Below are 57,671 nucleotides of genomic sequence, written 5' to 3' on the forward strand. Positions count from 1 at the left end.
CAAGAAATCGGAACGGTACGCGAGGAATTACGGAGACACTTTGAATCATGAGGGTTGTTGTCACGGACGAGGCCAAGGCCGACTTGATGGAGATCGGCGAGTTTATCCGTCCGCATAATCCCGAACGGGCGGCAACTTTCGTTGATGAACTTCTTGGACGTTGTGCCGATCTTGCTGACATGCCCCGCGCTTTCCCATTGATTCCGCGTTATGAGCACCATGGGATTCGGCGTTGTGTACATCGGGATTACCTAATTTTTTATCGTGTTCTTGAAGACCTCATTGAGATCATCCACATTTTGCACGGTGCGCGGAATTATGAGGTGCTTTTGTTTCCAGATGATCCAATGGCGGATTGAGGAGAATACTGCGACAAATTTTTTCTGCACCATACCAGATAGGCCGAACGTAAGCATTCCAGTTTTATGTCTTATTTAAATTAAAAGTTTATAAGAACCAATAATAAGACATAATTTAAGGCGCTTTAACCTCGCATTCTACCGTTGGTATTAAAATCGTCTTAAATTGTATACCTTTACTGACGGGGCACTGAGACATTTTTCGTGTAGCAATAAGATTAATTTTAAATTATTAAGGCATTCTGAGATTAACAGTCTTTGCCTGTATTTTTAGCAGGGTTTATGAAGCGAACTGAAAAGTTGCCGAGGGATTTAAATCTACTCTAAACCCATCAGGTTTATAGCCATGGGCAAGGAATGGCTTTAAAGCAAAGTCTTTATTGCCTCACACTCATCGGTGGTCAGTTCAAAATCTAAAATTGCCAAATCTTCTCTCATATGGGTTTGCGATGTGGTACCTGTTAAGGGAATAATGTTGATTTGATTCAAATAGCGGAAAAATAGTTGGGCAACACTACGCTGATATTTCGCCGCCAAAGCTTGAAACGTGTCGTGGGCCAAAACCTTGGAATTGGCTGTCAGCGTCCAGAAGCTTTGATATATTATCTGTTGTTGCTGACAAAAATCGCGGATAGTACGATCGTATTTGGTGTCGGCATAAAAACGGTTTTGGATAACCGCCGGTTTGACCTTGGCATTTCGATACAAAAACTCCAACTGTTGAGGATCATAGCAATTACTGATGCCTAGTTGCTTGGCAGCGCCGTTGTCAAAAATCTGTTCCATTGCCCTCCACACTTCCATTGTCTGCGCCTGGCTTGCCAACGTTGAGTGCAGTACCAGGCAATCCAGATAAGTGGTTTGCAAATTTTTCAGCGAAGTCTGGAATGATTGCGCTACTTGCTCACTAAGACCGGCTTTGGCATCATAAGGAACTTGAGCCGGATCTTGGCCGGTCAACGGCGTGAATTTGCTTTGCAGATAAAGCTCGGAACGGTCTATCCCGAATTTCTGGCCGGCGGCCACGCCTTCACCGACCCCGGCTTCGTTGTAATGTTTGGGTTGACAGGCCGTATCAATACCACGAAAACCCAGACTGATCGCCTGTTCTACCAGTGCCGCCGTGCTATCTCTCTTCCAGGCCGTACCGTAAATAATCCAAGGTATCCGTACACCATAAGCGGAAGTAAAAAAATTATTAGCGTTCATGTGCATTCCAGAATAAAAGTTGAGCTTCGTTTATCCCCGCACATTAGCAGGCTTCAGGCTACCGGTCAGCAGTAATTAAGAACGGGGCATGGAGTCAATGATCAAAATCCATCGACTGGTAATGAATTTCCTTGCCTTGCCTTGCTTAACTTACCAACAACTTATAGCCCGGACATCAAATTTTTATAACTTTGCGTTGATACTGTTGCTCAAACTTTTCGGATTGTTCTTGCTCCTGCTCTGGCTTCTGTTGCGCCACCAGCTGTTTTCTGTGGCCTTCAATAATGTTGTTCAGCCGAGTGGTTACTTGACGTTCCAAACCTTCACGACCTAATACGCTGTTGGTTACCAGGTCGTTAAAGTCAGTGTAGTGCTTCATTTTGGCAATCGCTTCTTGTTGCTCATCGGTCAAACTGCCGGATCGCGCTTTTGACGGCGTTACCGGCTCCAGATTCTCCGGATAGCTTTGTTCATCAGGGGCGAAGATCGGAAAGATCGCTATTCCATCAACGGCTTTAGCTGCTGCCAAGGCTTTTTCTTTGCCGGGGTTTTTACCTTCGGTCAACGCCAGATGGACATCATTGTCGCCCGCAATAACCAATGGCTTGTCGGGGAATTTTTCGCGTAGCTGCCTGGCCACGTTCGGCAGATTGCCACTGTCAAATGCGGCGACAGTGGCATAGCCTAATACTTGCGATAGGGTGTCCGCCGTCGCGTAACCTTCGCCGATAACAATAGCCTGCGCTTTTTCAAGTGCGTCCAAGCCTTGCCCACCGACAACATGGAATGTGTCTTGTTTGGCACCTCCGGCAGCAAAGCGTTTCCTGCCATTTTTCTGAATGACTTGCACGGACCGGATGTCGCCGTGCACATCTTGAGCGGTCAGTAGTAAATCACCCGCCGTAAAAACCAACTTATCCGGATTTGTTGCACGTAATGCGGTGGACTCCTGCAACGTCTTGCCAATGATCACAGCTGAATCGGCAGGTAAGGCACTGCCATGCATCGGTACAATCCGCAAATCACCGGGACGGACCTGTTTCGTTTGTAAGTATTGATGGTCTGCCGGCGCTGGAGGCGCGATAGCCAATAGCTCTCGAAGCGCTTCTGCCACCGCATTTTGTTGGCTTTTCTGGGCGGCTTCACGCTGTTGCAGCTTGGCGGCACTATCGGCCTGCCATGTTGCCTTTTCCTCTGCGCTTAACGAGTAACCCTTGGCTTTCCATTTCAAAACCTCGCCCGTCCGGTTGTTCTGAATATAGCCCGCCGGATGGCTATCCAGGTGCCCGACATAAAACCCCGCGCGTTCACCTGCTTTATCACCCACGGTTTTTATTCGATGCTTGTTACCGTCCATGACCGGGTGTTGGCTGGTAACGACACAACCCGCTGTCTGCAACGCTTCGGCAAATTCCTCACGCGGTGTCATGGCGGGCGCTTGTTGATTTATCACGTTCTCCGGTAACCAGCGTTGTAATTTATCCCTATCCGCCGTCGGCAAGGCGTACCAAGACTTTGCCTGCTTATCCCACAGTGCGCCCTCAGCCTTGGCAGCCATCCGTTCGCGGTAAGGAACCGCAAGATATTGCCTGGCCGCCCTTACTTCATCAGTTGCCGTGTTGATAGTCGTCTGAGCCTGAGCGTTTAACGTGGCATCCACTGAAGGTTGCCAGGTAGAGAACAATGCTTGCTCGACACCGGCCGGAATATACCAAGACTGCTGACCTCTATCCCATTTAGCCCCGAGGCTTTTGGCGGCATTCTTTTCGCGAAAAGGCACATTAATGTAGACTTTGTCGTCTTGACTATTTCCTTGCTGGCTGGTGCTAGTGGTAGCCTGGACAGCATTTGTCTTTGACTTTTGCTGTTGCTGCTCGATCTCGATTACTTTTTTCCGGAAATCGCTATCGTGGACGGTGGCAGCTAAATCAGCAGTTTTGCGTTGTTCCCTGACTGCCGAAATAGCCTCAGCCGTGCTCTTTGGATCACTTTTAACACGCTGTTCCTCAAGTCGCGCTAACACTGCGGCTTTTTGATAATCCTCGGCAGTCGCACTGGCTAGCTGGGACAAATCAATTGGAATAGCCGCAAACGCACGTTGCATTGCTGGTGTAATCGCAGATCCTACGCCGTTTTCCTGCTGCCAAGCTCGCCAGCCTTGTTCAAGCGTGTTGGCAATTTCAGCAAAATGCCCTTGATCCGAATGAGTCGCTTCTATGGCCCCGACTGTCTGTAAATGAGCAAGCGCCTCGTCGTACTTGCCTTGTTGTACTAAATCAATGACAACGGCGGCTGCGCCCTCCCCTATTCCTTGAGCAATTGAATGGTTCCACTCTACCAGCCCAGACTTTGCGCGTTCAATGCCTTCAACAACTGATTTGGCCAACTGCTCTGGATTAATTGTTGTTGCTGCTGCTGTCATGACGGTTACCTCGCTGGCCGGCAAATTGTCGATTTGGTTTGGTTGTTGGCGAGGCGCCTCTACCGCCTCCGGGTCTTGCTGCGTAGTGTGTTCCTGAACTTGGTTTTGCGCTATCGCCAAGACATAATTCTGAATTTTTTCTGCATCCGCCGCTGCCCGGAAAATTTCCAGGGGATCGTCTTTCAGTGCCTTGATCCATGAACCGACATAAGCGGCATGTTGGCTTGGATCGTGGCCAATGCCAAGAGTGTCCCCCAAAATCATGCTGGCAATTTCAGCGCGCAGTTCTTCCTTGGCGTAGCCTTCGCTGCCAAAGGGGTGAGACAGATCGCGGTTGAGCCGATCAGAGTGACCCGTGCTGTGTCCAAGCTCATGCAAGGCGGTTGCATAAAAGTTTTCAGCGCTGGGAAACTGCCCCTTATCCGGTAAATGAATACTATCGGTCAATGGCCGGTAAAACGCACGGCCTTTACCGTTGTAATGAATGGGCACGCCACTCGCAGCTAATATCGCTTCGGCCCGTTCAATAGGATTCCAGGTTTGCTCTTTGCGCTGGATAGGCGGCAAGCCATCGATTTGTTCGGCATTAAACACTGTCGCAAAAAATACCTGCGGTCTTTCCAGTTTGACGACGTCTTTAACCGGCTTGCCATCCCTGTCGACTAACGGTTTACCTGCAGCGTCTTTCTTGATGTGTTCGTCGACAAATTTCCAGTATTGAATGCCGGTACCCTTCTCGCCTTTGCGGACTTGAGCCCCCGCTTCGGTAGCCTGCTTATAGGTCATCCAACGTTGATCGTCTCGCGCCTGTGCTAATAAATACAGTGAGTTAATCCCTTTGTAGCGATTATCCGTTACCGGGTTGTAAGGCAGGAAGGCACCGGACTCGCCGGAATCCCAAGGTCTTTGCCAGGGCGCAGTACCTTCCTCAAGTTGCTTGATTAACTTTTCGGCAACGATTTCATGAAACGGTTTGTTGTTTTTAGCCATTGAAATAACCTCCTGCGGGTTAGCGACGATGGGGTAAGTTACGGAGTCAGGCTGATCGTTCAGCCCAATCGATACTGCTTTCCAAGGCATCGGTTGCACTGAGCGCGTCCTCGTCAAAGGCGCCTGCTTGCTCGGCCTCCTCTGGATCAAACGCTACGGCAAAGCCTGGGCTCGTTTCTGCGTCAGTCAATTTTTCATTAAGAGCATTTGCGGCGCTAATCTCTTTATCATTCATGGTCATGCGCTTTCTCCTTATTGGTTAATATGGCAATTTAAAACGGCTTGCTTACCAGGTAAAAATAGGGCGAATAACGCCCAGTATTTGTGATCGCTGAATCGGGCCAAAATAACGTCCATCAAACGATTTTTGACTAACATCAGTCATCAGTAACACATCACTTTCCCCTAACTCATACTCGGCTCTAAGCACTGGCAAAGGCCGCCCATAGCTATCAGCGTTAAGTGGCACGCTGAACGGTAACCATTGACCATTGACACGAACACCCTCTTTGGTCAGGCTAACTTTGTCATTTTTAACGGCTAAAACTTTTTTCATCAGATATTGATAAGCACCCGGACAAAAACCAGCCTTGAAGTAACCACGGCGCTTGGCTTCATCGAACGCGTCACTGGGCGGCGGACAAAAAATCACATAAGCGCCCTTCTCAACAGGTCTTTCTGTCAGCCAATATAGGCCAACCGGTATACTGTTTGAGGTATTAACCCATGCCCCGATGGCATAAGCACCATACTCAAGCAACAGAACAGATATCCCAGCGTATAAAGTCAGCAAAGTCAGTCGCTTCATAGCTTAATGCCCTCCCCTGACTGAGCATACGCGCGCCTTAACCTGTCACTGTGTTTCGGTGCCTGAATGGCGGCACGAACCTTAAAAACAGGATCTTGGAAGTATAAGGGCTGAACACCATAAATTGCCGGGAACCCGGCAACATAAACAACCATGTCACCGGGTTTATTGATAAGTCCTTCGCTGTCTTTCCCTGGCCCCGGCATACGCAAACATTCGTCGGTGGTTAACAACGGGCGTTGAACTTCTTGTATGGTTCGAGATACCTGCCCCAACAAGGCACTGGTTCTTCGACCACTGGTGGTAATTTGTTCTTTTGCAACGGTAGTTTGCCCGGTAAGCTTGGATAAGTGCTCGGCGGTTTCTATACGGTTAGGCGGGTAAGCATTCTGGACATGACAATTCGAGGTAATGCTTTCATCTTGACCATAGCCGGTTTCACGACTTTTGAGCTGGTTAATATCCTGACAGATCAGGTAACATTTGATGCCATAACCGGCCACAAACGCCAACGATTCTTGCAGAATTTCAAGGCGACCTAAACTGGGAAATTCATCAAGCATTAGCAACAGGCGATGCCGGTAATGTGCTTTCGGACGGCCCCCTTCAAAATCCATTCGGTCAGCCAACAGACGTGCAATCATGTTGACCAATACGCGCACCAGCGGCCGTAGCCTGGCTTTGTCATTAGGTTGTGTAACGATATACAAACTAACAGGGCTATCATAATTCATTAAATCTTTTACCGTAAACTCTGACTGGCTAACATTACGGCCAACAATGGGATCGCGATATAAGGAAAGATAAGACTTGGCTGTTGATAATACGGAACCCGCCTCTTCATCCGGCCTATCCAGCATGTCACGTGCCGCTGAACCCACCACCGGATGATTGCGACCATCGACATGACTGTAGGTGACCATTTCCTGCCACAGTTCGGCGATATTCCTGTTAGGAGCCGCCAGCATGGCATCCACAGCCGGCAAGGTTGCTGGTGTGCCTTCTGTTTTTGCTTTGTACAAGGCATGTAGTATTACGCCGACCAGTAGTGCTTGCGCCGTTTTTTGCCAGTGACTTTCTAAACCTTTGCCATCGGGGTCAACCAGCAATGTCGCCAGATTTTGAACATCCCCGACTTCGTACTCGGTGCGGATACGGATTTCATCCAGCGGATTCCAGCAAATGCAGCCCGTTAAGGCGGCTGGTTCAAATCGCAATACTTTGTTTTTGCCATGCTGTTGCCGCCAGCCAGCAGTTAATGCCCACAACTCACCTTTTAAATCGGTAATCACGCTACTGTGCGGCCAGGAAAGTAGCGTCGGCACCACCAAACCAACGCCTTTACCGGAACGAGTCGGCGCATAACACAAAATATGCTCCGGACCGTTGTGGCGTAAATAATGTTGTTTACCGTATTTATCCAACCAGGCACCGACATAAACACCATTATTCGGAGCCGTATTTTTACCGGTTATGACCTGCCAAAGCGTACGAGAGCTCGGCAAAAGACCGGCCTTTTGAATATCTTGCTTACTAGCCCAGCGGGCGGAACCGTGTAAATAAGGGTTAACTTTGGAGGAATTGGCCTGTACCATTTTAGTGACGACAAGACCCAGTAATCCAACCGCTGTAACCGTAACGCCAACACTCGCCGCGCGCATAAAAGCGTGTTGATAAAGTGCGAACCATTTTTCAGCCCAGTACACGATGGCCCAAGGTGCATAGATATGCTTGAAATTAGCGCCAAGCACCAATTGGTAGCCAAATTCGCAGGCAAAATATTGTGTCGCTGACTGAAGACCTGCAACCATCATGACAACAGCTAAAGACGGAATAACCCGGGATGTTTTAAGTTTCGAGGCCTGTACCTGTGGCCCCACCGTATTATTAAACTTATCTTTCATCGACTCCTTCCTTTCGTGGTCTTAATCGCCCCCTGCTGAGTCAGAGTGACGGGATCATCGAGGGATAGTTTTTTCAGCTTACGGACAGTTGCTTCATCTATGGGTAACACAAGTATTTCATCGCCCCGTTTTAATAGCGCTAAAGCCTGGCCCTCGACGTTACGAAGTCCCGCAAAGACCGCACTGCCGACATCCATGTGAGTATAGCGCCTGTGTTTCAATATATTGACTAATAATACCCTTTTTTTATTACGTTCTTCAATATATTTATTAGCGGCCACTAATCCGTCTGTCGCTACGCTTGCCCCAGAAAGTGACCATCGCAGTGAGTTATTTGACTGGGTTCCTTGCTGCTCCAAGTGATCAGATACATGGCGCGGCAATAACATTTCAGCTCCTCTGGCGAAGCGAACCACAGCGACATCGGACAGATCTCGCAAGCGGTTGCGACTTTCGGGCGGCGGGTGGCACCCAATGTGACTAATGTCCGGCTTCCCGGGGAAGCTGGCAGGGTTGCTTTCGTTATGGATGCCTCCTGCTGTTGTGCTTGTAGTGGTTGCGCCTGATCCAGCGACGCTAACGCCACTTCCAGTTCTTGCTCTTCGCTCATCGGCTGATTCATTGTTGCTCTCCGTTAGGTTGTTTACTGATGATAAAGCCTGCCGATGACGTTCCAAGACCGCATCGGCAAAGGTAATTTGCAATTTGGCGGTCACCGCCGCCTGGATAATCTTCGCTTTGAAATCCACGCTGCCAGTGACCGTGATTTTATTACCATAGCGTTCCATAACCAGGCGTAAGGCGGCGTCCAAGCCTTCTTTCGTGACCTCCTTCGACACCTTAAGCTTATCGCCATCATCACGTATGGCCGATCCGCCTAATCGATAGATAATGGTGCCCTTCTTGGTTATGCTGTCCTGGTTGGCATTGACTCCCGACTGCATTCGCTGACCGTCACCAGCGCTAATCGTATTACCGTTAAGCCCTTGTGACCGCTCCCGCGCACGAAGTGCTGCCAAAGCATCCTGGTCGCCTGCAGTCGCCTGACGACGCAACCAATCCGCCCATTGTTGCGGCTGGTATTTTTTAAAAATGTTGACTCGCTCTTGCCGGTACTGTGCTTTTATAAGCTCGACCTCCTTGTGCATTGCCTTGCTGGTCATTGCATACAGCAGTTTTTTTTCATCCCTTGTCTGCCCCATTAGTTTGGTCGCCGCGCGCTTCAACTTTGCCGAACGTCTAGCGTCTTCAATCCGTCTGTTTTTATGCTCACGGGCAAGCGTCCATTCCCGGGTACGCTTAGCCCCCATGCCTTGCTGCTCTGTTTGGTATCTGGCAAATAACAAGGTAGTGTCAATATGTGAACGAACCGGACGGGCTTTATAGTTCTTTTTTTGACTTCCAGCATGGTCAGACTGGTCAGCTGACGGCACAAAAGCACCGAACTTGTTTTCAAGCGTCGCTTTTGACAGTTCGCGGGCGACTGAACTGGCCTTCACCATTAATCCGTCTTGATCAGTTATCACCAAGCCATTGCCACGTTCTTTTAATGCCAATCCGTTTTCCTGCAGAACTCGATGCATATCTGTCCACGATGTCGCCGTTTGCAATTGCTCCAGGCATTCCCGCTTGATCCAGCCCAATAAACTCTCAACTCCGGCGTGATGCTCCAGATCATTAGCACGGTTTTCACTACCTACTTTTAAAGATTGATGATTGACCTGAGTCAAGCCATACTCCTGCTCAAGCTTTTCACATAACTTCCCCAGCACTTTGTAACTGTAATAAGGATCATGGAGCGTGTAACGAGTCGGGTGTATCTTGTTAATCGCGATATGTATATGAAGATTGTCAGTATCGTGGTGAACAACACTGACACGCTGATGTTCACCATAACCCAGCCCAGCACAAATTTTCGTCTCTATTGCTGTCAAAATGATCTCGTCAGGCTGTTCGCCGGCAGGAAAGCTCACCACTAAATGAAAGGTTTTATCCGATTCAGCTCGGGTGTTTTTTTCCTGCGTATTGATGATTTCAAGAACAGCCGCATCAGGTCGATCAGACTCACAATTGGTGACCGACACAAAACCAACACGCTCGCTCTTTTCCTGTTCATCGGTCATGTAGTTAACCAATTCGGCAAAATCACTTTTCTTAACCGACTTCATGGCTACCTGTTTGGCAATCATGTAACCTCGCTAAAAATTTTATCCGCTAAAATAATTACTTTTCTGCACGCGGCCTAACGACCGTCTTCATCACCGCAATCATTTTGTCTTGCGTATCCTCGATACGCGCTAGCGCGGCTCGAAGAGTAGACTCACCAAACTGGGCAGTACGAACATCATTCGTTAACCAAAGCTTAAGAAGACCGCCAAGTCGGCCAAGATCACCATTGATTTTCGCCAATTCCATAACCCGGTCATTATCAACAAGGCTTTTCGGCAGATAACCCAGTCCAAGCATCCGTAAATAGGCAGACATGCTGCGTCCGGTTTGTCTGGAAAATTCTGCTATTGCCGCTTTTTCGTCTGGAGTAACCCGGACAACAATAGGTGTGCTTCCCTTTCGGGTTGGTTTCTTTTCCTGCAGTTTATCTTGTTTCATTTTCCCCTCTAATACACATTTACTGGCGGCAGCCGGTTGGCCTCGCAGAGCAAGATGTCCCGTTGAGTGCATAGCGCGAATAAGGGAGAAGTGAAATGCTGGTGCCTGCTACGCAGGTGCTAGCACTTCACACATCTTGCCCGGACTTTTACCGGTTTTACGCCAGAAAGAATAGGCTGATAATCTTTATTCTCAATATAATAAAACTTGATTTATTATATATTGAATGAAAAAATTAGCAAAACCAAAAAAAACAAGACTGTTGCATGCTTTAAGACCGGAAAAAAATAGATAAACAACTTTCAAGAAAGATTTAAACAAGTTCTAAACAATTACCCAACAAGATATGACAAAGAAACTATCTGAACGTATCGCTGAGCGGGCAAAAATAAAACAACAGAGCCGGAACGCCAGAAATCGTGCCCAGTTTCTCAGTGTCCGCGATGAACTACAAGAAGCACTGGATGACAACTGGACCATAAAAGACCTATGGGAAACCCTGCATGCCGAAGGTGCGATCACTTTCAGCTATCAGGCATTTCGTACTCACCTGCTGGCCTGGCAAACACCGTCACCACAAACAGCATCAGTAAGCCCAAAACGGACAATAAAGCCAACAAACCCAAGTGACTGTAAAAAAGACGAAACGACAGACAGCCAAAAAACCCAAGCTACGGAGAAGATAAGCAAGGGCTTTATCTTCGATTCATCACCCAAAAAAGAGGACTATATCTAATGGCTAAAATACACATGGTTTTACAAGGAAAAGGCGGCGTCGGAAAATCCTTTGTCGCTGCCATGCTTGCTCAATTTAAAATAAGCAAAGGACAAACACCGACCTGTGTTGACACAGACCCCGTCAACGCAACATTGAATGGTTACCAAAATCTAAACGTTACCAAGCTCGACATAATGGACGGTGATGAAATCAACTCACGCCGTTTTGATAAACTGATAGAAATGATTGCCACAACCGACACTGACATTATTATTGATAACGGCGCCAGTTCGTTCGTGCCGTTATCTCACTATCTCATAACCAATAATGTCCCGGCATTACTCAAAGAAATGGGCCATGAACTTATTATTCATACCGTTATTACCGGTGGCCAGGCCTTAATCGATACGGTTGCCGGATTTGGACAACTGGTACAACAATACCCTAACGAAACTGTTTTCGTAGTCTGGCTTAATCCGTTCTGGGGACCTATTGAAGACGGCGGCAAAAGTTTTGAACAAATGAAGGCTTACACAACCCATAAAACACGGGTGGCGGCTATCGTAAAAATACCTACCTTAAAAGAAGAAACCTTTGGCCGTGACCTTAGCGAGATGCTGCAAGACAAGCACACTTTTGCCGAAGCCATCGCCACTGAAACCAATACCATCATGATGCGGCAACGGTTAAAAATTATCCAAAAACAACTGTTCGAGCAAATGGAAACTGCAGCGGTGTTATAGACTATGAGCGAAGAAAATGATGCGCTTCTTAAAGAAATAGCGGTCAAACACGGTATAGCCGTCGGTCGCGACGATCCGATATTGATCTTGCAAACCATCAATAACAAACTTATGCAAGATAGCCAGAAAGCCCAGCAAGACCTATTGGATCAATTTAAAGCCGAGTTGGAAGGCCTATCGTTAAGGTGGAGCACTGACGCCAAAGAAAAAGCAGAGCGCATACTCAATGTGTCGCTCTGCGCCAGTAAAGAATCAATGGAACAATTGATGCAGGCGACTGCAAAAGAACTGGTAGCAACGATCAAAAAGGAAGTAACGGCCTCCTTAAGCGTTATTAATCGACCTGTCCGCGATGCCTACCGTATAAGTGCCATGAATATACTGGCCGCTTGCCTGACAATTTTTGCCGCAGCCATTTTATTATGGACTGCCACACATTTCTAACTCATAGGGGGATTAAGTTAACAAGGATTGGATATTCAAAAAACGAAACCTGTCCGCCGCAATTAGATCTAGAAGCTGGACTTGACCTGACAACCTCTAAATGATTCTAAGCGGCATAAGGCATTGACTATCTCAGTTCGACACTTTTTTGGGACAGGTAAAGAACCTTTAACAAGCATCTCCGAAAAGGTGTTGGCTATAAAATCATCAACAGATAACGAGCATCCGGTAAGGGTCTTACCTGCTCATTGAACAAAGAGCCAACTCCATTCAATTTTTTATCAAACTTGACGGTCTCAGTTCGGCCAAAACCGGCCGATGAGGATGCCAGCGAAATTTTCCATCCCTAAGTTCAGCGAATGGCAGCTTTTCGGCAAGCAACCTTGCGTCCTCTTTGGCTCGACCCGGCCAAAACCAGCCTGACGGTCTGGGTTGTATTCCTTTGCGTCGACTGGTCGGGGTCGGCAGTATGACAGTAAGCTGCCGTCAATAACCCATCACGCTGAACTCATGTCAAGATTATGTTAATATCATTAGAATTTTAACTTAGATGCATTCGAGTCTGGGTAACCAGACCTCGGGGATATTACAGTAGCAGTGTTTCTTCAAACCGGAAGCCGCTTCAGCAGGATTCGTATTCCCGTGATATTAGATAAATCAGAAATTCTAGGAAAAATACTTATGCGCAGATCCGATGCCATGAAGCGGCTTGACAAGAAGTCTAGAAACAAGCTTCGAGCGATTCTCAGTAATGGTGAGACTAATGCGATCATCAGTCTTGCACAGCTACGTGCAAAGCTGGGTAAGGACCAATTAGACGCATTAGAAGTAATTCTCGATAGCTCCACGCTACTTAAAGCAACGCGGACGTCAACACCATTTCCGAAAAAACCTCCATTTATAGACACTCTCCAATCCCATCGCGTGGTCGGTCTTGAAGAACTTCTAAGCATCATCGAGAGCCGTGTAATTGAATTCAGGGAGAGACTCATCCGTGTCGCGAAGTCGCTCCATGAAATTGACGTAGCATACGCTGCAAGCGATATCGAATCCTGCCTACAGCTAATTTGCGCCTCTATTGCACTTGATGGCTGGAGCCACGCGATCCTTCGGCGAATTATCCTCATTAGGGCGAACCGCTCTGAAGGGAAAGAGGACGAGAAAATCGAGGAACTGGTCCGGCAGGCAGGTATCAAAGCGGTCGTGGTCTCCTCGCTCATCCACTTGTACTCTCTAGATCAAAACTACTTGACGATCAAGAGGTCGATACTGAATCTTGCGAATCGTGGGACGATTAACCGGTATAGCAGGACAATATCCCGACTGGCTGCTCAGCCCTTCGCGAGAGACAAAGAAGATCTCACTGCATTCCTTTCGGAAGTCGAAAAATGTTCACTCATCGATGCCATCATCTTGGCAAAGTTCAATTCTCACCTGTTCCGAATCAAGGACTACCCGGCTATTGGCGAGATTGCCTACCAACTGGGGCAAGCCAACCTATTTGAGCGCCTCGTTACCACCTACGATGCTAATGACTTGCACAGCGAATATACATTCTTCACGCAAAGCAGCGCGTGGCTGGAGTATGAACCTATTCGGCAATATCACATTCTCCTAGACAATTATTATGACACATCAACTGAAGATGTCGGCAACCTACCCGAAGGATTATCTAGTACGCTGTATGATTGGGTTGGCGAGGCGACACCAAGCAATCTTGTAGGGAAGACCCCATTCACCAAACACCGATATGCGTCCCTAGCCAAGCTTGAGTTGTCGGGCACGGCTACTCGATCGGCAATATTCAACTATTGGTTGTACCATTCCGACGGGCAGGTCGGTTTCGATAGGGACGATCTGTTCACTCTAATGGGTCTGACTCAGGATCTTTCCCGGACTGTTCCGATCAAGGCAGTGCGGACGGCCGCAAAATTGGCGAAGGATAGTTTGGTGAAATTGATCTTGCTTCTTCTGCTCGCCAAACGAAGCAAGAACGAACTTGACAGTTTTCAACTTAGAAAGCTTTTGGAAGACGTTACGATTAAGGAACACGAGGGGGTACTCGTTAAACTCGTCGAAGCCTATGAGTTCACGCACCCTTACGTCTCCGAGTATATCTACGAAATTGCTACGGAGGACTTCCTCGCAAAATTGAATAAGCTTGCGCCTCATCGGGCGGACATTCCGGAAGTGCGGGCCTCCCTCCATGAATGGATGGCTCGCTTCAAACAGGATGACCACTTCCTTGAGCGCGCCCGAGCAGTTCGAATCGATCATCAACTTAATCGAGTTCGAAATGAGATCGATGACCATCGTATTTATGTGGACCCATCGAGATTCTCATCGTGGATTGAGGACGAGATGATAATTGAATTGAACAGTGCACTAACATCCACAGGTACAGCAAAAAAAGGGGTTTCTATCAATTGCGACGAAACGATTCTTTCAATGGTAATGCAAAGTTGTTACAACGCTTTTTGCTCGAACCCAGTATTTGGGATCGCCTCCTATATTGGTCGGAGAATTCGACATGGCACCTTTCACGGCCATCTATACTCCAATGTTATCCACCAGATTGAAAAGGGTGACAAATTTCGACACCTATCCCGTTCACCACAGTTTTCGGTGAAATGGTGCGTTTGGAAGGATTCATACAATCGCTCGATTGAAGCGATTATACAAGACCGTTTGCATGTCAATTCTAAGGTGAAGCCACTTGGACTTCTTCAACCCGAGGTGTATGGATCTCAAAAGCTTGAGATACTGAGTGCGGCAGTAAACACTATAAGCACAACATTCGACGAGACTAAGTCTGTGGAGGGCATAGAGCTTGACATAATCGACTATTGTTGGAGACTTGCAGAATATGACCTGATTGCCGTAACTAGATACCTGAAAGCCCAGCAAGTGCCACTGAAAAACCTCCCGTTCTTAAACAGTGATTTGCTACCTTCTGTGGCACCTTCTGATGCTAGGATAGTGGAAGGTTTTCGACGGGAGCTGGAACATGCCATCGATCACAAGCTCGCTGCGATGTTTGGGTGGTTCAAGCGTCCGTCAATTGTAGCACCAACAGCATCCCTATCTTTGTTATTTGACGCTATAGTCGCTGAGATAAAGGACACTATCCCTGATTTCAACCCGCAGGAAGACGAGAACAGCAACGGCGAGGTCGAATTGGTTGGTGGTGCTTACCACATTGTCTACGACTCGCTGGCTGTCGTTGTTGCGAATGCGGCCAACCATGGCGACCGCAGTCGCACCGTTCGGAGAAACTTCGAAATCACATCAGGAAAGAGGAAGCAATTAATCGTGAATATATCCTCTTCTATTCGAGCAACAGATGACCCGGCTAAAGTATCCGCGATCATCGAGGAGCGAAAGATGGCAAAATTTGAGGATGCCGATTTTTATCAAGGAAAGAGCGGGATTTCGAAACTCATCCTGCTTGCTCATAACCGCCAAGACTTCTCCCTTGATCAGTACGAAGTCTTAAATAATGAAGTGCACGTGAGACTTACCTATGACCTTGAACATTAAGCATACCCAGTGCCTGATTGTCGAAGATGATCCATTCAAGATGGATAGCATTCGTGCTCATCTGAAATCTTTTTTTTCTGAGAAAATCGAAATTGAGGAATGCCACGCATTGGCAACGGCTTCGTTTGCGCTGACAATTTCAACCTTTGATTTGGCCATTATCGACATGTCAATCCACAGTCATGAGCCAGAGGCTGGGGCGGGTTCCCCATTTCCTCTATCTTCAGGAGGGCTAGATGTGTTGTTTGAAATTGAGTCTTCCGGCAGTAACACATCATGCATCATCCTTACGCAATACCCAGACATTCCGATAGAAGAGGTGCCAATTCCAGTGGAATTGGCACAGCAAGAAATACTCGAAAAGTTTGGCATTAAGATAGCCGGCTGCGTGAGATATGTGGAAGATGACAATCGATGGAAGGCCGAGGTCACGTCTATTCTGGAGAAACTATGAAGATATTGATACTTGAAGATGAGGACAACAAGAATAATGAGATCCAATCTGAAATCAATCAAATCATCCCCGACGCTGAGATTCAGCGTGAAAGGAATTGGTACGACTACATTCTTGCAATCTCAAACACGAAATTCGATTTAATCCTTCTTGATCTCGTTGTGCCCAGATCGGGAAAGGACGCCACAGTCGAGGATCATAGTGATCAGTTGGTTTCTGCAACTAGAGATTACGGAAGCAAATCGTTCCGCACCCCAGCAGTCGTGCTTACGCGCTACACCAAGGACTTAGGGGACTCTGTGTACGATTTAAACGCGGTCGACATTAATGTGATCTCCTTCAATGGCCATGGTGAGTGGAAGGAAGCATTGAAGCTGAAGCTATTGGCAGCGCAGCCCAAGCAGAAGTATGAGTTCGTCATTGTTTGCGCACTGGACAAGGAGATTAATGCTTTCGAGGGTTTGACCGATACTTGGGGACCAGTCAAGACCATTTCAGGACTCAGTTGCCGAGAGGTCCAAATATGCGCTTACAAGGGCGTAATTGTTCGGGCGCACCGCATGGGTCTCGTCGCGGCCGCGGTTGTTGCGACCATGGCGCTGGATCGCTTTGAGCCCCGTTTGATCTGCATGAGCGGGATTTGTGGTGGGATACCTGGCGAGTCTGAAATATATGACCTGCTGGTAACCCAGACTTGCCACCAGCACGATGCAGGAAAGTGGAGTAACGATGGCTTTAGGTCTGAACACTATGACGTTCAGGTTAGTATGGACGTCCACAATAAGCTGTTTGAGCTTTGTTCAGATGCTAGGTTGAAAGAGTTTATGTTAGAAGGTCTAAATGCTGGCAAGTCAGAGCTACCGGATGAGATGGAGCAGCTGACTTGTAACGTCAAGGCTGATGCACCGACTAGCAGTGGAAGCGCCGTCATGGCAGAAGATGGCCAGGCGTCTTCCCTAAGGTATGGACAAAGAAAACTAGCTGGCTTTGATATGGAGATTTACTCTGTTTATGAAGCTGCGAGGCTCGCGGCCAACAAGCCTGCTTTTTTTGCGGCTAAGACCGTCGTTGATGATGGAGGTAAGAACAAAGGTGACAAATTTCATCGAATTGGATGCTTGCTCTCTGCCAAATTTATCGTTAAGGCCATCCGGGCTGGAATTGCGGATGTTGGAATACAACTTCCGCAATAGAAAAAGCAAGGGGTCAGAAAAAGCAAGGGGTCAAGTCTTGCAATCACACATTTGGCCTAATATTACGCTCAACCGGGACGCAGTTATACCCCAGCTTTATTTTTCAGATTTCCGTGGCATCCGGTTAACTCTACCCTAAAAAATCGAACCATTTCACCGTCCGGTTTGGGTCGATTGAACTCAGTGACGAACGGCCGCTTTCAAGAATGGGATTTGATTGACCGCTTTCCGGTGATGAATCCGATGAGACGACGGTCGCGTCGCGACCCGAAGCGGGCATTAGCTTTAAAATTCCAATGATCGCTTTGGGTCGTATTGCGGCCATTTGATGTTGCTCAAAGGTTAACTTTTGCGACATAGATTATGTGTCGTTTCTGCATTTCAGTCACTACGCCCCCTTCCTTGAAAACACACGAATAATCTACCTTCGAAGATCATAACAAACTGCCGCAGAGCAACATAACAAAGCTTACAAATTGGCCTTGTCAACTGGAGCAAAACCACCAATCCGCGTGGCTCTCGTTGGTTCATATAGGCAACATTCACGATTATCGAAAGCCATTCTAACTACCAGCTTTTGTGAAACGGGCATATTAAATGCGGCCCGAATAGCGAGTGCGTTCTGCATGACAACATTCTGATATTGTTCAAGTTCTAAAAAAATCTTGTCACAGTTTAGCCGATCTTCCTGTGAATCACCGGACGCCATTGTTCCTCCAGCGAGTGGAAGATATACGGTTCCATCGGTAACTGTAACCGTGAAGTTAGCGTTGTAGTTGCGAAGGGAGCGACGTTTGACGGCCGAAATAGTTTCCGGGCGCAGACCATCATGTTTTGCACAGAGGATCAACTCCGGCCAATTGTCGTGCAAAATCTGAATAAGTTGCGTATTCACCCACAGATGCTCCGTATTATGGGGCAATGCCTGGATGATGAACACATCTGATTCTGCTATTACGCAGAACAATAGTTGATCGGTTCCTGCGGCGCGGAAGTGCAGATGCTGTATCCCCCAGGCGTTGAGCAAGGGGTCGTTTTTATCCGGGCGCTTCCTTTTGAGGATGTCACGGCTGAGATATGGCCTCAGATCACATCCAGCCTTGATGAGCGTAACAAGCTCCTTATAGTCCAGTCTATATTCAGATGACACCGAAAGATCCCGCGACTCATGAACCATCCTGGGCTTTATTGCTGGAATGCGTCGGTTATGCGCATTAAGAAAACGCATAGTGTTCTCTTCTGGCGTGCGGCTGCCCTCGTATTTGAGACCACAGGCAGGAAGACCAGTAGTTTGCAGGTATCCAACCCAATCATTCTTGAAATCCGCATCGATCTGGTCGGGGGAAGCGTTTGCATTGAACTCTTCGGCGGCAAGACCATCAACCATTGGGACGAAATTGTCTGAAAGACGAAAATATGGCCCCGCTTCTTGACTGCGAGCAGCCATCATTCCCATTATAGCCGCAGCTGCATAATGGTTCGCGTTGGAGTGAATCACGAGGGTGCGTTTGAAACCCTTCATTTCAGCTAGAAACTCTTCGCCCATTTTTGCTCTCTCCTCAAAGATACGTAGCTATGTGGTTACTACCCCAAACTGGCGTGACTGCGCCGCCAAACAAGGAATTATAAAGCACGTAGGATGCGGTAAACAGTGTGCACCGCATCGTTCGCGACTGGTGCGGTTCGGAAACTCTCCACACCCTACGGCTGCTTTGGGCAGGACATTTGTCATTGGTATTTTTGTATCGTCCGGCGGTTTATGGCCGATTGGGTGAGGTCGCCAACGACTGCTTTGTAGCACTCCAGTTCTCAGAATCTGGATTTGACTGACTGACCGCTTTGAGAAATGCGACAGGCAGGTTTGGGTCGCTGTCATTGGCAGTGATCAGCAAACGACTGATACCTGCCTTATCATTTACAATTTTATTGTCATATTAATTTTTACAATTAACGTTCAGCTAATGTTTGAACAATCGCACAACGGGCTTGGTTAGCAATAGGCACATCTTTAAGCCAACCGCCTTGTGATTCTACTTTAGACTGTAAAAAGGCTTCAATGTCTGCGTGACCTACCTTAATCATGGCTTCAATATAAAAACCCTCCAAGCTAATTTCGTAATCTTCACCACCTATGTGCAATTCAATGTCTACAACTTCATAATTTTTCATTTTTAGCTAACCTCTTTGTTTAAAAGTTGATCATTTTATATCAAGTGTTGTGGGCATAAACGACAGTCCCCAACAACTGATGTAAATGAAGTATATTAAGCAACATGTGTTCTTCCAAGCCATTGACTTATAACTATTGTCGCCGAACAGCGGACTATGATCCTCAGCTAACGGTCAACTATTGGGAATTAATCAGCAATATAAATACGATCACCCATCATCTTCCGCAAGAAAAATGTCATTTTGTTGAACTGCTTGTCAGGTAAATGAAAGGTCACCTCGAAGTCCAACTTCTGATCAACATGAATCGTCATGCGGGTTCTTCTCAAAGTTAAGGTGATAATTTCTGCGCCTCCGTCGTAATCATACCCGTCATACCATTCGATTGTCGCAGAACAGGAAAACTCGAAATTGCGACTGATTAGAATATACGGAGTACTGCGCTGGTCCTCGTCTTGATCCTCTGGCGCCGTGTCAAAAGTGACTTGAAGGATCTCACCTCCCAAAGCGTCAAAGCAATCAATTCTCGTAGCATCAAACGCGAGAGTCATCTGGTTCTCACTTTTATAGACTTTGATAAATTAGTTTATAGAGCTAATTGTGCACTTAATACGATCTCCAACGCTACGAAGTAAAACATTGATCTTTCCTTCTGCTCTCAATTTAAATAACGATTAACACCGCCTTGGCGTTCAAAATAAATCTTATACCCCCGTTCACCGTAGTAATAATCGTCAGGTTTTGGCTGATTGTGACTATTCGACAAACGGCAGTCAATATTAGATTCAATCCAAACTAATATTTGAAGCTGTCAGTTCAAGTTCAGAGGTTTACATATTAGCTTTTCATGAGTTCTATTTTAATTGGTTAAAATTAACTTGCTGAGCCCTTACTGAGCTTGACCGTTGTCGCTTCTACCATAGCGGCTTTGCCCTGCAGGTTATAGCTGATACCTTTCACCTGGCCGACTTCAGGAACCTTATTGAAGTCCAGACTCTCATGTTTAACAATGTTCTTACCAACTTGCTGATAGATAGTGCGCTTATCTGTATGCAAAATAACCCCGGCATACTCAGTTGTTTTGACGGCCTGACTCGACTTATACAGGTTATAAATTCCCGGCTTAATCCCATGAGCCTTATCCACCTTGGCAATTTGCCATTTCTCTTCGGCTTGCTCGCTCTCAACAATCCGCTGTCCGTTCATGACTATCATACGTTGCTTCATAGGCTACCCTCCAGAATCTCAGTCAGTTGAACGGATGATAACGCGGCCTTGAATTCCTCACCACCTTGTTCATACTTCAACCATGCCCAACCGCTGGCGGGTGGTCGACGCTCAAGCATTAGCCGAGCAAGGCGACCCTCATATTGAACGTGTACGATAGCTTTGGTCATTATGTTTGGACCAACAACGACTGCCTTCTCTGGCTGTTCAAGCTTTTTGTGATTTACCTTGTTATAGCCTTCGTTGTTCGAAAAGGTATGCGCGCCCTCCCCCGATCCAGTTGTTACAGTGACGCTTAACTCATCATCGTTTCGAATAGGCGTATGCATTTGTTCAACTTCAGACAAACCCACAATTGCAATAAAAACCTCTTCGTCATCCTCTACGCTGCTGTGCTTATCATCCAAAAATTCACGAAATAATTTTACCGCTCCCCGCGTGATCTCCTGTGTTTCATCGGCTAACCAGTCTGTAACTTCATGCGGGTTCTTCTTGTAGGCAGTGACCAATTCATTAACAACCGTTACATCCTTGGTGCGGCCCAAGTTAAAAGCTGTTGCAATTGGATCGGGAAGATCAAGTAACGTGACATGCTGCGTCACAAAGGCAGGCGACTTACTGATAGCCCTGGCAATAGCCCCTTTCTTCATCCCTTTAGCCAGTTTTCGACCAATATAATCGGCAATCTCGCGAGCGGTAAGACCATCGCGGTGCAGGTTTTCAATCACTTGATCATCATCGATGTAATTATTATCAATGAAACCAGGTATGGTTAATTTTTGGGCCATGAGCGAACCACGAAATCGTCTTGCACCGTGATTAATAATGTAGCGCCCGGATACTCCAGGATTTTCTCGAACCGATATCGGTGTTTTTACACCACGCAGATGAATAGATGCGGCTAACTCGGCGAGACTGTCATGTGCAAAGCCAGGATTGTCATTTGTTCTAGGTTGATAGGGATCTTCATCGATCAAACTCATATCCAATTCAAGCGGTGCGCCTTTGTTAACGACTACCGTTTGTGCTTCTAAATCAGGCCCTGCTGAAATAGGCTGCTGTCTTTTCATATCGTTTTAAGCTTCATTGTTTGTTTTTTATTTTCCAGACAGGTACTTTCATTTCTTATTTTCCGTTCTGCCTTCGTATTTTGCGGCCCATTATTTCACAATGTACGCTTGGTATTTCGGCAACACGACTGATACTCGCTATCCTCCTTTTACATTGATGTCATACGCCGACCATACCCGCTTCACGGCTTGAGAAATAGCACCTTTTGTAAAGCCAGTTGAGACTGGCTAATTCTATTTGTTGCCTACCTTCTACCAACACGCTCTTGGCTATTTCCACTGTATGAGAATTCAAGAGTAGTCCGCCAACTGTTTGCTCGAACGGAACCAACGTTAATTGTTTCACCATTAAAATGCCTTCTTATGAGCTCCGCAGCTTAATTGCCCATAGCACTGACGGCTACCAAATAGTGGTTAAAGTTTAGATAGACAAGTTGTAAGTGTCAATTATTAGCCGCTAAAATCAGTTACCATGGGGGTTTTAGAGATAACACGTGACCCACTCGATCTAATTGGTAAAAATTGAATGCTGTTTTACCGGTTTATTATTGATTCTCGGCTTTGGCGATGATCTGCCGGGGTTTATAGATGGTGTTTAATACTACATGTGTTGTCAATTTTGTCTTTTCTGGAATCTTGGTTTTCGCCACTTTTGGTACTGGTGTTGCGAGCATTATTATTGTGGCATTCATTTTTTCAACATCACCGGACAGTAAAGTATTCAACTGCTTCGCCCATTTATAGGCTTTGCTAATCAAATCAGCTCTGTACACTGCATTATAATAAGGCGTTCTTGAGTGATAGTTAGCGGCTCGTGTCCAAATGTCTCCGGTATCTTTCTGGAGGTGTCCATGTAATCGCCAGGCAGCCAGATCATAAGCATAGCAACCCGCCGCTGCTACATCATTCTCTGTGATGCCATATTGTGCAGTCAACCCTTTGAGGTATCGCGTGTTAAACTGCATAGCGCCAACATCATGAGTTCCGTTCGTATTACGTACCCATTGTCCAGGCTTACCAGCCTCTTTCTCTGCAACTGCCAGTACGATGTTAACCGGCACATCATAATGAATAGCGGCGGCTATTGAGCAAACAATTCTTTCTTGCATATAAGGCGATAAATAAGCAAACTTATCACTAACACCAGAAGTTGCCGAGGCGATTGCTTGAGATGAGCTCAATATGGCCAGGAGACCCATTAATATTTTTGCACTACTCATGGTGTCGCTCCTTTAGTTTTATCTATGCCTGGTTAGAACGGTTAGCAAATGCGTCAACTTCGGCGGCAAGATCAGTTTCTTCACCTGTCAGGCTATCACTTCCGAATGACGGAATATCATTTTCAATAGCGGTGGCGACTTGCCCACCTAAGGTTTGGTCAATTCGATTTTGAGCAGTATCTTTGACTGAGGTGTACTTATCTTTAGTCACTTGACCTAAGCCTTTGACTAGATTTACGCCTGTATCAACGGCAACTTTTGTCGCTGTGACAACTGCGCCTCGGCTTGCTGATCCTGATTGGCTATTTGATATTCCAGAGCTATTTCTACCCGAGGATAAATCCAACCCCATTGCTTTAGCAAGAGGACTGGGCTGTGAACTTGTTTGTGATGAGTGACTGCTATTGTAATCAGCTGGACCATTAAACATGCTTGCTCCACTGCCAGAGCTTGTAGATATATTATCCGCTGTTGCTTTTTGGTAAGCTGCCATAAGTGCTTGTGTACCTCCAGCCGCATTGGCAGCTGTAGCCATCAGAGAGGCACTCCCTGCGGCCATTACAGCACCCGCTACGCCAGCCGCAGCCATTGCAGAACCGGCACCGAATCCATGACCTAATGAATGTGTTCCTCCGCCCATCGCAAGATGCCCAATCATGGGAGGCACTTTATTAGTTAGCGCTAACAGGACAATGGCAACAACAAGCATTACACCCATTTCTTTCAAGTTCATAGAGGCACTCATACTGGTATAGAAGGCAGTAACGAATGTTTTACCAATACCTACCAGCAAGATCATCGTTAAAAGCTGTACTCCAATACTTAGCACAGTTTTGAAATACGTTATTGCCATATCTGATGTCCAACGTGATCCGCCAAAACCAAGAAAGAACACACCAGCGTAGGCCAGAATCCACCCGCTCACCAATAGCATTAGCATATTTACGCCAATCAATGCGACGATGACAAGGATGATAGTACTAATGAGAATTCCGACAGCACTATCAAATGGTGACCATATCGTTGTTTTATCGAGCATAGTAAAAAAGATACTAAATCCTATATCTACAATCCCGGATGGGGATAATACCGAATTATTACCTGATGCAGTTGCACCCATAGTTTTCATGGAATCAATAATACTCGTAGCCATTGTTGGCCCATTTATCAGTAACCAATTAAAAAATCCGGTAAAAACAATAAATCGTATAAATTCTCCGTAAAACTCACCTATATCTGCTTTACGCAGGAGAAGCATGCCGAATGTCCAAACCATTGAGATCGTGGCAAGTGTCCAGAATAAAAACGTAGCTCGCGCTGTGATTGTCGCTGCCCATGAACTTGCAGCTGCTTTATAAGTTGTTAGAACACTATCAAGTAAACCACTACTGTTAATAGCCGCATTTACTTCAACCGAATGGGCAGCGAACAATAAGATCAGCAGGATTGAGATACTTTTTGTAAAAGTTATTTTCATAACATGTTCCTCACCATGATTTTTTTGGACTAGCCACGAAGCTCCCTCGACGTATACACAAACCCGCAAATTCTTCCCTTACTTTTTTATCCGTGATCTTTACGATATTCTTGTCCATACAATTCTCATCATTAACCTCCGGAATCGCTATCGATGTTGCTGTGTTTGGTTCCTCCGTTGAGCAAGCGCTAATTAAAGTGATCAACATTGTGACCAATGCCAGAAATAAAATTCGTTTAGCCATTATCATTTTATACCTCCGCTTACCATGAAACGGTTGGACTGGCGACAAAGCTACCCGTGCGAATTTGTGCAGCGATAGCGGCTTGTTGCGCTTCTTGATCTGCAAGCACTTGCTGCCTTGTCACTAAGGCATTTTGCTCTGCGATCAATAGCCCCCTTATTTGTAGTAACTGACTTGATTGGGCACTGGCCAGTTGATTAGCATAACCGATAGCCTGCATTTGGCCGGTCGCGCTTTGGGCGTTGGCTTGTAATTGCATCAAGGTGTTGGCGTCGTTTTGCAGGTCAGTTTGTTGCTGATCCAGTCCTTGTATTGAGGCATTATTTGCATTTTGTTGTGCGGTTGATCCTAGAATCCGGCTGTTTGCAAGCGCCGCCCATTGACTGGGAGTGCAGTTCGCAGAACTAAAGCACGGCGAGTTAGCGTAGGAAGTTATATTTTGATACTGGCCAAGATAATTAGTCAAATTACCAAACAGGTTTTTGTAATTACTCAAGGTATTGGTAGTACGAAGTAGATTCCCCATCGTTGAACTGGCTTGATTCCATAGATAGGATGAAGGTACGGCGGTGTTTTGCAGCATATTTTGATATTGTTGCAATTGCATGGCGTACTGGTTCAATTGCGTTGAATACTGCTGGATTTGTTGGAGTGTTTGAGCAACATCTTCCACCGCTGAAACGATATTTTGGGAAAGATTGCTGCTGTCGATCACCGGAATGCCTGCATAGGTTGGCGAGATAACCCCACTAACCCCAAGCGCGAAAAATAATGCGAATTTAGCGGCTAATTTTTGTAATGATTTCATAGTTTTTCTCCTTGGCATTAATAATCAAAAGACTGATAGGGTTTGGTAAAGGTTAAATCTTTGGTCACGATGATATTAAAACGAAAGCCGGGCCTGATGTCCAAGGTTGGCGCAATGTTCATGTTTTTTTGGATCATTTGTGCGGTGACATGGCCTAATTGCTGCCCCAGAGCTTGACTTAACGCGCTACTGGCATTAGGTGAGTAGCTGCCCGGTCCGGTTGCCGTTGTTTGGTTTGACTGCTGGCTGTACATGATGCCAGCCGTTACGGCTGACATCATTAGCGCTGACCCAAAGACGCGCAGATAATGCTTATCAACCTGATCATGAAATCCCGCATAGCCGGCGCTGTCGACACCGGGCATGGCACCTATATCCAACGCCTTGCCATCGGGAAAAATGATACGCTGCCAGGCGACGAGTACACGAGCCTGACCGTAGGCAACTTGACTCGAATAAGCACCAACTAGCCTTGCCCCTTGCGGAATAAGCAGATATTTACCGGTAGCCGTGTCATAGACATTCTGTGCCACTTGAGCCACAATTTGCCCGGGTAATTCTGAGTTGATCCCCGATATTAGTGTTCCCGGTACCACAAAACCCGCTCTCAGCTCATACGGCGATAGTGGGACTTCCATTGTAGAGTCAAGCTGCCAGCGCTCGCCATGACTGTTATGCCCGAACTGTTCGATAGCATTGCCTTCAGACGATGCCCCGGTTTTTATTAGTCGCCGAGCGCTATCATCATCACTGTCGCCCTGCTCTGCTAACCCTGGAATGACACCGGAATTTTGCAACTGCGCGAGTTTGGCTTTATAGACCATCGTTGGATCCGCATCTATGCTGGCTGAAGCTTGGTGAACAGCTGATCTTTGTAAAAACGCGGCATCCTTTGGATTTATAGCTCCTCCTGGCGGCGATGCTGCGCTTCGGGGCGCTTGTATTTGCACACCGGTATGCGCTTTAATTGCCTCCTGTAGTTGTTGCATTTTCATTTGCCGTATACGCAGCGCTTCCTCGTCGGTAGGCGGTTGTTTTAAAGCTATTTGATTCGGTGGCATCGGGGGGGTATTTAAATTTTCTACCCGAGCAAGGGTTACTGTGGGCTGTGCCAACGATAACTCGGGCACCGTTAATGGCTTAGTGGGTTCTGTTGCGGCAATGATGCCACTCTTGTGATTGCCAGCGATTTTATCGGCGAACTGATTAGTATCTCCGATATTCTCATTGGCATTTTTATCAGGCCTGTTCTGTTTATTCGCTCGATCCGCAGCAACGAGCATCATAACAACAAGAAAAATTAATACCACTCCCCCGATCAGGTACATGGGCAGATTATTAACGCTGCGGACACCGGATGATAGCGTATTAGGCGACTCCTCTGGAGCCATCGATTGATCATGTATTGCAGTCATTATTAATCCTCCTTGCGTGCCCATGAACCGGCTGGCATAACGGTATCGTTGTTCGCCACATAGGCGCGGGTTAAGGTATTACCACCGATACGTATCTTGATCCGATACAGCGCTTGTTCTGTCGTTGTCGGTACATCAATTAGGTACTGTAAAGTTAGGTCCTTATCAGATAGTGGTTTTTGACGATATTCTTGAACGGCATAGCCGTGTTTTCGTAATGTCGTTATAAGACCGGTACCGAACAGGTCAGTCTTCACCATAGCTTGTCCGATATTGATTTGAGCCCTGGCAGGTGGATACAGGGTTTCAATTTGTTTCACCGTATCAATCACTAGCGTAGTATTTAATGCCGGTGGCGTATACTTTACAAAATTACCATATTCCGGGCTTACGCAACCCTCCAACCCGACAATGGCTAACAATATAAGCGTTATATAGTTCATAGCTTATTTACCTCTTTCGATAGTAACGACGTCTTGAGACGATCCCACGCCGGCAATTAAAATCGCCCGGTCAAAAATCGTATCAACAACATAGCGGTCACCCTGAACGCGATAATTGACCATAACGGTTTCATCGTCAGTAAAAACATCACCTTTTTTGCGAATCACCAGCAGGGTTGGAGCTTCGGTTTGTGCCATTGCAGCCGGCATTTGGATGATGGTTTTTTGACCATCGTTGTAAACTCTAACGGGTTTCCACGCTATATCACCCTCACTGGTAACAATATAGTCAAAATTTAAATCGCCCAGATATTCACCGGTTTTCGGAAGAATTTTTTCTTGACGTTGCTTTATTTCGCGGTGCTTAAGAACGTCCCATTTTGCCATGGCCTCCTCTGGATAGGAAAAGGCTACTTTGGGCATATACTGGGTGCGGTGTGAGCGTAATTGAAAGTGATAGGTGCGACGATTTGTAGTCACCACTAACGAGGTTTCAAGCCCTACATCCATCGGCTTGATGATGAGGTGCTGAACCTCCGTTGGGCCGCTACCGGTAATCGCAGGTTCTATAGTCCAGCGCGCAGTATCGCCCAAATTAATTGAGTTGACCTGTTCGCCTTCTTGTAAGGCGACGTCGCAAACTTGAAGCACTGCACAAACGATACTGGGTTGTTGCGCACCATAGAGATAAGTGATGGTGCCATTGATGCCGGATACCGGGGTCATCCCGCTTGCGCTTGATGCTTTCCAACGTTCTGCAATAGCCAGTGCGGATTGCTCTTGTTTCGTCAACTTTGGGTTATTGGTTGATAAATACAGTTCCGCTAAATCCTTATCGCCGGCGACTGCCGAGGCTGTCTGAGCGACAACAAGAAAAACAGGCAGACTCATCAAGATGATTAATTTTTTCATGATTTTGCCCCTTTTAAAACTGTTGTTGTTTCGACCAAGAGAAATCGCGCACGTAAAGACCGATGGGATTTTTGTGCAACTTATCTTCTGTTGTAGTGGCTGTGGGTTCAACGATGTAGACGGTAACCAGCGCCCGCATGTGGGTCGGCTGACCTTTCACAAGCCCTTGACGGTCTCGGATGGTCTCAAGCCAATCGACTTGCCATGTTTCCGGGGTTTGCGGCAACACCGTACCTATATCAATGGCAACCATTTCAGTTTCCGCGCGTTTAAACGGACTGGAGTCTGCGGTGCCATTCAGCCAATCGTTCATTTTTTGCGTTGCCGGATCATTCGGATTTAACAAAGCATAAACCGAGAACACGGCCTTACGTTGCAGCGCCATATCGGGCGTCACTGTTCTCGCATCGGCTATGAAGGCAGCCAGTACTGCCCGAATGATGCGCGGATCCACTTTACTGGCTTTATCTACGGGAGCTACAGCCATCGTTTGCCCAAGTTTATCAACTTCAATGACGTAAGGAATAAACTTGGACTGACTGCCGATATAAATCATGCCACCAATACCGCCGAGAGCTATCAACAGCGATAGAATCCCGAAGATTTGCCATACTTGTCTTGAGGCGACAATACCGCGCGTATGATCGTTCCAAGTGCGACGGGCTGATAGATAAGGGTTATCGCTCTCACCAATGCGGCGACCGCCTTCGAGTAATTTAGTGGATTTTCTGGGATCTTCGGTAAGTGATTTTTTTTTAAAAAGCATGTTGTTGCTCCTGGTAATCATCGAACTGTAAGCCTTTTAGTGATAACCAATGATCAGGCCATTGATCGCCATATTGACTCATTAAGTACTTGATGTGAGTAATTGACTTTTTATCGGATGCACCGACAAATGCCAGAGCCAGAGGTCCTAGCGCCAAATCATAGAGACGGCGACCGGATGCCGATACGTAGTAATACTCACGTTTAGGCACGGCGGTCGCCAAAATATCGATTTGCCGTATATTCAGGCCCATACGCCGGTAAAGCGCAGCAGTATCCTCATCGCGAGCATAGATGTTGGGCAAAAATATCTTGGTCGCCGTCGCTTCGAGGATGACATCCAAGATCCCCGAGTTACTGGCATCCGATAGGCTTTGCGTTGCCATGAGTACCAGACAATTAGCTTTACGCAATACTTTCAACCATTCCCTGATTTTTGCGCGAAATGCGGGGTGAGCGAGCATCAACCAGGCTTCGTCAAGAATAATAGCGGCAGGTTGGCCGTATAACGATCGCTCAATACGCCGGAATAGATACAGCAGTACCGGCAAGGCAAATTTCTCACCCAGATTCATCAGTTCTTCGATTTCGAAAACGGTAAAATCCGACAGTAACAGACCGTCTTTCTCTGCATCCAATAAATGTCCCATAGCACCATCTACGGTGTACGGACGGATGACCTCACGAATCGAGGTGTCTTGAATCTCCAGATAAAATGCGGACAGAGTATGGGCTTTTGCGTGGTATAAGCCCATGATGGCGTTACCGATTTCATTACGTTGCTCTGCTGAGGTATTCAAACCGTTTAATGCCAATAAGGTATCTAGCCACTCCATTGCCCAAGCACGGTCACCCTTGGTTTCAAGAAATTGTAAAGGACAAAAAGCCAATTGGTCATCGTCAGCTGCAATGGTGAAATGCTTACCACTGTTGCCTTGGGTCTTGGCATTAATGGCCGCAGCCAGTGGAAACATCGACATGCCCTTATCAAAGGCGAAGATCGACATACCTTCATAGCGGCGAAGCTGAGCCGCGATAATGCCAAGATGCGTTGATTTACCCGCACCAGTCGGCCCAAAGATAAAGCTATGACCGACATCGCCCTGATGTAAATTAAGCCTGAACGGCGTTGAGCCTTGGGTGACGCAATGCATTAACGCCTGGGAATGCATTGGATACAATGGGCACGGCGCCTGTGCATCGCCCGTCCAAATCGTGCTGGTCGGCAGCAAATCGGCCAAATTCAGGGTATTAATCAGCGGGCGCCGGACATTTTCGACACCGTGCGCAGGTAAACTGCCAAAGTAGGCATCCATGGTATTAATAGTTTCGATACGGGCAGCAAAACCAAGGCGGTTTATCGCTTTTTCGACTTGTCGAGCCGACGCTTCCAGTTTTTTTCGATCTTCGTCCATTAACACCACGACACTGGTGTAATAACCTTGAGCGACCATCCCGCTATTGACTTCAGCAATCGCAGCTTGGGCATCGGCAACCATGGACACCGCATCTTCATCAACAGGCCCGGTATTAGTATTGAACATCTGATCAAAAATACCGCGTATTTTTTGGCGCCATTTTTTACGAAAGGCATCTAACTGTTTGATGGCCTCCGGTGCATCAAGAAAAATAAACCGACTTGACCAACGGTAGGTGATGGGCAATTCAGCCAGAGCCGATAAAATGCCGGGGGTTGATTCCAGCGGAAAGCCTTCAATCGCCACGACCTGGATAAACTGCTTGCCAATTTTTGGCACCACCCCACCCCATAGTTCCTGCCCGCCCAGATAACCGTCCAAATAAATCGGATTGGTCGGTAACTGTACGGGATGGCTTAAACCGGTGAGACAAAATTGTATCCAACTTAACAGGTCATCATGGGTGACTATCGTACCGTCTTCATTCGTTATTTTTTGGCCTTGCATCCGTTTGAGACTAATAGCCGAGGACAACCGTGATTCAATGTTGCTACATTCGCGCTTAAATAACTCCAGCAGATTTTTGGTTTTGATTTTACTGTCCCGGACTTTTTGATCGTCATCGAACATCAGTTCAACAAATTGCTGCTGTGCGAGTAACGGTGGAAAATAGGTGACAGTCAAAACAAAGTAACCTTCGTACATCGTGCTCATGCGCTCGAATAATTGGCGTCTTTCTTCATCAATTGCTGAAGTAATGGCATCGGGGAATTTGGACAGGCCTTTTTCCGGATAGGCCGGGGCCGGTCGCCGCACTGCATCGACATGAATCATCCAACCATTTCCAAGCCCGGATAATGCTTGGTTAATTCGAAAAGAGACGGCTTCTCTCTGTTTATCGGTACTGCTGGCGTTATCATCACCCTGGTAAACCCAGCCCGCCATAAACGAACCGTTTTTACCGACAATGATGCCATCATCGACGACAGCGGCATAATTGAGTAAATCGGCAACGCTGGCATCTTTTGATCGGTGTTTGCTCAATTTATAGGCATTGCCAGCGGCCATAATCAGACGGATGAATAACCCCAGTAGCACGATCCCAAGAGCCGCTATGGCCAGTGTAATAGTTGTAATCATTGATATTGATTCCCTTGGCTTTTGGTGTTGATACGAAAGGGCGTGCTACGTGCAGGGTAATACTTCCGGTACAGACGATGGCGTAGATACACAAAGCGCATTTTTGGATCAGCTTTACCCATGAGGCGGAAGACATAAAGCGCCCCTGACCAGAGTAAGAGCCCGATCAGCGTTGCCCTCAGTTCTTGTGCGCTGAAGGTCAGCGCGAACGCAAGCAGACCGGAAAACATCACTAGCTCACGATCTCCTCCCATAAATAGATTATCTCGGTTGCCCGCTCTTCTGATAGGCATTGTTCGAAGCGCCATTTACGCGACACCTTCTTGATTGATGGAATCTGGAAATACCGTGGGTGGCATTGCATCATAAAATGCGACTTCAGCGCCTGCCCCGAAGAACGAGGACATTACGTTATTGGCACCAACTAACAGCGCCATAACCAGAACTAAAAATATCAGCGTGCGAAAGAAACCATTAAGATCCCCTCCGAAAATCAATACACCACCGGCTATAACGATACCGATGATAGACAAACCGAAAGCGACAGGACCGGTGACTGAATTTTGCAAACTGGTCAACCATGCTTCATACGGCAAGCCGCCAGTGGTACCGGTTGCATACACGGATTCAGGTGCAAGACAGGCAAATGCCAACACTAGGAATAGTGCAAAGTTTTGGGTTTTATTTAATTGCATGGGATGACTCCTAAGGTACTAAAGGGTTTTGATTAAGTATTGACCATCCTGGTAGCCTGAAACCTCAATAATCTCTTGTACTCGACGGCCTTCATTAGTTCTGGCGATATGTACAACAATATGAACCGCCTCGCCAATCAACGGTTCTATGGGTTTGGGTGAGTCGGGATGCATACTGATCAATAGGGATAGACGATCGAGTCCGGACTTGGCATTATTGGCATGTAGCGTTGCCGCACCACCTTCGTGACCGGTGTTCCAAGCCATAAGCAAGTCAAGTGCTTCAGGTCCGCGAACCTCCCCTACCAAGATACGGTCTGGACGCATACGTAAGGTAGTTTTTAGCAACATTGTCATGCTAACTTCCAGACTCGTGTGGTACTGGACACAGTTTATCGCCGCACACTGGATTTCTCCGGTGTCTTCAATAATGAATATTCGTTCGCTGGGATCAAATTCAACCATTTCATTAATGATTGCGTTTACCAGTGTGGTCTTACCGGAACCTGTGCCACCAATAACCAGTATATTTCTGTGTGATTTTATTGCCGATAGCATTATCTCATGCTGGGTGGCCGTCATAATGTCGGCTTCTACATAGTGATTTAAGGTAAAGATGGCAATTGCTTTCTTACGCAGCGAGAAAGTTGGGGCAATAACGACGGGGGGCAGTTGTCCTGCAAAGCGTGATCCATCTAACGGCAATTCTCCTTCCAATAAGGGTTTGAGCCGGGTAACTTCTTTGCCATGATAGCCCGCTATGGTCTTTATAATGGCTTCGCCACGATTTGCAGAGAGCGTTCCAAGACAGCGCATTTTTTCGCCAAGCCTTTCTTGCCACAAATTACCATCAGCATTCAGCATAATTTCGACGGTTTTTGGATCGTTCAAGGCATCAATGATCAGCGGACCTAAGTCACGGACCAGTTTGGCTTTCGCTCTTTCCTTAATTGAATAGTTAGCTTCATCGAGAGACATGATTAATTAATCCGGTCCATTCAAGTAACTTTTAGTTTATCTCATAACTGTAATATATTAAATATTTTTTTAAAAAACAAGCAAAAATATCTCTTAACAAATAACCTGATTTATCAGAGAACGTTACAACTTCGCTTTATTAAGCTGCTTTCGAGCTTCTTCGGCCCATTTATTGACGATATAGGCTTGATGTTCCAGTAATACGGCGGAAACTCGCTTATACCCTTCCGGTAAGCCCGTACCTTTATTGCCGATTAATAATGCCAAAGATTTAGTATCAAGATCTGTTGTTTCCAGCAACACAGGCAATGGCGTATCCAGTGCGTCGGCCAATTGCTCCATGATACGTAGTGATGGATTGTAGCGTCCATTGGTAATGCCCGATATGAATCCCGACGAAACACCAGAGGCTGCCGCTAATTGTTCCTTTGTCCAGTGTTTTTCTTCGAGTAAGCGCAAGATGTTGGTAAAGAAAATTTGACTATATACTTGATTAGACATGAAAATTATAATTATAATTTGTTTAGCAGCTAAATTAATTGACACATTGATTTAAGCTTTAACTAAATCAAATAAGTCACAACTAGCCGTCTTATTTTTAATATCTTTATGATACAGGTTACCCACTTAAAACGGAGCAAAAATAAGATTTTTTTACCCTGCGTTACCGTGTAAATAAAATTTTTATAAGCACTACAGAAAATAATCAGTAAAGCTTCCATAAATGGGTGATTTAAGGAAAATTTAAGAAAAATAATTAATTATTACACTCAGATCTCAAATCTTTTGTCTTGTTATTAACAGAGCATCAATAATGAATTCAATTACCGAGATGTTTCGAATACCTCGTTGTTTTATTTTACTCGTTGTCTTGTCTCAAAATGCCCGCGCAGAAGAATCTGAGAAGGACGATCTTGATTTAATTTACGGCTCAGAGGAAATGCAATCCATTGCAGCAGGTCACCCCGTACCACAAAACCTCAGTCCCAGCGTCACCTCCATCATAACCAGCAAGGACATTGACCGCATTGGAGCCCGACGTTTGTTAGATGTTCTGGAATATCTACCCGGCGTGCATGTTGGCACTGCCAGGAGCGGCAATAGCGTAATTGGCTTTCGCGGCATTTATTCTGAAACAAACGCTCAAATTCTTCTCTTAATAAACGGCATTCCCCAAAGAAATACAGCAATTGGCGGTAAGCCCTCAGACTGGACAATGCCTGTAAAAAACATTTCTCATATAGAAGTAATAAGGGGGCCAGGTTCTATGCTGTACGGTGGCGATGCAACCACTGGAGTAATTAATGTTGTCCTTAAAACCGGAAAAGAACTACAAGGAGGTGATGTCGGCGGCTTCGTTGGCAATCAAGATACTTACGAAGGCTGGGCAGAATACGGCAATAAAAAAGGTGATTGGGAATACGCATTTTCCTTTCAAGACGGAACAACCCAAGGTAATCAAGGAAGAATTAACAGTGACGCCCAAACTTTTTTGGACAGCTTGTTTAAAACCCATGTGTCAAAAGCTCCCGGATTCACCAACAATGGCCGAGAAGATATCGATGCTCGAATTGATGTAGCCTTTAAAGATCAGACAAGATTTAGAGCCGGTTACCAACGCTTTAATAATGTTCAAACTGGCGAAGGCGCAGCACTCGCGTTAGATACCACCGGAGCGAATAATGTAGACATATACAGTATGGACGTCTCGGCAAACAACAAACTCACTAATGACTTAGCTCTTGAATCCAAAATTTATTTTTTAGGTCAACATACAAACTGGGATGTTATGTTATTACCCCCGGGTACATTAGGCGGCTTTCTACCCCAGGGTGCAACAAGCCAGGCAACAAATTTCCAGGGAACATCAGGGCTAACCACACAATTTAATTACCTGGGATTCAAAAAACATAACAATATCTTTGGAACCGGAATTATCTACAACTGGGTAACTGACGTAAGCAATAAGATTAACTATCTCATCACACCGGGTTTTATTCAGCAAATTGATTTAACTGAGGTATCCGCTTTAGGAAGAGATCCCATAACACTATCAAAGAATAGAACAAATTTTTATGCCTTGTTTCAGGACGAATGGAATTTTGCGACTGACTTTTATCTGACAACAGGGTTGAGATACGATTATTACTCGGATGCCTCCGGCGGCATAAGTCCACGCACATCCTTAGTATGGAATATTGATCCTTATTTAACTGCGAAACTGCTTTATAGCCGCGCCTTCCGACCGCCATCGTTTTTAGAAAAAAACCTACCCGCTACGCTAGGCGCAACTATCAAATCAGAAATTATGGACACCGTAGAGTTTCAGGTTGAAAACAAATGGTCTCCAGCATTAATGACCTCGGCAAACGTTTATTGGTTTGAGCTTAATAATTTAATTACCTCAACCAGCGATTCAAATTTAACATCATTTACAGCCGTATCACCAAATCCTGTTGGCTTTGTCAATGCCGGCAAAATTAACGGGATTGGCTTGGAAACTGAAAGCCTCTATAAATTTGATGAACGTGTAAACCTGTCTATCAACTACAGTTATCATGGCTTAAGTAACAGCAACAATACCGGGTTACTGCCTGAGCACATGATAAAAGCGCTAATAAACTGGGAATTTTCCAAAAACTGGGTTCTTGGCAGTCAATTAAATTGGATAGGCGAAAGAAAGCGCCCTGCCAATGACCCACGACCAAATCTTGGCGGCTATTTTATTACGGGGCTAACACTCTCATCCCAGATTGCCAAGCCCCTCGAACTTATTCTTAGAGTTAATAATTTATTTGGCACAAATGCCAAAGAACCAAGCTTAAATCCAATTTTATTGCCGGGAGATGTCCCGGTTACAGAGCGTTCAATACTGGGGCAAATTAAATGGTCATTTTAAAATCGCAACATCAACCACACAAAGAGCGATCAATCATTATTCCTGTACTGCAATCAATCAGAAGACCACTTGCTGCTTTAACAACTATTCACCGAAATTATGGCGATTTGGTTTTAGCCCGTTTTTTCAAGAAAAGACTTCTGTTTGTCAGTAAACCCGAACACATTGAGGAGGTTTATAGCCAGGAAGCTAAGGGCTTGTTGAGTAGGGATTTTCTTTATGATGCAAAAAAATCGCTGTTTGGTGATGGCCTCGTCAACAGTAAAAACGAGATCTGGACAAATCAGCGTCGCATCATGCAACCCTTGTTTACTAAAGAGTCAGTCATTGAATGGGAAAAGATCATTATCAATGAAGCAGACAGTACCAGAAATAAGTTAAAAAATACCACTGATCAAAACATCAATCTATCCTGTGAGCTCAAGAAATTGATTCAAAGGATCTTTATCCGCCTGTTAATGGGTAAATCAGTGGATACCCTAAGCAATAACGATCTGCTGATTAAATCAATAGATACCATCAGTAATGGCTTATTACCGCAACTAGTAACCCAAATTATCAGTAATGGAAAATTGATGTGGCTCATGCCAAACAAAAAAAGAACATACCAACATGCCGTTAATCAACTCACCACTTTTATTAACCAAGAAATCGACAGCAAATATGAGCAACCAGGCCACGACCTTATTTCTTTATTTATCCAGGCCAAAGATAAAAAAACGAACTATTCTATGACAAGGGAGCTATTGAAAGACGAAGCGGTTAACTTGTTTTTTGCAGGACAAGACACCACCATCAACGTACTGTCATGGTTCTTTTACTTGATTGGCAAGCATGATGCTGCGCATAAAAAAATAACCGATGAAATTAGAGCCTACAAAGACGATCCATTAACCCTGGAGAACCTGGTAAAGCTGGTTTATACAAAAGCGGCACTTTATGAAACCTTAAGATTGTATCCACCTACTACCGCTCTTGCTACCCAGGCCCTTCAGGATGTTATGATTGGCGGACAGAATATTACAAAAGGTACAACGATTATTCTCAGTATGTATGCCACCCATCGCAATGAAACGCTCTGGGAACGCCCCAACGAATTTTATCCGGAGCATTTTTCAAACAAGACAGAAACCGAACGGCATAAATACGCTTTTTTTCCTTTTGGTGGAGGCTTGCATAATTGTATTGGCCGACATTTTGCTGAACTGGAAATGCTGATTATCATTGTCACCCTGTTAAGGGAATTCACGGTTAAAACCGATGCCGACATCAAGGAAGCAGCCAGTATTACCCTCAAACCCAACCGTGATATCATCCTCTCTATGATGTTGCTTGGTGATTGATTCAGGATTATTAATATGCTCAATAAACCTAAGAAACTCAAGCCTTTATTTTTTTCAAACAAGTCAGCATTCATGGTTAAACCTTAATTTTTCAGGACTATAAAGCCTATGAAATTACTCGTCGCTTCAAGTTATTCTGAAACAGCAGATGCTCTGCAAGACCAGTTAACCCTCTCGAACATCAAAGGAGACCTGACCTTTGTGGAAACCGTAGATGACCTGATTAACGAATTGAAAAAAGATATCCATGATTTTATTATTACCGAGTATTCGATAGACGGGGCCGATATTTGGCGCTTGGCAAACCTGATTAACTCAACCCAATTAGCCGCGCACACACTCCCGCTTTTCCTGATTAAAGACACCTGTGAAACCGAAATACCCTTGCTACTGGCCAAGGAGCATGCTTTTAAAGTGGTTTCTTTGGCGGAATTGGGACAAGTCTTACCGCCGACTTATGAACACAACCTAAGCACCGGCTATGTTCGTGGACGTAAACCACCGGAAAAACGTACTTTACTCATTATTGAAGATGACGAAGATGCCGCCTTTTTTGCCTATAACGCTCTCAATGACTGCTACGTTATTGATATTGCCAGTGATGGGGAATCGGGACTTGAACTGTGGAAAAAAAAGCGCCATGAACTGGTACTGCTGGATTATATGTTACCCGGTATTAAAGGCGATGGCGTACTGGTTAACATGATGGCCATTGATAAAAACCAGCCGGTGATTATCATGACGGCTTATGACCGTCCAGAGCGCAACCAAAATATGATGCTGAACGGCGCCAGTGAATATTTGTGCAAACCCTTTAACCTGACCGATCTAAGAAGTCAGTGCCAAGCCATTCTTAACCGTGCGAAGTTGATTTACCAAGCTCACTATACGGATACCAAAAATCAAACTTTGAGAAACCAGTTATGGCTACTCAACCATGCCCTGACCAATAATGAATTCGACAAGGCCAAACGGGTAGTGAAGACTATCAAGCTGATTTTCCCCGACACGCCTACAGAGGATGAGCAAGCCGATCTGCTGAGTTTGGAATTTTAACCGTAAATAGAGTGCCTTTACCGACATTTGTTTCGACGGTAATATCGCCACCGAGTTGCTGGACAAATTGCCGAACAATGGCGAGTCCCAAACCGTAACCACCGTATTTCCTCGATAAACTCATGTCTACCTGCCAAAATGCATCAAAAATCCTGGCGCGAAATTCATCGGGTATACCACAACCGGTGTCGCCCACCTGAATAACCAACAAAGCTGGCTCAAGCCACCAGCTCAAAGTAATATCACCATCCAGGGTAAATTTACAGGCATTACTCAATAAATTATTAACGATATGCCTTAACACCTCGGCATCAGCAACCACAGAAACATCCTGGCCGGATAATGTTAAACGGTTCCGATTACGCACCTGCAAGGGCGCCACTTTATCGGCACACCCTTGCAGCAAGGATTTTACCGCCACGACAGCATGAGCGACTTCAAACTGGTTTGCTTCTAATTTTCCATGCAGCAACATATTATCGATATAGCCGTTCAACTCGTTGGCGCGATTCAAGGCCTTGGTATGATATTCCTTATAGAGTTCATGCTTTGGGCCTTGCGGCACTTGTTCATATAACAATTGCAAGCCGGCGACCACCGCATGTAAGGGAGTTTTCATTTCATGTGACACCATAGCCATGATTTGACTCTTGTAGACATTCGCGGCCTGACTGCTGTCGAGCGCTATTTTTAGTGCATTGGTTCTATCTGCCACTCGCTCTTCTAAAGCTTGCTCATTCAGCTCAATCTTGCTGAGCATGTCGTTGAAAACATCTCGCATCATATCAATATCGGCAGCCCCGGAAAATGTAACCCGGCTTCCACGCACACCCTGACTGACATTTTTTAACACCACTGCCATTTCAACCAAGGTCGTCGTAAACAACCCGGAAAAATGGCGGACCACAAAAAAAATAAACGCCGTAAAGATCAGAATAATTAACCCGGAAACCCATAAAAGCTGCCCGAAGACAGACTTTAAATCAGCTTTGGAGATAATGAGTTCAACATGACCTAAATAGTTGGTCGCTTGCGTAATCGGCGCATAAAAACACCAGTAGTCATAGCTCTCAATAACCAACGGCCTGTTAAGACCAATGCGGGTTGCCTTGCAATTCTGGTTACCGCCCGAGGTTGCCAACAACTCGTCTTGGCTATTATAAACAGAGGCTTTCAAAACATTCTTATCAGCAGCAAAATTGTGCGTTAATACTTCGGAAACTGAGGTTGAGCGCATAATTACCGAGTATTTAACAGCGTCCGAGAAGGTCTTGGTATAATCTTGCCAGTAGTGACTGGTGTAGTCGTCCGCATAATTATCAATCACTTTGTACAGCAAACCAATCATCAGACAGTATGCCAGGGCAATGGCGATAAAAACCGTTAAGTTATAACGTTGTCGTAAATTAAGAGGGGCAGGTAAATTCATTTGATCTTTACCGGAATCAGGTCAAGTGTTATGGGGTCAAAGTAAATACCAAGATGCTGGGCAACTTTCTTGTTTAAAGCCAAACGAATCCCTTTAATGCCTTCGTAACCGGGTTTTATCTGCAAAGCCAATTGCCCCAATTGCACGCCTAAGGCAAGCTCATCAGGGTAAAAACCCATGAGCGTTCCGGTATCTAATTGCGCCAGATTCGTTGACAGAAGTATGATTTTTTTATCCCATGCTACTTTAGCAACCTCATAGAGCATGTCGATCGGCAGATTTGCCGGGATAAATACCGCATCCGAAGCCGTCGCCTCCTCCCCCACCAGATGCCCAAGTAAACGAATCGTTGCTAATTGGTCACTGCCTTCCCGCAGTTCAAGTATCGGGCTTGTTTCATTAACTACGGGGACAATTGCCTGATGGCCGGCTTGTTGAACGACAATAACTCGCTTGACGGCAGGTAAGAAACGGGATAACTGGGTACATAAACTGCGGCTATCAAGCGCCAGACTCACTCCGCTATACTCTGAGGGGGTAAAATGCGCCAAACCCACCAGTACGGGTTTAGGATAAGCGGTCTTGTTGATAGCTACAGCCACTCTTTTCCCGAGGACAATGACTTTATCAGGGTTGAAACGATTCAGTTGCGTTTGAACCGTATCAGACCCCTCCGGGACTTCAAGCGACTCCGTAGGGCCAAGCACTTTTTCTATCCCGTCGATGACGTGACTATAGGTTAGCGCTTGCGTAGTATCGGATACCGGATAGGCGACAACTATTCGTGGTTCTTTTCCATCACTGGGACTACTGATAAACAAAAGGCAAAACAGCAGCTCTTTATAAATCCCTTTGCGCATTAATCTGTTTTAGCTGTCTGAGTTCACGGACATAGGACCTGTGGTCAATCCCTGTTAAATCTCTTTTTCGCCAATATTTAGCTGATTGGGCACCTTCTTCCCAAAGGCTAATGGCTTGTATTGTCTTTTTGCACAGATCAATAGACATGTAGGCCTGCATGGTTCGCTGATCCATTCGATGACTGTGAATGGCTTTGAGCAAACTTTCAATCGGATCGTCAAGACCCTCTTTTATTTCGCCCTGACGCGCATTGAGTCGTACCAAAAATGCATCAATCGGTTTATTAAGACCCATCATGATTAATGCTCCCGCCAAAACACCGGTAGCAAAAATATCAGCCTTAGGATTTAAGCTATCGATATGCTTTAATTCCGTGGCGAACAACTGGATGGCCTTTTTCATATCTATGTCTTCCTTTTCCTGGGCTTGTCTTCTGTCCTGCAAGCCTCGCTGCCTGCCTCGTAAGGCGATATTAATCGCCTCATTAATAAACCCCTGTTGAATTCTGGCAGAATTGAAAACCAGACCTAATTCGACATAAATAGCTTTGATTATCTCATTTGAAGGTAACTCTTCCAGTTGCTTTTTTTTCGCTTCGGCATTTAAAGCCAAAAACTGTTTTTCAGTCAGATCAAAAACCTGGGCCATCAAAAAGTCGGGGGGCTCGGCTTTGCCGGACGACCATAATTTCTGGCGCTGCTTGCCGGTTAATTTATAGAGTTTTTCGCCCATCCTGACTAAAGCCACTTGCGAGGTATAGGCTGACAACCCTTTTCCGTGATCCAAAAATAACCAGTGTTTGTCTTCTTGAGCCTCCGCAAAATTAAAAAACAGCGGCTCCTGAATAACCAGCCATTCGGGGTAGGAAAGCTTCAAGGCAGAACACCCCAGCTCGGTAACGCTATAAACTGATTCCATAGTTTGCTTTCAAATCCTGTTTAAATGTATTAGTATTTGCATCGCTAACTTGTTGATGATAGTATAAATAAAGTCTTATTATATTAATTATAAAAACGTATCGGACAGTCTTGTTATGTGGCCATCCATGAATCTGGGGATATTTTACCCCGTAGACGTTCAAAGGTGACACAAATCACATGAGCCTGCCGATTTGGGTTCGATACCGTTGATTAACATAACCTAAGGGTTTGCATTCATGAACTCACCTAATAATAAAGTTCCAGTAGCTGACGCATATTTTTGCCAGCAATCCGTGTGGTCCGGCATTGACGCTCAAACCACCCATCATCAAGTGCTGACTATTGATCGGATCAAACCCTATGATCGCAATCCCCGACGCACTATCAATCCTCTTTATAACGAAATCAAGGCATCTATCCGGGCAAAATGCGGTTTAAATAGCCTGCTCACCGTGACCCAACGCCCTGAAGATACCGATTATATGGTCGCAGCAGGCGGTAATACCCGTCTGTTGATCCTCAAGGAGTTGTGGGCAGAACTGACACTTGATTGTTTTTATCATATTCATTGCCTGGTGGTACCTTGGCTATCAGATAGCCAAGCTCTGAGCGCGCATCTCATTGAAAATGAACTACGTGGCGAGATGACCCTGATTGACAAAGCCTTGGCGCTACGCGACCTCAAGATCCAGTTAGAACATGAACGTGGCCAGTCCTTGTCTGGCCGGGAATTTTCCCGGCGACTCAAACAGTTGGGCTACCCGATCTCGCCCCGGCAATTAACCCGGTTTAATTACGCCGCAGAGCGTTTGGAGCCTTTAATTCCGATCGCTCTGGCAGCCGGTCTAGGTAGCTTCTCCATCGAGAAGCTACGCAAAATTGAGGCCGCGTACAGTAAATGCCTCGAAAATTTCGACAGCACCCAATCTTTTGAGCCTCTGTTTGCCCAGACACTGTTGAAATATGATAGTGAATGCCTGGATTTCGAAGCGCTTGAGTGCACACTGAACAATCATATCGCGGTCAACACAGGGCAACCGTTCAGCAATGTCCGACTGCGAGTAGAAGCCCTGATGCTTGACGTTTCGGAAAGCGAGCCGTGTGAATTCTCAGCCCTTGGAGATCTGGCCATTGAACCTGCGATTAGCGCTAAACTGGTTCAGCCTGTCCAGACAGTCACGACTCCGGCACTGCCCACAAATCCTGGACATGAAAACCCTCAAAAAGAACCAACGGGTAATTTTGATCGTTTATCCAACCAATCACCCGAAAAAAGTGCCGAGGGCTCCGATAACGGATTGGATCAACCGTTACCTTTTATAACAGCCCCGACAATAAACACGCCATTGCATTTGACCGATCTTATGTCTTTACGCAATCGCTGCTACGACCTGGCCCAACAGATTTCAAGCAACCTCCCTTTACCCTTAGCCGTAAAACCTTGGCAACAAGGTTACGGCTTTTATCTGGATCTTCCTGAGCAGCCAATACAGGATGAAATGCTGTATTTTGTATTCTGGCTCTTGATAGGCTTGTCTGAACAACACTTCTCCATGGAGCGAGTAAAACTGGCACAGGATATGAAATTTGCCCAGCTGATCCTGACAGACCAAGAGCGAAATGCTTATGCTGTGGTCGGGTCACCTGCCCCACTTGCAAACCTTGGTCACAGCGTCTTCTTAACAACCAAGTTCCCGGAAAACGCTTTGGTGACGTTATTTCAATTGATTCAACTGAGCCGCCAAATCCGTTTTTCCTTCAGGGAATCGGATATTTTTGAATGTATTACGCTTGAACAAATTCGGCTACGCGACCAGATCGCCAAGGTGGCCGATTATCAAATCACTGAAGGAGATAATGATGAATAGTGTACCCAATTCCCCTATCGACGCTGATGATACCCATAACCCCAAAAAAAAGGAACGGCAGGTAATCATTGACATGGTCAAGGCCAACGTATCATTTCCGGTCATGGCACAATTAACCGGCATGAGTAAACCTAAGTTCACTCAGTTACAACAGCAGTTAAATATTACGGAAAATACTATTGACCAGCCTGAATTGCCGATCCAAGCCAACCAACAACTAATCTGGTCAACCTGGAACCATAACAATAGTCTAAACGACAATTATCGCCTGCTGGTTGGTTACCCATCAACGACCTTCAAGATCAAGGCAATTTTAGCCGTTATTGACCTAATGGAGACAAGCATAGACCTGACACCGGAATTACGCCAACCCTACGAACTTAATGAGCACTTGGCAGCAGGCCTGTCAGAGAATTGATCAACCCTTATTCGTAGCTCTTAAAACTTAACCATTGGTGAGGTATTTCTCAATGCCTGAATCAACATCAAATGCCTCCCTTGGGCAACGCCTGCGCGACCGTATCAAGGCCGACACCGAGGCCCAACAGGCAGCACAACAATTTGATACAACTGGCGATAACTTGTTGTTCATGGGGAACTGGCATGATGCCGTCCCTCGAGCACTTATCCTCGATCCTATTCTGCAATCCACCGATAAATGCGTCTATCTGTTACTAAGGACGTATATATCCGCCCAGGGTACAAGCCGCATGCCTAGCTATGATGATATTGGGCGGTTGCTAAGTTTGAGCCGTGGCACCATTGCCCGATGCTTGCACATTCTCCGTGCCGCTCGCTGGATCACCCTATGTAATGCTCTACGTGAGGAAGCCACAGGGCGCTTCAAGGGCAATGTCTATACCATTCATGATGAAGTATTAAGTATAGAGGAAGCCGTAGTTCTTGATGGCCACTATATAGAGGCGCTGGAAGATATGGAAAAAAACCATGGTCATCACCGGGTGCGCAGGGTTGCCTACGCAGTCCTGGAGGCTATCCGTGGAAAACTGAACCAGAATGATGCTGCTGATCCGCTCAATGGGCTGATACCTTATCAACAGAGCGTAACAATATCCCGGTTTCTGGACTGGAGTCCAAATACCCAACTTATCAACCAAGCCGACTCCATAGATAAACAAAATAATGACCGGGTTCAAAAGTTAAACTCGGAAAATTCCGCAGTTCAAGTTTTAGACAAGGATAATAAAAACTATAAAATACAATCACTTAATAATTCAGCTCAAAAAGTAGACTCGGTAAAAACTGATTGTAGTAGTAGTAATATAAATAATATTAAAACTACTACTACAAATTCTGAGTCGTTTGATAAAAAACCGTATGGATTCGAAAAAACCAGTAAACAGCCGATAGATCCTGCCTTGATTTGGCCAACAGAACTGTCAGGCGATGCACGATGGATCGCCTGGCAATCATTGCGCAAGTGCCCACAGGAACTTCATCAAGATTTGCTGGATGAAATCGCCGCGAGAATGGCACCTTCCAGCCCACGAAAAATCAATAACGCGGCTGGATGGTTGGCATGGGCGAACAAGGAATTACGCGATGACGGTATTTATCCAATAACAAATTTAGGTATTAAACATCGCCAATTACGGGAACGTGAACAGCAAAGGCAACAAGCTGACGCAACCAATAAACAGGCTTTATCGCAACAAGGCCTTACCCTCATGGAAAAAAGCCAACAGAAAATAAAATCGAAACTGCAGGAAAACGAATACAAAAAAAATATTGCAGCACTTAGGTCGCAGTTACATGGCCAACATGAGGGAACACGTTAATGTTTTGGCTGGGTATGGTCAATAAGGATTTGAAAGTGCGGCAGGCTGCCGCACTTTGCTGGACAAAAAATCCTGCTGTACTGCCTGTATTAGGATTTAAAGTGCGGCAGTCTGCCCCACTTTGTCTCTTAGTTCAAGCACCATTACCCAAGCCAAGTGCTATCTGTCGACCCTGGCTTGTCCCCCGAACTAAATTTCTTCACTGGAACGGTGGGATTGCAATACCTGAACTCAACCTTGGAGGTATACATTGAGTCGTTGGACTATAACAATCCGCAGATCGTGTACATGTCGTGACTAATGATGGTTTCTTTGTGAACCTTGAAAACGTTAAGGAGACATCCGGAGATGGGCATCTCTAATAGGTGCGTTGTTAATATGTCGACAGCGCTGAGTTAAATAATGATCTACTGAATAATTTGTGTTCTGTTTATAAGGTCTGATTAATTAGATAGGCTACAAAATGACAACTCAAAAAGATAAAGAATTTCTAAAAATAAGCGATATGCTTATAAAGATGGGTGTTACTCGCACACAGTTTTGGAAAATGCGCAAGGCAGGCGATGTACCACCACCTGTTATAAAAAACCCCCAGATGTGGTTAGCTAGTAAAGTAACCGAATTTTATGAGGATCGGGCATCGCGAGAGCTTTCATGAGCAGAAATCTGACTAAACAAGCCCAACTTATCAGCACGACATAGTAAATCAGTCAATATACCGCTAAAAAACTAACGGGCTTAAAAAGCAGGCGTTTCAAGCGCAAGTGGCTATTGTTTATTTGACGTCGAAAGCGTACTTGACCAAAAAGACGCTTGGCTGAGAGTACAGGGTAATTGTCGCCGAATATCAAGACCCTTTTTAATTGGCTGACAACCTTTATGCACAACGGCATGAAATGGTTGAAGGAACTACGCTATCAGGGTGCATGGATTGAAAAGTTTTGGGAAATACTAAACGCGGCGCAATGCACATGAGGTATTTTAAAATGTTTGAAGATCTTTATGATTCCGTTATAACGACCTTCAAAATGTATCAGCAAGATGCCAGTAAATTTTTGTTATAAAAAAATGCACGAGGATTTTGCAATGACTACTTCATGCAAGGTGATGACATGGAAATTCTTTATCTGAGAAACTATATGTGGCTATCAACCTCAAACGTAAGAAAAAATAAATGGAGGTTATTTTTTACGAGTTACCGTTTACTGATATTAACTTGAAGATTAATATTTTAATTCGATCAATTCGTTTGGCAACGGAATTGGATACTTCTAATTTATTCGTAATTGCAACATTTTGGACGCAAATCTTGCTTGCCTTGCGCAGAGGAATTAAAAAAATTAATTTTATTAGAGGTTATTTTAAGCCAAATCAAAGTGACCATGAAAGTGACCATCGAAAAAAAAAGGCCTTAGGTAAAATTACCTAAGACCTTGATTTATTTGGCTCCCCCGGACGGGCTCGAACCGCCGACCTAGTGATTAACAGTCACCCGCTCTACCAACTGAGCTACAGGGGAATAAACTTGGTAAGTCCAATGGTGCGCCCGGAGAGATTTGAACTCCCGACCGATCGGTTCGTAGCCGATTACTCTATCCAGCTGAGCTACGGGCGCTTATTGAGCTAGTTATTATCTTTCTTTAAAGCTTTTATGTCAATAATTAATTTAAAATATGACATTTTAAAATGGTGGAGAGAGAGGGATTCGAACCCTCGATGGGAGTTAAAGCCCATACTCCCTTAGCAGGGGAGCGCCTTCAGCCGCTCGGCCATCTCTCCTAAAACAGTTTACTCTTCGGAATCGTTGGAACTTGCAGACTCGGCTTGTTCTTTTTTAATTCTTTCGTAAATTTCTTCTCTATGAACAGATACATCTTTTGGTGCATTAACACCTATACGAACCTGATTTCCTTTCACTCCAAGGACAGTGACAGTAACCTCATCACCAATCATTAAAGTCTCCCCTACTCGACGAGTCAATATAAGCATGGTTTCTCCCTAAATATGTATTAAAACTAAATGTTCTTACACAATGTCTGACTTAGATTCGACAGTATATCAGTTTTTCATATAAATAAAACCTAAAAATCATGCCATAGCACAAGAAACAATAGATTTACGTGCCAGCAGCTTTGTCTATTATGCCTACTATTGACTTAAGCAGTTAATTTTATAAGGAAAATAAAGATGTTAAATAAAAAAAGGAAAATTGATGATTTTATTATTTCTAAAAATCTATAGGGACTAAAATACTTATTCTGCACTCCGTCTTGGATCAAAGGCATCTTGCACCGCATCGGCAAATAAATTGGCCGCCAATACCAAGGTAAACATAAATACAAAAGCCGCCGATAAAGACCACCAAACAATAGGTTCACGAGCCATTTCCAAACGAGCACCATTAATCATATTACCCCAACTATAAGTGGTTGGATCAACACCTATATTAATATATGACAATACTGCTTCGGCCAAAACCAGTGAACTAAAATCCAGTACTACAGAGATTAAGACGATGTGCATGACATTGGGTAAAATATGGCGCAGTAAAATCATGCTTTGTTTAACACCTAATGCGTGCGCGGCTTGCACATATTCGACCTCTCGAAGTTTCAGGGTTTCTGCCCTGAGTAATCGGCATAAACCAGTCCAATTCGTCACACCAAGAATCAGGCAAAGAAATAACAGTCGCATATCGGCACGCACTATAACGCTGGTAAAATCCTGCTCATGATTCGCCATATAAACTTGAACCATCAGTATCGACGCTGCAATAAGCAATACGCCAGGGATAGAGTTTAGCGTGGTATAAACATATTGAATCAAGTCGTCTACCCAACCACGAAAATAACCCGCCAGAATGCCAAAAACTATAGCCATCGGTAGCATGATGAGCGTTGTCAACGTACCCAGCACCAAACCGGTACGTATACTTTTTACTGCCTGATAAAAAACATCCTCCCCTACTTTGTCGGTACCAAGGACATGATAATAAGCGGATAAATAAATCAGGGTATAACTAAACGATACGATGATAAATAAAACCGCCAAAACTGATTTGGCAATTGAAGATAAAGCGAAAGCCTGATTTTTTTTACCTTGAGCGTTATAATTTATACCCAAATAACCCAGTATAAAAAAACCAGCCAAGCTTGCTCCTTGAGCAAAACCGTAACCGGTTTTTTTCAGGACATCAGCAAGCTGTTGAGCTTCAGGATTATCTAAATAGTTGCCGCCAAAAGTCAAACGGGGATAGCCCCATTGGGTTGTACCATCCTCCAGAGCTATTATTTCTTTACTATAAAGCGTGGTGGCAAACGGGGCTGAATAGGTTTTTTCGCCATGCTCTCTCAATGGCGTTGCCCAATAATCCAAGAGACTGATAATCTCATTATTTTTAGTATTGGCAGGTTTAAAATGCACTGAATCCAGCAAGCCAATAAGCACAAAAAACAACAGCACCACCAAGGATGCCATACCAGCTTTACTGTGAGCTATTTTTTGTAAAGGACGTTTAATGTGTTCTTTACCACGCAGATAAATCACCAAGCCCAGTATGGCAAAGATCAGTATAAATATCAGGGCATCAGTCCATAAAACCACCATCAGGACAATCTCACGCGTGGATCAACAAGAGTGTACGAAATATCAGTCAACAACAACCCAATCACGTATAAAACGGAGCCTAAAAAAACCATTGCTCGTACTATGGCGAAATCCTGGCTGTTAATCGCATCGATGGTATAACTACCTAATCCAGGAATACTAAAAAAAGATTCCATAATTAAACTACCCATAAATAACAGCGGCAAAATGACTACTACACCGGTTAAAACAGGAATCATGGCGTTACGTAATACATGCCGAAACAAGGCTTGGGTTTCAGTCAAGCCTTTTGCTCTTGCCGTTCTTACGTAGTCTTTCTCAACCTCTTCTAAAAATAGTGTTCGGTACCATCGAACACCCGAACCTATCCCTGAAAATACCCCAATCAAGACGGGTAACAGTAAAAACCTAATCGCGCCCACGCCATCCTCATAACCGGAAATAGGTACCAACCTTAATAATTTGGCGATAAAAAACTGCCCGCCGATAATATAAAATAATGATGAAATTGACATTAAAATCACGCATAAGACAATGCCTGCTTGCTCCAGATAACTGCCCCGAAATAACACCATCATTAAGGCAAAACTGATATTAACCACCAAGCCGATACATAAGGTTGGTAATGCCAGAGCAAGACTTGGCCACATACGCTCCTGAATATCCGCACCAATATTTCTACCGCTATCGGATACGCCAAAACGAAACAAAAACAAACCCACTGACTTTTGATAAAAAATAGTCCGGGTTATTTTTTCCTGGCGCTGCGCATCGCTATTCCATAAAAGCGGTACATCATAGCCATGTTGTTGCTTCCAATTGGTTACCGCCTGTTCAGTAACATGTTTTTGCCCCAATTGCATACGCGCCATGTCATTAGGGCTATTAACGACAAAAAACAGAACAAACGTTAAAACGTTAACGCCCATTAACAACGGGAAAGCATATAAAAATCGTCGGATAATATAATTTATCATTGTAGAGTTTCTCTGGCACGGCGGCGATAAGCATTAATCGCCGGAATCAACATCAGCACAAACAACAAACAACCCAATAGTAATGGCCAAATGACAGGCTTGTTCCATGCCTGCCTTTTATCTGCTCTGGCAGCAGTATCAATTCGGGTATATTTGAGTCGGTTATTCGCCATTAAATTAGGTTTTAAATTACTATACCAACTATGGAATAGCGAAAAATTCTTGGGGTGAAAACCAAAAACCCAAGGCGCATCATGACGTACGACTTCTTGTAACTGTTGAATAATCTGGTAACGCTGCTCGTTATTATCCATGTTACGCATTTGCTCAAATAAACGATCAAACTCAGGATTTTTATAATTAACCGCATTTTCTCCACCGTGTTTAACTTTTGAGTTAGCACCATACAACAGGAAAAATAAATTTTCAGGATCAGGATAATCAACATTCCAGCCCCATACAAAAATCTGCTCATTACCTGCCCGCATTTTTTCCTGAAAACGATTGTAATCCGTAGCGCGAATAACCAGTTTGATACCCAGCTTTTCAAATTGTTTACGATACCAGTTCATAGTCGGACGATCATCAATACTGACCGAAGTCGTATCGAAATACAAAATTAACGCTTCTTTGGTTTTTGGATCAATACCGGCAGGATACCCGGCCTCCACCATTAACTGCTTTGCAGCCTCTATTTTTTTTCGCTGCGCCTTATTGCTTACCCAATCATAACTATAAGAATTAATGCCGTCTTTACCTTCGGCATAGCCATAAATACCCGGAGGAATAACGCCTTGTGCAGCGACTCCTCGCCCGTTTCTAAAGATGGAGATGTATTCCTCATAATCAACGGCAATAGCTATCGCCTGACGTAGCTTTCTCGCTCTTTCACTATCACCACCTACGGTAGCATCAAGCATATTAAAACCCATGTAAAAAATAGACGTTTCTACCGATGTTTGTAACTGGATACCTTTTTCCTTCATTGAATCGGTTAAGGCAACGCCGCCACTACCGGTAAATTGTATGGCCTGATCGAAACTGTCAGAAGCGATTCCCGATGCATCGTAATAACCTTGCAAAAATTTGGTCCAATAAGGAATAGTTTCTTTTTCCAACATAAACACGACTTTATCGATAAAAGGCAGTTTTTTTCCTGCATCAGTCAGTAAACCATTTTGCTTATCTTCAGGCTCACCTTCAGAGGGATATTTTTCTACATGAAAGAATGGATTTTTAAGCAAAATCATGCGTCGATTGGGATTATTTTCAGCCAGTAAATAAGGGCCCGTACCAATCGGAAACCAATCCAGGGTAATATTTTTATCGGACATTCTTGCCTGATCATAAAACACATCAGCTTCCCAAGGCATCGCTGAGAAAAACGGCATGGCCAGCCAAAAAATAAATTGGGGATATTTACCTTTAATCCGGATACGATATTGATAACGATTATTGACTTGTACGCCCGCCATCGACAGGTTTTTTATAGCCGTTTTTTGTTTATCATCGGCTTGTTTGGAAAAATCATGAAAACCTACAATATAGTTTTTCATGATTTCAGCAATAGGAGACTGAATTTTAGGATGTGCCAAGCGTTTAATTTGATACACATAATCTTCAGCAGTGAGTTCACGCGAACCTGTATTATCAAAATCATTCAAGGTCTTAAGTGACTGGATTTGCACGGAAGTCAGATGATGATATAAGTAGTTTCCCTGCGCATTTTTAGCCAACGCAGGATGCGGCTGATAGTTAATACCTGGTTTTATGTCAATCACATAATCGGTATAGGCAATATCACTATCCTTTGCGCCCTTCCCTAAATTTTCACCTTGTTTATTCAAATAATTTATTTCAGGCATTTTACTTGCCGTCAAAGTCGTCAATTGATAAGGTCTTTTCAGGTAATGATATTGAAACGGCGGCTCATAAATTTGAGCGATAAAAGCATATTCATTTTCACTGTAAGCAACAGCAGGATCCAAATGCTTGGGGCGCTCAGAAAACGATTGGTATAAAACCGAAAGTTCGCCCTCTTTTTCGCTATAAGGTTTATTAAATTGTGAAACATCACAAGCCGTTAAAAATAAGGCGATAAATAATAACACTTCACAAGTTGGTATCTTCATGGACAAAAAACTGGACATCGATAATAGGGTCGTAGATACTTGAAGGATCACTCATTAAATGCGAATGAGTGCAGGTCGAAATCAGAATAGAACAATAATTTATAAATTCTATTGTAACAACAAAAACAAAAATACGGGGAGATGATAATGGGTTTTATGCAGGGAAAACGGGTATTAATTGTGGGTTTAGCCAGTAATCGCTCTATTGCCTGGGGTATCGCTAAAGCCATGCATCGAGAAGGTGCTGAATTGGCTTTTACGTTCCAAAATGAAAAACTGAAAAGTCGTGTCGAAGAAATGGCTCAGCAATGTGACTCCAAAATCACTATTGAATGCGATGTCAGCATTGATGAACATATCGATACTGTATTTAATACACTGGGCGAGCATTGGGACGGCTTGGATTGTATTGTGCATTCAGTCGCTTTTGCTCCGCGTGATGCCCTGAATGGTGATTATGTTGATGTTACCACTCGCGAGAACTTTAAAATTGCTCACGACGTAAGTTCTTACAGCTTTACTGCTTTAGCCAAAGCGGGACGCGCAATGATGCAAGGTCGTAATGGCTCATTATTGACCTTAACCTATTTAGGTGCGGAACGGGCAATTCCTAACTACAATGTCATGGGTGTTGCCAAAGCCAGTCTGGAGGCCAATGTACGTTATATGGCCGTCGCATTAGGTGCAGAAGGAACTCGTGTTAATGCGCTTTCGGCCGGACCTATCAGAACGCTTGCTGCATCAGGTATTAATGATTTTAAATCCATGCTAAATAAAGCGGCAGATACGTCGCCGTTAAAGAGAAACATAACTATTGAAGAAGTGGGTAATGCGGCCGCTTTTATGTGTTCGGATTTGGCCTCAGGCATTACCGGAGAAATTACTTATGTGGATTGCGGTTATAATATCGCTGGATTAGCAGCCTCTTAAATAATTGCCAGACACATAAAAAAGGGAGCTTACGCTCCCTTTTTTATGCTTGATTGACCCGATTATTGACCCTGAATCTGCGCTTGCGCTTGATTCTTTGTATTAATCTCTACATTAGCTTCCGTCTGTAAACTATTCAATACCTGATTGAATTCAGTTTGACCGAATGCATTGGCAATGTTCTTCTTCGCCAATTCCATCTGTTTCTTGTCATCTTCGCTCATAATACCTGCGGTAACTTTTGACAGACTGACGACAACTTGCTCACCGGAAGGTAATGCTGCAATAAATACACTGGGTTTAGTACCATCAGGTTTAGCCGCTGTAAAAATAACATGACTTAATTGCTCAGGCAGCTTGTTTTTACTACGTGTAAGTGCTTTCTCGGCTTTAATTTCCAGCTTATTCTCAGCCGCCAAAACCTGGATGGATTCACCCGCTTGCAAACGTGCTTTAATTTGTGCGGCTTTCTGGGCAGTCAGTAGCTGAGCTTTTTCTTTTGACAAAACATCGGCTACTTCTTGTTTAACTTCATTGAGTTCTCGCTTGGCAGCTACCTTATGCTCTGAAAGTCGTACCACAACCAAACGATCAGCGCCCTGCTCTACAGGTACACTATTGTTACCTTGCAAGACTTCTTCCGAAAATGCTGCGCTGCGTATTTTGTCATTAGCAGCAATGCCATCACCTTTTTCGCGTGTAAACAATAGCGATTTCTGAACAGAAACACCCAAAGCATCAGCAACTGTTTGCAAGTTATCAGGATTTTCATAACTCATTTCAGTTAATTTCTGGCCTGCCTCATAAAAAGCATTTTCTGCCTGGGCTTTTTGATAAGCCTTGATTACTTCACTTTTCACGCTATCAAAAGACTTAATATTCCCTGGCACAAGCTCGGTTACTTTAATTAAATGATATCCAAAGGCTGATTTTACCGGATTTGATACCTCACCAAGCTTTAAAGTACTGGCCGCGTCTTCAAATGCTTTTTCCATAACGCCGATGTTAAATAAACCCAGATCACCGCCTTTTTTAGCGGTTAGTTTATCCTCAGATACTTCTGCAGCGATCGTAGAAAAATCTTTATTCGCCAATTCTTGTTTTACTTTTAGGGCTTTTTCCAAGGCCACTTTTTCAGTCACTTTTTCATTGACTAAAAATAATATATGACTGATTTTTCTACGTTCTGGCATGGTGTATTGAGCTTTTTGCTCTTCATAAAAAGCCTTTAACTTATCGTCAGTAACGACTATTTTCTTGGCAAGATCGTCAAGCGACAATTCAACATACTCAACAGAAACCTGTTCAGGCGTTCGATATAAATCCTGATGTTGCTGGTAGTAAGCAGTTATTTCTTCTGTCGTAGGTTGCTCTGTCAATGACTGCACAGGAACTGTTACATAATCGATGTCACGCAATTGATTTTGGATCTTAAAAAAACTTTCTACATCATATTGTGTAGCGAAACTACTATCAACAATACTATGTTGAAACTGCTCCATAATGAGTGCATTCTTAATTCTGCTTACAAATTCTGAGGAAGATATTCTTTGCGAACTGAGTAGTGTTTTATATTGCTGGTCACTAAATTTACCATCTACCTGAAAATAAGGCAGAGCTTTAATAAAATCCCTTGCTTCGTTATCAGTTACAACAAGACCCTCTGCATGCACATATTGCAATAAAACCTCATCTTTAATAAGCTTTTGCAGTGCTTGTGCTTTTAAGGATTTCTCATCAATACCCAATCCCTGAAAATTCTGACTATATTCCTCATAAGCCTTATTAACATCACGTTGATAAAAGTCTTTATCACCGACGGATGCAACTACCGCTTCTGTACCGGTATCTAAATAATTATTAATACCCCATAACGCAAAAGGTACACAAATTAATATCAGAATACCCCATGCAAAAGCACCTTGTGCTTTTTCTCTAATTTTTGTCAGCATAGATCAGCCCTAAAGAATGAATTTACGAAGCAAAAAAAAACCCCGAACCAAGCGGTTCGGGGTTTTTTAATTTGGCGGAGTGGACGGGACTCGAACCCGCGACCACCGACGTGACAGGCCGGTATTCTAACCAACTGAACTACCACTCCAAAGTCTGGTGGGTGCTGAGGGGATCGAACCCCCGACCCTCGCCTTGTAAGGGCGATGCTCTCCCAGCTGAGCTAAGCACCCGACTAAGTCCCATTATAAACTACTTTAAAAATAATTACTAGCTAAATAATGGATTTTTTTAATGTTGAATTAAAGCTGCTCAACCAAAAAAATCTAGTTTACAGCATCTTTTAAAGATTTACCAGCTTTAAATGAAGGAATTTTTGCGGCTTTGATAGTAATCTCTTCTCCAGACTGTGGATTACGACCTTTACGCTCCGCTCTTTCTTTTACAGAATAGGTACCAAAGCCAACTAAAGCAACAGAATCACCTTTACTTAGAGCGCCTGTCACTGCACCAAGAAAACCATCCAAGGCACGTCCAGCATCAGCTTTAGTTAAGCCAGAAGATTCTGCTATAGCATCGATCAGTTCAGATTTGTTCATTTTTCCCCCTAAGGAAGTTATTTTTATGTAATTTGTGTTAATTCCTATGTTTATTCTTATGTACGATACTGCAGCAACACAAGAAACACGAGTATTTATATCAATAGCAGTTACATAGTGTCAAGCTTTAAAACCCCTAGAGGCCATGTTTTTTGCGGTTTCGCGCTATAAAATTGCAAAACTGCAAAGCATTTCTAATGAGCAGTAAGACCGGACTGTATTGTTTGAACCGATTCAGATTCAGTTTTACCTTGTCCATCATCTGCTTTTTTATCAATAGGAACAGGCATATATTGCAAAGCAACCGCCAATACCTCGTCTATCCAGTGAACAGGTCTGATATCAAGGTTTTGCTTTATATTTTCAGGTATTTCAACCAAATCTTTTTCGTTCTCGGCAGGAATTATAACTGTTGTTATACCACCACGATGAGCAGCCAATAACTTCTCTTTTAACCCACCAATAGGAAGAACCTCACCTCGCAAAGTAATTTCACCAGTCATGGCTACATTAGCCCGCACAGGAATTTTGGTTAAAGCTGAAATTATAGCAGTACACATACCTATACCGGCACTGGGGCCATCTTTCGGAGTAGCGCCTTCAGGAACATGAACATGAATATCATTTTTTTGAAAGAGCTCATTGTCAATCCCTAAAAGCTCGGAGCGACTTCTAACTACAGTCATCGCAGCTTCAATCGATTCTTTCATGACCTCACCCAGCTTACCTGTTGCCGAATGTTTGCCTTTTCCAGGAATTACCGCTGTTTCAATGGTTAATAACTCTCCACCCACTTCCGTCCAAGCCAGACCTGTAACTTGTCCAATCTGATCCTGCTCTTCAGCCAATCCATAATTAAACCGCTTGACGCCCAAATAGTTATCGAGATTATCAGGAGTCACTAAAACTTTATTTTTTTCAGATTGCAACAAAAGCCCCTTAACGACTTTACGACAAATTTTTGAAATATCCCGCTCAAGATTACGAACCCCCGCTTCACGCGAGTAATAACGAATCATATCTCTGACTGCAGTTTCTGAAATCTCAAGTTCGTGCTCTTCTAGACCGTTATTCTTGACTTGCTTGGGAATTAAATAACGAATGGCAATATTTATTTTTTCATCTTCTGTGTAACCGGCAAGCCTAATAACCTCCATCCTATCAAGTAAAGCCGGAGGAATATTCATGGTATTGGCCGTAGCAACAAACATCACATCCGACAAATCAAAATCTACTTCAAGATAGTGATCTGAAAAAGTATGATTCTGCTCAGGATCCAATACCTCCAACAGAGCCGATGCCGGATCGCCTCGAAAATCAGCCGCCATTTTGTCAATCTCATCAAGTAAAAACATCGGATTTCGAGTTTTCACTTTAGCCAGATTCTGCAAAATCTTACCCGGCATAGAGCCTATATAAGTACGTCTATGCCCGCGAATTTCTGCTTCATCCCTAACACCACCCAAAGACATGCGCACATACTTGCGATTGGTTGCTCTGGCAATAGATTCACCTAATGAGGTCTTACCGACACCTGGAGGCCCAACAAGGCATAAAATTGGCCCCTTAAGCTGCTTTACTCGCTGTTGTACGGCAAGATACTCAAGAATACGTTCTTTTACCTTTTCCAAACCATAATGCTCAGCTTCCAAAACCTGCTCGGCAATTTTTAAATCATGACTAACTTTGGTTTTTTTCTTCCACGGAACATTAACCATCCAGTCAATGTAATTACGTACTACAGTAGCTTCTGCAGACATAGGCGGCATTAATTTAAGCTTGTTAAGCTCTGTTGTCGCTTTTGTTTTTGCTTCTTTTGACATACCTGCGTTGATTATTTTCTTTTCCAGCTCTTCAATTTCATTGGGCACGTCATCCATGTCACCCAATTCTTTTTGAATCGCTTTCATCTGTTCATTCAGATAATATT

General features: G+C 44.7%; 51 protein-coding genes and 5 tRNA genes (1 of these 56 running past the window's edge). 16 read left to right on the forward strand and 40 right to left on the reverse strand.

Features of this window, described 5'->3' with window-relative positions; translation table 11 throughout:
- Positions 1-47: 47 nt before the first annotated feature.
- Entirely contained in the window at positions 48-359 is a 312-nt protein-coding gene (locus N7974_RS09645; protein WP_262965410.1) for a type II toxin-antitoxin system RelE/ParE family toxin, read from the forward strand.
- A 363-nt stretch (positions 360-722) separates the two neighbouring features.
- Here N7974_RS09645 and N7974_RS09650 read toward each other — a convergent pair whose 3' ends face one another.
- The 7 genes from N7974_RS09650 to traJ all read right to left on the reverse strand — a co-directional run bounded on the left by N7974_RS09650 (position 723) and on the right by traJ (position 10,299).
- Positions 723-1,568, reverse strand: a complete 846-nt coding sequence (locus N7974_RS09650) for an aldo/keto reductase family protein (protein WP_262965411.1) — start codon at positions 1,566-1,568, stop codon at positions 723-725.
- Positions 1,569-1,743: 175 nt separating this feature from the next.
- Entirely contained in the window at positions 1,744-4,980 is a 3,237-nt protein-coding gene (locus N7974_RS09655) for a zincin-like metallopeptidase domain-containing protein (RefSeq protein WP_394813093.1), read from the reverse strand.
- A gap of 46 nt (positions 4,981-5,026) precedes the next feature.
- Positions 5,027-5,221, reverse strand: a complete 195-nt coding sequence (locus N7974_RS09660) for a conjugal transfer protein TraD (RefSeq protein WP_262965412.1) — start codon at positions 5,219-5,221, stop codon at positions 5,027-5,029.
- Positions 5,222-5,266: 45 nt separating this feature from the next.
- On the reverse strand, positions 5,267-5,788 hold the full coding sequence (traF, locus tag N7974_RS09665) for a conjugative transfer signal peptidase TraF (protein WP_262965413.1): 522 nt from the start codon (positions 5,786-5,788) through the stop codon (positions 5,267-5,269).
- Positions 5,785-7,692 (reverse strand): type IV secretory system conjugative DNA transfer family protein, encoded by a 1,908-nt coding sequence (locus N7974_RS09670; RefSeq protein WP_262965414.1) that lies wholly within the window; start codon positions 7,690-7,692, stop codon positions 5,785-5,787. The genes traF and N7974_RS09670 overlap by 4 nt, the downstream gene beginning before the upstream one ends.
- Positions 7,689-9,881, reverse strand: coding sequence for a TraI/MobA(P) family conjugative relaxase (gene traI / locus N7974_RS09675; RefSeq protein WP_262965415.1), 2,193 nt, complete (start codon positions 9,879-9,881; stop codon positions 7,689-7,691). Before traI ends, N7974_RS09670 begins: the two co-directional genes overlap by 4 nt.
- A gap of 34 nt (positions 9,882-9,915) precedes the next feature.
- On the reverse strand, positions 9,916-10,299 hold the full coding sequence (gene traJ, locus N7974_RS09680; protein ID WP_262965416.1) for a conjugal transfer transcriptional regulator TraJ: 384 nt from the start codon (positions 10,297-10,299) through the stop codon (positions 9,916-9,918).
- A 346-nt stretch (positions 10,300-10,645) separates the two neighbouring features.
- Between traJ and N7974_RS09685 the strand changes: the two genes are divergently transcribed.
- The 6 genes from N7974_RS09685 (at position 10,646) to N7974_RS09710 (ending at position 17,391) form a co-directional block, all read left to right on the forward strand.
- Complete coding sequence (locus N7974_RS09685; protein ID WP_262965417.1) at positions 10,646-11,035, forward strand: TraK family protein; 390 nt, start codon at positions 10,646-10,648, stop codon at positions 11,033-11,035.
- Complete coding sequence (locus N7974_RS09690) at positions 11,035-11,760, forward strand: nucleotide-binding protein (protein WP_262965418.1); 726 nt, start codon at positions 11,035-11,037, stop codon at positions 11,758-11,760. Before N7974_RS09685 ends, N7974_RS09690 begins: the two co-directional genes overlap by 1 nt.
- A 3-nt stretch (positions 11,761-11,763) precedes the next feature.
- Positions 11,764-12,204 carry a conjugal transfer protein TraM gene (locus N7974_RS09695; RefSeq protein ID WP_262965419.1) on the forward strand — a complete coding sequence of 147 codons (441 nt, stop codon included), beginning with the start codon at positions 11,764-11,766 and terminating at the stop codon, positions 12,202-12,204.
- 681 nt (positions 12,205-12,885) lie between these two features.
- The gene (locus N7974_RS09700) at positions 12,886-15,744 is read left to right on the forward strand and encodes a condensation domain-containing protein (protein WP_262965420.1); all 2,859 of its coding nucleotides are present in this window, start codon (positions 12,886-12,888) and stop codon (positions 15,742-15,744) included.
- Positions 15,728-16,198: a hypothetical protein gene (locus tag N7974_RS09705; protein ID WP_262965421.1), complete on the forward strand. Its 471-nt coding sequence runs from the start codon at positions 15,728-15,730 to the stop codon at positions 16,196-16,198. The genes N7974_RS09700 and N7974_RS09705 overlap by 17 nt, the downstream gene beginning before the upstream one ends.
- Positions 16,195-17,391 (forward strand): phosphorylase family protein, encoded by a 1,197-nt coding sequence (locus tag N7974_RS09710; RefSeq protein ID WP_262965422.1) that lies wholly within the window; start codon positions 16,195-16,197, stop codon positions 17,389-17,391. Before N7974_RS09705 ends, N7974_RS09710 begins: the two co-directional genes overlap by 4 nt.
- 469 nt (positions 17,392-17,860) lie before the next feature.
- Here the strand turns inward: N7974_RS09710 and N7974_RS09715 are convergent, their stop codons facing one another.
- The 18 genes from N7974_RS09715 to N7974_RS09800 all read right to left on the reverse strand — a co-directional run bounded on the left by N7974_RS09715 (position 17,861) and on the right by N7974_RS09800 (position 33,873).
- A complete protein-coding gene (locus tag N7974_RS09715; protein WP_262965423.1) occupies positions 17,861-18,937 on the reverse strand; it encodes a hypothetical protein in 1,077 nt (358 codons plus the stop codon).
- A 401-nt stretch (positions 18,938-19,338) separates the two neighbouring features.
- On the reverse strand, positions 19,339-19,560 hold the full coding sequence (locus tag N7974_RS09720) for a hypothetical protein (RefSeq protein WP_262965424.1): 222 nt from the start codon (positions 19,558-19,560) through the stop codon (positions 19,339-19,341).
- A 188-nt stretch (positions 19,561-19,748) separates the two neighbouring features.
- Positions 19,749-20,111, reverse strand: coding sequence for a hypothetical protein (locus N7974_RS09725; protein ID WP_262965425.1), 363 nt, complete (start codon positions 20,109-20,111; stop codon positions 19,749-19,751).
- A 322-nt stretch (positions 20,112-20,433) separates the two neighbouring features.
- Entirely contained in the window at positions 20,434-20,787 is a 354-nt protein-coding gene (locus N7974_RS09730) for a KfrB domain-containing protein (protein ID WP_262965426.1), read from the reverse strand.
- Complete coding sequence (locus N7974_RS09735; RefSeq protein WP_262965427.1) at positions 20,784-21,857, reverse strand: ParB/RepB/Spo0J family partition protein; 1,074 nt, start codon at positions 21,855-21,857, stop codon at positions 20,784-20,786. Before N7974_RS09735 ends, N7974_RS09730 begins: the two co-directional genes overlap by 4 nt.
- A gap of 545 nt (positions 21,858-22,402) precedes the next feature.
- A complete protein-coding gene (locus N7974_RS09740; protein ID WP_262965428.1) occupies positions 22,403-23,077 on the reverse strand; it encodes a lysozyme family protein in 675 nt (224 codons plus the stop codon).
- A gap of 22 nt (positions 23,078-23,099) precedes the next feature.
- Complete coding sequence (trbL, locus tag N7974_RS09745; RefSeq protein ID WP_262965429.1) at positions 23,100-24,554, reverse strand: P-type conjugative transfer protein TrbL; 1,455 nt, start codon at positions 24,552-24,554, stop codon at positions 23,100-23,102.
- A 10-nt stretch (positions 24,555-24,564) separates the two neighbouring features.
- On the reverse strand, positions 24,565-24,804 hold the full coding sequence (trbK, locus tag N7974_RS09750; protein ID WP_317451594.1) for an entry exclusion lipoprotein TrbK: 240 nt from the start codon (positions 24,802-24,804) through the stop codon (positions 24,565-24,567).
- Between the two features lie 13 nt (positions 24,805-24,817).
- Complete coding sequence (trbJ, locus tag N7974_RS09755) at positions 24,818-25,606, reverse strand: P-type conjugative transfer protein TrbJ (RefSeq protein ID WP_262965431.1); 789 nt, start codon at positions 25,604-25,606, stop codon at positions 24,818-24,820.
- 17 nt (positions 25,607-25,623) lie between these two features.
- The gene (locus N7974_RS09760) at positions 25,624-27,021 is read right to left on the reverse strand and encodes a TrbI/VirB10 family protein (protein WP_262965432.1); all 1,398 of its coding nucleotides are present in this window, start codon (positions 27,019-27,021) and stop codon (positions 25,624-25,626) included.
- 2 nt (positions 27,022-27,023) lie between these two features.
- Positions 27,024-27,464, reverse strand: a complete 441-nt coding sequence (locus tag N7974_RS09765) for a hypothetical protein (RefSeq protein WP_262965433.1) — start codon at positions 27,462-27,464, stop codon at positions 27,024-27,026.
- Positions 27,465-27,467: 3 nt separating this feature from the next.
- Complete coding sequence (trbG, locus tag N7974_RS09770) at positions 27,468-28,376, reverse strand: P-type conjugative transfer protein TrbG (protein ID WP_262965434.1); 909 nt, start codon at positions 28,374-28,376, stop codon at positions 27,468-27,470.
- Between the two features lie 13 nt (positions 28,377-28,389).
- Positions 28,390-29,163: a VirB8/TrbF family protein gene (locus tag N7974_RS09775; RefSeq protein ID WP_262965435.1), complete on the reverse strand. Its 774-nt coding sequence runs from the start codon at positions 29,161-29,163 to the stop codon at positions 28,390-28,392.
- Positions 29,132-31,699, reverse strand: coding sequence for a VirB4 family type IV secretion/conjugal transfer ATPase (locus N7974_RS09780; RefSeq protein WP_262965436.1), 2,568 nt, complete (start codon positions 31,697-31,699; stop codon positions 29,132-29,134). Before N7974_RS09780 ends, N7974_RS09775 begins: the two co-directional genes overlap by 32 nt.
- Complete coding sequence (locus N7974_RS09785; RefSeq protein ID WP_262965437.1) at positions 31,696-32,007, reverse strand: conjugal transfer protein TrbD; 312 nt, start codon at positions 32,005-32,007, stop codon at positions 31,696-31,698. The genes N7974_RS09780 and N7974_RS09785 overlap by 4 nt, the downstream gene beginning before the upstream one ends.
- Positions 32,008-32,394, reverse strand: coding sequence for a TrbC/VirB2 family protein (locus tag N7974_RS09790; RefSeq protein ID WP_262965438.1), 387 nt, complete (start codon positions 32,392-32,394; stop codon positions 32,008-32,010). It abuts the gene before it with no gap.
- An 18-nt stretch (positions 32,395-32,412) separates the two neighbouring features.
- Positions 32,413-33,372 (reverse strand): P-type conjugative transfer ATPase TrbB, encoded by a 960-nt coding sequence (gene trbB, locus N7974_RS09795; RefSeq protein ID WP_262965439.1) that lies wholly within the window; start codon positions 33,370-33,372, stop codon positions 32,413-32,415.
- A 123-nt stretch (positions 33,373-33,495) separates the two neighbouring features.
- The gene (locus N7974_RS09800; RefSeq protein ID WP_262965440.1) at positions 33,496-33,873 is read right to left on the reverse strand and encodes a helix-turn-helix domain-containing protein; all 378 of its coding nucleotides are present in this window, start codon (positions 33,871-33,873) and stop codon (positions 33,496-33,498) included.
- 313 nt (positions 33,874-34,186) lie between these two features.
- Here N7974_RS09800 and N7974_RS09805 point away from each other — a divergent pair, with 313 nt between their 5' ends.
- The 3 genes from N7974_RS09805 (at position 34,187) to N7974_RS09815 (ending at position 38,670) form a co-directional block, all read left to right on the forward strand.
- A complete protein-coding gene (locus tag N7974_RS09805) occupies positions 34,187-36,271 on the forward strand; it encodes a TonB-dependent receptor plug domain-containing protein (protein ID WP_262965441.1) in 2,085 nt (694 codons plus the stop codon).
- A complete protein-coding gene (locus tag N7974_RS09810) occupies positions 36,259-37,614 on the forward strand; it encodes a cytochrome P450 (RefSeq protein WP_262965442.1) in 1,356 nt (451 codons plus the stop codon). Before N7974_RS09805 ends, N7974_RS09810 begins: the two co-directional genes overlap by 13 nt.
- 108 nt (positions 37,615-37,722) lie before the next feature.
- Positions 37,723-38,670, forward strand: a complete 948-nt coding sequence (locus N7974_RS09815) for a response regulator transcription factor (protein ID WP_262965443.1) — start codon at positions 37,723-37,725, stop codon at positions 38,668-38,670.
- Here N7974_RS09815 and N7974_RS09820 read toward each other — a convergent pair.
- Genes N7974_RS09820 through N7974_RS09830 form a run of 3 tightly spaced genes read right to left on the reverse strand, consistent with a single transcriptional unit; the run spans position 38,627 to position 41,878 of the window.
- The gene (locus N7974_RS09820) at positions 38,627-40,099 is read right to left on the reverse strand and encodes an ATP-binding protein (RefSeq protein ID WP_262965444.1); all 1,473 of its coding nucleotides are present in this window, start codon (positions 40,097-40,099) and stop codon (positions 38,627-38,629) included. The genes N7974_RS09815 and N7974_RS09820 overlap by 44 nt on opposite strands.
- Positions 40,096-40,959, reverse strand: a complete 864-nt coding sequence (locus N7974_RS09825; protein WP_262965445.1) for a type 1 periplasmic-binding domain-containing protein — start codon at positions 40,957-40,959, stop codon at positions 40,096-40,098. The genes N7974_RS09820 and N7974_RS09825 overlap by 4 nt, the downstream gene beginning before the upstream one ends.
- Positions 40,940-41,878, reverse strand: a complete 939-nt coding sequence (locus N7974_RS09830) for a hypothetical protein (protein ID WP_262965446.1) — start codon at positions 41,876-41,878, stop codon at positions 40,940-40,942. The genes N7974_RS09825 and N7974_RS09830 overlap by 20 nt, the downstream gene beginning before the upstream one ends.
- A gap of 238 nt (positions 41,879-42,116) precedes the next feature.
- Between N7974_RS09830 and N7974_RS09835 the strand changes: the two genes are divergently transcribed.
- The 5 genes from N7974_RS09835 to N7974_RS09855 all read left to right on the forward strand — a co-directional run bounded on the left by N7974_RS09835 (position 42,117) and on the right by N7974_RS09855 (position 46,976).
- Complete coding sequence (locus N7974_RS09835; protein WP_262965447.1) at positions 42,117-43,748, forward strand: ParB family protein; 1,632 nt, start codon at positions 42,117-42,119, stop codon at positions 43,746-43,748.
- Complete coding sequence (locus tag N7974_RS09840; protein WP_262965448.1) at positions 43,738-44,166, forward strand: hypothetical protein; 429 nt, start codon at positions 43,738-43,740, stop codon at positions 44,164-44,166. Before N7974_RS09835 ends, N7974_RS09840 begins: the two co-directional genes overlap by 11 nt.
- A gap of 52 nt (positions 44,167-44,218) precedes the next feature.
- Positions 44,219-45,547, forward strand: coding sequence for an STY4528 family pathogenicity island replication protein (locus N7974_RS09845; RefSeq protein WP_262965449.1), 1,329 nt, complete (start codon positions 44,219-44,221; stop codon positions 45,545-45,547).
- A 463-nt stretch (positions 45,548-46,010) separates the two neighbouring features.
- On the forward strand, positions 46,011-46,205 hold the full coding sequence (locus N7974_RS09850; RefSeq protein ID WP_262965450.1) for a hypothetical protein: 195 nt from the start codon (positions 46,011-46,013) through the stop codon (positions 46,203-46,205).
- A 516-nt stretch (positions 46,206-46,721) separates the two neighbouring features.
- The gene (locus N7974_RS09855; protein WP_262965451.1) at positions 46,722-46,976 is read left to right on the forward strand and encodes a hypothetical protein; all 255 of its coding nucleotides are present in this window, start codon (positions 46,722-46,724) and stop codon (positions 46,974-46,976) included.
- A gap of 14 nt (positions 46,977-46,990) precedes the next feature.
- Here the strand turns inward: N7974_RS09855 and N7974_RS09860 are convergent.
- The 7 genes from N7974_RS09860 to N7974_RS09890 form a co-directional block, all read right to left on the reverse strand.
- A tRNA-Asn gene (locus tag N7974_RS09860) sits at positions 46,991-47,066 on the reverse strand.
- A gap of 19 nt (positions 47,067-47,085) precedes the next feature.
- Positions 47,086-47,162, reverse strand: a tRNA-Arg gene (locus N7974_RS09865).
- A 72-nt stretch (positions 47,163-47,234) separates the two neighbouring features.
- Positions 47,235-47,326, reverse strand: a tRNA-Ser gene (locus tag N7974_RS09870).
- 9 nt (positions 47,327-47,335) lie between these two features.
- On the reverse strand, positions 47,336-47,536 hold the full coding sequence (gene csrA / locus N7974_RS09875) for a carbon storage regulator CsrA (protein ID WP_262965452.1): 201 nt from the start codon (positions 47,534-47,536) through the stop codon (positions 47,336-47,338).
- Positions 47,537-47,800: 264 nt separating this feature from the next.
- Positions 47,801-49,153 carry an ABC transporter permease gene (locus N7974_RS09880; RefSeq protein ID WP_262965453.1) on the reverse strand — a complete coding sequence of 451 codons (1,353 nt, stop codon included), beginning with the start codon at positions 49,151-49,153 and terminating at the stop codon, positions 47,801-47,803.
- On the reverse strand, positions 49,153-50,130 hold the full coding sequence (locus N7974_RS09885; protein ID WP_262965454.1) for an ABC transporter permease: 978 nt from the start codon (positions 50,128-50,130) through the stop codon (positions 49,153-49,155). Before N7974_RS09885 ends, N7974_RS09880 begins: the two co-directional genes overlap by 1 nt.
- Positions 50,127-52,262, reverse strand: a complete 2,136-nt coding sequence (locus N7974_RS09890; RefSeq protein ID WP_262965455.1) for an ABC transporter substrate-binding protein — start codon at positions 52,260-52,262, stop codon at positions 50,127-50,129. Before N7974_RS09890 ends, N7974_RS09885 begins: the two co-directional genes overlap by 4 nt.
- A gap of 147 nt (positions 52,263-52,409) precedes the next feature.
- Between N7974_RS09890 and N7974_RS09895 the strand changes: the two genes are divergently transcribed.
- Positions 52,410-53,192 carry an enoyl-ACP reductase FabI gene (locus tag N7974_RS09895; protein WP_262965456.1) on the forward strand — a complete coding sequence of 261 codons (783 nt, stop codon included), beginning with the start codon at positions 52,410-52,412 and terminating at the stop codon, positions 53,190-53,192.
- Between the two features lie 62 nt (positions 53,193-53,254).
- Here the strand turns inward: N7974_RS09895 and N7974_RS09900 are convergent, their stop codons facing one another.
- The 5 genes from N7974_RS09900 to lon form a co-directional block, all read right to left on the reverse strand.
- Positions 53,255-55,144 carry a SurA N-terminal domain-containing protein gene (locus N7974_RS09900; RefSeq protein ID WP_262965457.1) on the reverse strand — a complete coding sequence of 630 codons (1,890 nt, stop codon included), beginning with the start codon at positions 55,142-55,144 and terminating at the stop codon, positions 53,255-53,257.
- Between the two features lie 72 nt (positions 55,145-55,216).
- Positions 55,217-55,293: transfer RNA gene (locus N7974_RS09905), tRNA-Asp, on the reverse strand.
- 6 nt (positions 55,294-55,299) lie between these two features.
- Positions 55,300-55,375 (reverse strand) — tRNA-Val (locus tag N7974_RS09910).
- Positions 55,376-55,468: 93 nt separating this feature from the next.
- Positions 55,469-55,741 carry an HU family DNA-binding protein gene (locus N7974_RS09915; RefSeq protein WP_394813096.1) on the reverse strand — a complete coding sequence of 91 codons (273 nt, stop codon included), beginning with the start codon at positions 55,739-55,741 and terminating at the stop codon, positions 55,469-55,471.
- A 194-nt stretch (positions 55,742-55,935) separates the two neighbouring features.
- Positions 55,936-57,671, reverse strand: partial view of an endopeptidase La gene (gene lon, locus N7974_RS09920; RefSeq protein WP_262965458.1) — the 3' portion only. 697 nt of this gene lie beyond the right edge of the window; only the last 1,736 of its 2,433 coding nucleotides appear in the window; its start codon lies beyond the right edge, outside the window; its stop codon occupies positions 55,936-55,938.

The organism is Methylobacter psychrophilus, assembly GCF_025583945.1.
GTDB lineage: Bacteria > Pseudomonadota > Gammaproteobacteria > Methylococcales > Methylomonadaceae > Methylobacter_C > Methylobacter_C psychrophilus.

What these genes read in the sequence shown, in the direction of transcription:
- N7974_RS09765 (WP_262965433.1), bottom strand. Translation starts at nt 27,464, where the DNA reads ATGAACTATATAACGCTTATATTGTTAGCCATTGTCGGGTTGGAGGGT.
- N7974_RS09705 (WP_262965421.1), top strand. Translation starts at nt 15,728, where the DNA reads ATGACCTTGAACATTAAGCATACCCAGTGCCTGATTGTCGAAGATGAT.
- N7974_RS09710 (WP_262965422.1), top strand. Translation starts at nt 16,195, where the DNA reads ATGAAGATATTGATACTTGAAGATGAGGACAACAAGAATAATGAGATC.
- N7974_RS09650 (WP_262965411.1), bottom strand. Translation starts at nt 1,568, where the DNA reads ATGAACGCTAATAATTTTTTTACTTCCGCTTATGGTGTACGGATACCT.
- N7974_RS09915 (WP_394813096.1), bottom strand. Translation starts at nt 55,741, where the DNA reads ATGAACAAATCTGAACTGATCGATGCTATAGCAGAATCTTCTGGCTTA.
- N7974_RS09810 (WP_262965442.1), top strand. Translation starts at nt 36,259, where the DNA reads ATGGTCATTTTAAAATCGCAACATCAACCACACAAAGAGCGATCAATC.
- N7974_RS09835 (WP_262965447.1), top strand. Translation starts at nt 42,117, where the DNA reads ATGAACTCACCTAATAATAAAGTTCCAGTAGCTGACGCATATTTTTGC.
- N7974_RS09725 (WP_262965425.1), bottom strand. Translation starts at nt 20,111, where the DNA reads ATGACTCTCGCGTTTGATGCTACGAGAATTGATTGCTTTGACGCTTTG.
- trbK (WP_317451594.1), bottom strand. Translation starts at nt 24,804, where the DNA reads ATGATAATGGCTAAACGAATTTTATTTCTGGCATTGGTCACAATGTTG.
- N7974_RS09790 (WP_262965438.1), bottom strand. Translation starts at nt 32,394, where the DNA reads ATGCAATTAAATAAAACCCAAAACTTTGCACTATTCCTAGTGTTGGCA.
- N7974_RS09645 (WP_262965410.1), top strand. Translation starts at nt 48, where the DNA reads ATGAGGGTTGTTGTCACGGACGAGGCCAAGGCCGACTTGATGGAGATC.
- N7974_RS09785 (WP_262965437.1), bottom strand. Translation starts at nt 32,007, where the DNA reads ATGGCGCTTCGAACAATGCCTATCAGAAGAGCGGGCAACCGAGATAAT.
- N7974_RS09840 (WP_262965448.1), top strand. Translation starts at nt 43,738, where the DNA reads ATGATGAATAGTGTACCCAATTCCCCTATCGACGCTGATGATACCCAT.
- trbB (WP_262965439.1), bottom strand. Translation starts at nt 33,372, where the DNA reads ATGTCTCTCGATGAAGCTAACTATTCAATTAAGGAAAGAGCGAAAGCC.
- N7974_RS09700 (WP_262965420.1), top strand. Translation starts at nt 12,886, where the DNA reads ATGCGCAGATCCGATGCCATGAAGCGGCTTGACAAGAAGTCTAGAAAC.
- N7974_RS09850 (WP_262965450.1), top strand. Translation starts at nt 46,011, where the DNA reads ATGACAACTCAAAAAGATAAAGAATTTCTAAAAATAAGCGATATGCTT.
- N7974_RS09885 (WP_262965454.1), bottom strand. Translation starts at nt 50,130, where the DNA reads ATGATAAATTATATTATCCGACGATTTTTATATGCTTTCCCGTTGTTA.
- N7974_RS09690 (WP_262965418.1), top strand. Translation starts at nt 11,035, where the DNA reads ATGGCTAAAATACACATGGTTTTACAAGGAAAAGGCGGCGTCGGAAAA.
- N7974_RS09845 (WP_262965449.1), top strand. Translation starts at nt 44,219, where the DNA reads ATGCCTGAATCAACATCAAATGCCTCCCTTGGGCAACGCCTGCGCGAC.
- N7974_RS09660 (WP_262965412.1), bottom strand. Translation starts at nt 5,221, where the DNA reads ATGACCATGAATGATAAAGAGATTAGCGCCGCAAATGCTCTTAATGAA.
- N7974_RS09730 (WP_262965426.1), bottom strand. Translation starts at nt 20,787, where the DNA reads ATGAAGCAACGTATGATAGTCATGAACGGACAGCGGATTGTTGAGAGC.
- csrA (WP_262965452.1), bottom strand. Translation starts at nt 47,536, where the DNA reads ATGCTTATATTGACTCGTCGAGTAGGGGAGACTTTAATGATTGGTGAT.
- N7974_RS09715 (WP_262965423.1), bottom strand. Translation starts at nt 18,937, where the DNA reads ATGGGCGAAGAGTTTCTAGCTGAAATGAAGGGTTTCAAACGCACCCTC.
- N7974_RS09820 (WP_262965444.1), bottom strand. Translation starts at nt 40,099, where the DNA reads ATGAATTTACCTGCCCCTCTTAATTTACGACAACGTTATAACTTAACG.
- traJ (WP_262965416.1), bottom strand. Translation starts at nt 10,299, where the DNA reads ATGAAACAAGATAAACTGCAGGAAAAGAAACCAACCCGAAAGGGAAGC.
- N7974_RS09805 (WP_262965441.1), top strand. Translation starts at nt 34,187, where the DNA reads ATGAATTCAATTACCGAGATGTTTCGAATACCTCGTTGTTTTATTTTA.
- N7974_RS09740 (WP_262965428.1), bottom strand. Translation starts at nt 23,077, where the DNA reads ATGAGTAGTGCAAAAATATTAATGGGTCTCCTGGCCATATTGAGCTCA.
- N7974_RS09685 (WP_262965417.1), top strand. Translation starts at nt 10,646, where the DNA reads ATGACAAAGAAACTATCTGAACGTATCGCTGAGCGGGCAAAAATAAAA.
- N7974_RS09895 (WP_262965456.1), top strand. Translation starts at nt 52,410, where the DNA reads ATGGGTTTTATGCAGGGAAAACGGGTATTAATTGTGGGTTTAGCCAGT.
- N7974_RS09735 (WP_262965427.1), bottom strand. Translation starts at nt 21,857, where the DNA reads ATGAAAAGACAGCAGCCTATTTCAGCAGGGCCTGATTTAGAAGCACAA.
- N7974_RS09775 (WP_262965435.1), bottom strand. Translation starts at nt 29,163, where the DNA reads ATGATTACCAGGAGCAACAACATGCTTTTTAAAAAAAAATCACTTACC.
- N7974_RS09800 (WP_262965440.1), bottom strand. Translation starts at nt 33,873, where the DNA reads ATGTCTAATCAAGTATATAGTCAAATTTTCTTTACCAACATCTTGCGC.
- N7974_RS09760 (WP_262965432.1), bottom strand. Translation starts at nt 27,021, where the DNA reads ATGACTGCAATACATGATCAATCGATGGCTCCAGAGGAGTCGCCTAAT.
- N7974_RS09825 (WP_262965445.1), bottom strand. Translation starts at nt 40,959, where the DNA reads ATGCGCAAAGGGATTTATAAAGAGCTGCTGTTTTGCCTTTTGTTTATC.
- N7974_RS09720 (WP_262965424.1), bottom strand. Translation starts at nt 19,560, where the DNA reads ATGAAAAATTATGAAGTTGTAGACATTGAATTGCACATAGGTGGTGAA.
- N7974_RS09830 (WP_262965446.1), bottom strand. Translation starts at nt 41,878, where the DNA reads ATGGAATCAGTTTATAGCGTTACCGAGCTGGGGTGTTCTGCCTTGAAG.
- trbJ (WP_262965431.1), bottom strand. Translation starts at nt 25,606, where the DNA reads ATGAAATCATTACAAAAATTAGCCGCTAAATTCGCATTATTTTTCGCG.
- N7974_RS09855 (WP_262965451.1), top strand. Translation starts at nt 46,722, where the DNA reads ATGGAGGTTATTTTTTACGAGTTACCGTTTACTGATATTAACTTGAAG.
- trbL (WP_262965429.1), bottom strand. Translation starts at nt 24,554, where the DNA reads ATGAAAATAACTTTTACAAAAAGTATCTCAATCCTGCTGATCTTATTG.
- N7974_RS09815 (WP_262965443.1), top strand. Translation starts at nt 37,723, where the DNA reads ATGAAATTACTCGTCGCTTCAAGTTATTCTGAAACAGCAGATGCTCTG.
- N7974_RS09670 (WP_262965414.1), bottom strand. Translation starts at nt 7,692, where the DNA reads ATGAAAGATAAGTTTAATAATACGGTGGGGCCACAGGTACAGGCCTCG.
- N7974_RS09695 (WP_262965419.1), top strand. Translation starts at nt 11,764, where the DNA reads ATGAGCGAAGAAAATGATGCGCTTCTTAAAGAAATAGCGGTCAAACAC.
- traI (WP_262965415.1), bottom strand. Translation starts at nt 9,881, where the DNA reads ATGATTGCCAAACAGGTAGCCATGAAGTCGGTTAAGAAAAGTGATTTT.
- trbG (WP_262965434.1), bottom strand. Translation starts at nt 28,376, where the DNA reads ATGAAAAAATTAATCATCTTGATGAGTCTGCCTGTTTTTCTTGTTGTC.
- N7974_RS09655 (WP_394813093.1), bottom strand. Translation starts at nt 4,980, where the DNA reads ATGGCTAAAAACAACAAACCGTTTCATGAAATCGTTGCCGAAAAGTTA.
- N7974_RS09900 (WP_262965457.1), bottom strand. Translation starts at nt 55,144, where the DNA reads ATGCTGACAAAAATTAGAGAAAAAGCACAAGGTGCTTTTGCATGGGGT.
- N7974_RS09780 (WP_262965436.1), bottom strand. Translation starts at nt 31,699, where the DNA reads ATGATTACAACTATTACACTGGCCATAGCGGCTCTTGGGATCGTGCTA.
- N7974_RS09890 (WP_262965455.1), bottom strand. Translation starts at nt 52,262, where the DNA reads ATGAAGATACCAACTTGTGAAGTGTTATTATTTATCGCCTTATTTTTA.
- N7974_RS09880 (WP_262965453.1), bottom strand. Translation starts at nt 49,153, where the DNA reads ATGGTGGTTTTATGGACTGATGCCCTGATATTTATACTGATCTTTGCC.
- traF (WP_262965413.1), bottom strand. Translation starts at nt 5,788, where the DNA reads ATGAAGCGACTGACTTTGCTGACTTTATACGCTGGGATATCTGTTCTG.